Source organism: Faecalibacterium sp. BIOML-A1 (assembly GCF_009679715.1).
Taxonomy (GTDB): domain Bacteria; phylum Bacillota; class Clostridia; order Oscillospirales; family Ruminococcaceae; genus Faecalibacterium; species Faecalibacterium taiwanense.
On sequence record NZ_WKZJ01000009.1, the window covers coordinates 56,591 to 112,141 of the forward strand.

Annotated in this window: 56 protein-coding genes, 3 tRNA genes and 1 pseudogene (2 of these 60 only partly in view); 35 read left to right on the top strand and 25 right to left on the bottom strand. The window is 59.9% G+C overall.

Going from position 1 to position 55,551, the window contains the following annotated elements:
- The 5 genes from GKG36_RS10355 to GKG36_RS10375 all read left to right on the top strand — a co-directional run.
- Positions 1-487 carry the end of a hypothetical protein gene (locus GKG36_RS10355; RefSeq protein ID WP_154260576.1) on the top strand. Its footprint begins 878 nt before the window's first position, so only the last 487 of its 1,365 coding nucleotides appear in the window; the start codon falls outside the window, past its left edge; the stop codon is at positions 485-487.
- A gap of 54 nt (positions 488-541) precedes the next feature.
- Positions 542-1,147 carry a cytidylate kinase-like family protein gene (locus GKG36_RS10360; protein ID WP_097774644.1) on the top strand — a complete coding sequence of 202 codons (606 nt, stop codon included), beginning with the start codon at positions 542-544 and terminating at the stop codon, positions 1,145-1,147.
- 330 nt (positions 1,148-1,477) lie between these two features.
- Positions 1,478-2,872 (top strand): MATE family efflux transporter, encoded by a 1,395-nt coding sequence (locus GKG36_RS10365; protein WP_243145084.1) that lies wholly within the window; start codon positions 1,478-1,480, stop codon positions 2,870-2,872.
- A 44-nt stretch (positions 2,873-2,916) separates the two neighbouring features.
- Positions 2,917-3,621, top strand: coding sequence for a DUF308 domain-containing protein (locus GKG36_RS10370; protein WP_097774646.1), 705 nt, complete (start codon positions 2,917-2,919; stop codon positions 3,619-3,621).
- A gap of 186 nt (positions 3,622-3,807) precedes the next feature.
- On the top strand, positions 3,808-5,214 hold the full coding sequence (locus GKG36_RS10375) for an FAD-dependent protein (protein ID WP_154260580.1): 1,407 nt from the start codon (positions 3,808-3,810) through the stop codon (positions 5,212-5,214).
- A 67-nt stretch (positions 5,215-5,281) separates the two neighbouring features.
- On the opposite strand, the gene GKG36_RS10380 is transcribed toward GKG36_RS10375, so the two are convergent.
- The 4 genes from GKG36_RS10380 to GKG36_RS10395 all read right to left on the bottom strand — a co-directional run bounded on the left by GKG36_RS10380 (position 5,282) and on the right by GKG36_RS10395 (position 8,886).
- The gene (locus tag GKG36_RS10380) at positions 5,282-5,758 is read right to left on the bottom strand and encodes a peptidylprolyl isomerase (protein ID WP_005943496.1); all 477 of its coding nucleotides are present in this window, start codon (positions 5,756-5,758) and stop codon (positions 5,282-5,284) included.
- A 128-nt stretch (positions 5,759-5,886) separates the two neighbouring features.
- Complete coding sequence (locus GKG36_RS10385) at positions 5,887-6,690, bottom strand: TIGR03915 family putative DNA repair protein (protein WP_154260582.1); 804 nt, start codon at positions 6,688-6,690, stop codon at positions 5,887-5,889.
- On the bottom strand, positions 6,669-8,027 hold the full coding sequence (locus GKG36_RS10390) for a putative DNA modification/repair radical SAM protein (protein ID WP_044953876.1): 1,359 nt from the start codon (positions 8,025-8,027) through the stop codon (positions 6,669-6,671). The genes GKG36_RS10385 and GKG36_RS10390 overlap by 22 nt, the downstream gene beginning before the upstream one ends.
- A gap of 226 nt (positions 8,028-8,253) precedes the next feature.
- Positions 8,254-8,886, bottom strand: a complete 633-nt coding sequence (locus GKG36_RS10395) for an XRE family transcriptional regulator (protein ID WP_005943491.1) — start codon at positions 8,884-8,886, stop codon at positions 8,254-8,256.
- A gap of 221 nt (positions 8,887-9,107) precedes the next feature.
- On the opposite strand from GKG36_RS10395, the gene GKG36_RS10400 reads away from it, so the two are divergent.
- From GKG36_RS10400 to GKG36_RS10410, 3 genes are all read left to right on the top strand, one after another.
- Positions 9,108-9,195 (top strand) — tRNA-Ser (locus GKG36_RS10400).
- A gap of 34 nt (positions 9,196-9,229) precedes the next feature.
- A tRNA-Ser gene (locus GKG36_RS10405) sits at positions 9,230-9,323 on the top strand.
- Positions 9,324-9,410: 87 nt separating this feature from the next.
- On the top strand, positions 9,411-10,340 hold the full coding sequence (locus GKG36_RS10410) for an AEC family transporter (protein ID WP_097774648.1): 930 nt from the start codon (positions 9,411-9,413) through the stop codon (positions 10,338-10,340).
- A 47-nt stretch (positions 10,341-10,387) separates the two neighbouring features.
- Here the strand turns inward: GKG36_RS10410 and GKG36_RS10415 are convergent, their stop codons facing one another.
- Positions 10,388-11,143 (bottom strand): TraX family protein, encoded by a 756-nt coding sequence (locus tag GKG36_RS10415; RefSeq protein WP_154260584.1) that lies wholly within the window; start codon positions 11,141-11,143, stop codon positions 10,388-10,390.
- Positions 11,144-11,395: 252 nt separating this feature from the next.
- Here GKG36_RS10415 and GKG36_RS10420 point away from each other — a divergent pair, with 252 nt between their 5' ends.
- Together GKG36_RS10420 and GKG36_RS10425 are read left to right on the top strand one after the other, a co-directional pair.
- Entirely contained in the window at positions 11,396-12,277 is an 882-nt protein-coding gene (locus GKG36_RS10420) for a LysR family transcriptional regulator (protein WP_005943485.1), read from the top strand.
- Between the two features lie 153 nt (positions 12,278-12,430).
- On the top strand, positions 12,431-14,011 hold the full coding sequence (locus GKG36_RS10425; protein ID WP_154260586.1) for a lipase: 1,581 nt from the start codon (positions 12,431-12,433) through the stop codon (positions 14,009-14,011).
- 193 nt (positions 14,012-14,204) lie between these two features.
- Here GKG36_RS10425 and GKG36_RS10430 read toward each other — a convergent pair whose 3' ends face one another.
- On the bottom strand, positions 14,205-14,396 hold the full coding sequence (locus tag GKG36_RS10430; RefSeq protein ID WP_154260588.1) for a DUF6019 family protein: 192 nt from the start codon (positions 14,394-14,396) through the stop codon (positions 14,205-14,207).
- Positions 14,397-14,734: 338 nt separating this feature from the next.
- Positions 14,735-14,810: transfer RNA gene (locus GKG36_RS10435), tRNA-Val, on the bottom strand.
- A 232-nt stretch (positions 14,811-15,042) separates the two neighbouring features.
- Here GKG36_RS10435 and ruvC point away from each other — a divergent pair.
- From ruvC to GKG36_RS14600, 18 genes are all read left to right on the top strand, one after another.
- Positions 15,043-15,555 carry a crossover junction endodeoxyribonuclease RuvC gene (gene ruvC / locus GKG36_RS10440; RefSeq protein WP_005943476.1) on the top strand — a complete coding sequence of 171 codons (513 nt, stop codon included), beginning with the start codon at positions 15,043-15,045 and terminating at the stop codon, positions 15,553-15,555.
- 241 nt (positions 15,556-15,796) lie between these two features.
- Positions 15,797-16,408, top strand: coding sequence for a Holliday junction branch migration protein RuvA (gene ruvA, locus GKG36_RS10445; protein WP_154260590.1), 612 nt, complete (start codon positions 15,797-15,799; stop codon positions 16,406-16,408).
- A gap of 3 nt (positions 16,409-16,411) precedes the next feature.
- A complete protein-coding gene (gene ruvB, locus GKG36_RS10450; RefSeq protein ID WP_154260593.1) occupies positions 16,412-17,467 on the top strand; it encodes a Holliday junction branch migration DNA helicase RuvB in 1,056 nt (351 codons plus the stop codon).
- A gap of 157 nt (positions 17,468-17,624) precedes the next feature.
- Complete coding sequence (glmM, locus tag GKG36_RS10455; RefSeq protein WP_154260595.1) at positions 17,625-18,980, top strand: phosphoglucosamine mutase; 1,356 nt, start codon at positions 17,625-17,627, stop codon at positions 18,978-18,980.
- A 29-nt stretch (positions 18,981-19,009) separates the two neighbouring features.
- Positions 19,010-19,885 (top strand): class I SAM-dependent methyltransferase, encoded by an 876-nt coding sequence (locus GKG36_RS10460; RefSeq protein ID WP_154260597.1) that lies wholly within the window; start codon positions 19,010-19,012, stop codon positions 19,883-19,885.
- Between the two features lie 217 nt (positions 19,886-20,102).
- On the top strand, positions 20,103-20,942 hold the full coding sequence (locus GKG36_RS10465; RefSeq protein WP_154260599.1) for an energy-coupling factor transporter ATPase: 840 nt from the start codon (positions 20,103-20,105) through the stop codon (positions 20,940-20,942).
- Positions 20,943-20,957: 15 nt separating this feature from the next.
- Positions 20,958-21,878: an energy-coupling factor transporter ATPase gene (locus tag GKG36_RS10470; RefSeq protein WP_154260601.1), complete on the top strand. Its 921-nt coding sequence runs from the start codon at positions 20,958-20,960 to the stop codon at positions 21,876-21,878.
- Positions 21,872-22,687 carry an energy-coupling factor transporter transmembrane component T gene (locus tag GKG36_RS10475; RefSeq protein ID WP_154256808.1) on the top strand — a complete coding sequence of 272 codons (816 nt, stop codon included), beginning with the start codon at positions 21,872-21,874 and terminating at the stop codon, positions 22,685-22,687. Before GKG36_RS10470 ends, GKG36_RS10475 begins: the two co-directional genes overlap by 7 nt.
- 103 nt (positions 22,688-22,790) lie before the next feature.
- Complete coding sequence (truA, locus tag GKG36_RS10480; RefSeq protein WP_154260603.1) at positions 22,791-23,540, top strand: tRNA pseudouridine(38-40) synthase TruA; 750 nt, start codon at positions 22,791-22,793, stop codon at positions 23,538-23,540.
- 12 nt (positions 23,541-23,552) lie between these two features.
- The gene (locus GKG36_RS10485) at positions 23,553-24,785 is read left to right on the top strand and encodes a DUF5711 family protein (RefSeq protein WP_154260605.1); all 1,233 of its coding nucleotides are present in this window, start codon (positions 23,553-23,555) and stop codon (positions 24,783-24,785) included.
- Between the two features lie 74 nt (positions 24,786-24,859).
- Positions 24,860-25,555 carry a hypothetical protein gene (locus GKG36_RS10490; protein ID WP_097774251.1) on the top strand — a complete coding sequence of 232 codons (696 nt, stop codon included), beginning with the start codon at positions 24,860-24,862 and terminating at the stop codon, positions 25,553-25,555.
- A 24-nt stretch (positions 25,556-25,579) separates the two neighbouring features.
- Entirely contained in the window at positions 25,580-27,889 is a 2,310-nt protein-coding gene (locus GKG36_RS10495; RefSeq protein ID WP_154260607.1) for an ATP-dependent Clp protease ATP-binding subunit, read from the top strand.
- 157 nt (positions 27,890-28,046) lie between these two features.
- Positions 28,047-28,244 carry a helix-turn-helix transcriptional regulator gene (locus GKG36_RS10500; RefSeq protein ID WP_015537233.1) on the top strand — a complete coding sequence of 66 codons (198 nt, stop codon included), beginning with the start codon at positions 28,047-28,049 and terminating at the stop codon, positions 28,242-28,244.
- 3 nt (positions 28,245-28,247) lie between these two features.
- A complete protein-coding gene (locus GKG36_RS10505) occupies positions 28,248-28,691 on the top strand; it encodes a DUF6773 family protein (protein WP_097800823.1) in 444 nt (147 codons plus the stop codon).
- A 157-nt stretch (positions 28,692-28,848) separates the two neighbouring features.
- Positions 28,849-30,318: a glutamate--tRNA ligase gene (gltX, locus tag GKG36_RS10510; protein WP_097774254.1), complete on the top strand. Its 1,470-nt coding sequence runs from the start codon at positions 28,849-28,851 to the stop codon at positions 30,316-30,318.
- A 185-nt stretch (positions 30,319-30,503) separates the two neighbouring features.
- Positions 30,504-32,792: a PP2C family protein-serine/threonine phosphatase gene (locus GKG36_RS10515; protein ID WP_243139055.1), complete on the top strand. Its 2,289-nt coding sequence runs from the start codon at positions 30,504-30,506 to the stop codon at positions 32,790-32,792.
- Positions 32,793-32,873: 81 nt separating this feature from the next.
- Entirely contained in the window at positions 32,874-33,821 is a 948-nt protein-coding gene (locus tag GKG36_RS10520) for a pectinesterase family protein (protein WP_154260611.1), read from the top strand.
- A gap of 48 nt (positions 33,822-33,869) precedes the next feature.
- Complete coding sequence (locus tag GKG36_RS14600) at positions 33,870-34,031, top strand: hypothetical protein (protein ID WP_165852638.1); 162 nt, start codon at positions 33,870-33,872, stop codon at positions 34,029-34,031.
- A gap of 104 nt (positions 34,032-34,135) precedes the next feature.
- Here the strand turns inward: GKG36_RS14600 and GKG36_RS10525 are convergent, their stop codons facing one another.
- Positions 34,136-35,662, bottom strand: coding sequence for a HAMP domain-containing sensor histidine kinase (locus tag GKG36_RS10525; protein WP_154260613.1), 1,527 nt, complete (start codon positions 35,660-35,662; stop codon positions 34,136-34,138).
- Between the two features lie 18 nt (positions 35,663-35,680).
- Positions 35,681-36,367 carry a response regulator transcription factor gene (locus GKG36_RS10530; protein ID WP_044953253.1) on the bottom strand — a complete coding sequence of 229 codons (687 nt, stop codon included), beginning with the start codon at positions 36,365-36,367 and terminating at the stop codon, positions 35,681-35,683.
- A gap of 270 nt (positions 36,368-36,637) precedes the next feature.
- Here GKG36_RS10530 and GKG36_RS10535 point away from each other — a divergent pair.
- Positions 36,638-36,808 (top strand): annotated as a pseudogene (locus GKG36_RS10535) (UDP-N-acetylglucosamine 2-epimerase); the annotation flags it as partial.
- A gap of 132 nt (positions 36,809-36,940) precedes the next feature.
- Here GKG36_RS10535 and GKG36_RS10545 read toward each other — a convergent pair.
- The 9 genes from GKG36_RS10545 to GKG36_RS10585 all read right to left on the bottom strand — a co-directional run bounded on the left by GKG36_RS10545 (position 36,941) and on the right by GKG36_RS10585 (position 43,964).
- Positions 36,941-37,987 (bottom strand): ATP-binding cassette domain-containing protein, encoded by a 1,047-nt coding sequence (locus GKG36_RS10545; RefSeq protein ID WP_154260615.1) that lies wholly within the window; start codon positions 37,985-37,987, stop codon positions 36,941-36,943.
- Positions 37,984-38,655, bottom strand: a complete 672-nt coding sequence (modB, locus tag GKG36_RS10550) for a molybdate ABC transporter permease subunit (RefSeq protein ID WP_120081473.1) — start codon at positions 38,653-38,655, stop codon at positions 37,984-37,986. Before modB ends, GKG36_RS10545 begins: the two co-directional genes overlap by 4 nt.
- A gap of 60 nt (positions 38,656-38,715) precedes the next feature.
- Complete coding sequence (gene modA, locus GKG36_RS10555) at positions 38,716-39,603, bottom strand: molybdate ABC transporter substrate-binding protein (RefSeq protein ID WP_154260617.1); 888 nt, start codon at positions 39,601-39,603, stop codon at positions 38,716-38,718.
- 79 nt (positions 39,604-39,682) lie between these two features.
- Entirely contained in the window at positions 39,683-40,615 is a 933-nt protein-coding gene (locus GKG36_RS10560; protein WP_154260619.1) for an MOSC domain-containing protein, read from the bottom strand.
- A gap of 9 nt (positions 40,616-40,624) precedes the next feature.
- Positions 40,625-41,593: a GTP 3',8-cyclase MoaA gene (moaA, locus tag GKG36_RS10565; RefSeq protein WP_005937681.1), complete on the bottom strand. Its 969-nt coding sequence runs from the start codon at positions 41,591-41,593 to the stop codon at positions 40,625-40,627.
- Entirely contained in the window at positions 41,586-42,083 is a 498-nt protein-coding gene (gene moaC / locus GKG36_RS10570; protein ID WP_097774263.1) for a cyclic pyranopterin monophosphate synthase MoaC, read from the bottom strand. The genes moaA and moaC overlap by 8 nt, the downstream gene beginning before the upstream one ends.
- A gap of 71 nt (positions 42,084-42,154) precedes the next feature.
- Positions 42,155-43,174: a molybdopterin-binding protein gene (locus GKG36_RS10575; RefSeq protein WP_097781229.1), complete on the bottom strand. Its 1,020-nt coding sequence runs from the start codon at positions 43,172-43,174 to the stop codon at positions 42,155-42,157.
- 12 nt (positions 43,175-43,186) lie between these two features.
- Positions 43,187-43,702, bottom strand: a complete 516-nt coding sequence (locus GKG36_RS10580) for a molybdopterin-guanine dinucleotide biosynthesis protein MobB (RefSeq protein ID WP_243145085.1) — start codon at positions 43,700-43,702, stop codon at positions 43,187-43,189.
- Positions 43,703-43,736: 34 nt separating this feature from the next.
- Positions 43,737-43,964, bottom strand: coding sequence for a DUF1653 domain-containing protein (locus GKG36_RS10585; RefSeq protein ID WP_154260621.1), 228 nt, complete (start codon positions 43,962-43,964; stop codon positions 43,737-43,739).
- A 241-nt stretch (positions 43,965-44,205) separates the two neighbouring features.
- Here GKG36_RS10585 and GKG36_RS10590 point away from each other — a divergent pair, with 241 nt between their 5' ends.
- From GKG36_RS10590 to GKG36_RS10605, 4 genes are all read left to right on the top strand, one after another.
- The gene (locus GKG36_RS10590; protein WP_154260623.1) at positions 44,206-45,519 is read left to right on the top strand and encodes an SMP-30/gluconolactonase/LRE family protein; all 1,314 of its coding nucleotides are present in this window, start codon (positions 44,206-44,208) and stop codon (positions 45,517-45,519) included.
- A gap of 27 nt (positions 45,520-45,546) precedes the next feature.
- Positions 45,547-46,107 (top strand): TIGR01440 family protein, encoded by a 561-nt coding sequence (locus GKG36_RS10595; RefSeq protein ID WP_005937663.1) that lies wholly within the window; start codon positions 45,547-45,549, stop codon positions 46,105-46,107.
- 5 nt (positions 46,108-46,112) lie between these two features.
- Positions 46,113-46,832: a YggS family pyridoxal phosphate-dependent enzyme gene (locus GKG36_RS10600; RefSeq protein WP_154260625.1), complete on the top strand. Its 720-nt coding sequence runs from the start codon at positions 46,113-46,115 to the stop codon at positions 46,830-46,832.
- A gap of 151 nt (positions 46,833-46,983) precedes the next feature.
- Complete coding sequence (locus GKG36_RS10605; protein WP_154260627.1) at positions 46,984-48,774, top strand: ABC transporter ATP-binding protein; 1,791 nt, start codon at positions 46,984-46,986, stop codon at positions 48,772-48,774.
- A gap of 80 nt (positions 48,775-48,854) precedes the next feature.
- Here the strand turns inward: GKG36_RS10605 and GKG36_RS10610 are convergent, their stop codons facing one another.
- The 6 genes from GKG36_RS10610 to GKG36_RS10635 all read right to left on the bottom strand — a co-directional run bounded on the left by GKG36_RS10610 (position 48,855) and on the right by GKG36_RS10635 (position 52,993).
- On the bottom strand, positions 48,855-49,805 hold the full coding sequence (locus tag GKG36_RS10610) for an ROK family glucokinase (protein WP_154260629.1): 951 nt from the start codon (positions 49,803-49,805) through the stop codon (positions 48,855-48,857).
- Between the two features lie 149 nt (positions 49,806-49,954).
- Positions 49,955-50,839: a fumarylacetoacetate hydrolase family protein gene (locus tag GKG36_RS10615; protein WP_097774273.1), complete on the bottom strand. Its 885-nt coding sequence runs from the start codon at positions 50,837-50,839 to the stop codon at positions 49,955-49,957.
- Between the two features lie 14 nt (positions 50,840-50,853).
- Positions 50,854-51,405: a DJ-1 family glyoxalase III gene (locus tag GKG36_RS10620; protein WP_154260631.1), complete on the bottom strand. Its 552-nt coding sequence runs from the start codon at positions 51,403-51,405 to the stop codon at positions 50,854-50,856.
- A gap of 161 nt (positions 51,406-51,566) precedes the next feature.
- Complete coding sequence (locus GKG36_RS10625; protein WP_005937644.1) at positions 51,567-51,866, bottom strand: YerC/YecD family TrpR-related protein; 300 nt, start codon at positions 51,864-51,866, stop codon at positions 51,567-51,569.
- Between the two features lie 102 nt (positions 51,867-51,968).
- Positions 51,969-52,463, bottom strand: coding sequence for a GNAT family N-acetyltransferase (locus tag GKG36_RS10630; protein ID WP_097776984.1), 495 nt, complete (start codon positions 52,461-52,463; stop codon positions 51,969-51,971).
- 8 nt (positions 52,464-52,471) lie between these two features.
- Positions 52,472-52,993 (bottom strand): nitroreductase, encoded by a 522-nt coding sequence (locus GKG36_RS10635; RefSeq protein ID WP_154260633.1) that lies wholly within the window; start codon positions 52,991-52,993, stop codon positions 52,472-52,474.
- Between the two features lie 224 nt (positions 52,994-53,217).
- On the opposite strand from GKG36_RS10635, the gene GKG36_RS10640 reads away from it, so the two are divergent.
- A complete protein-coding gene (locus GKG36_RS10640; protein ID WP_097781238.1) occupies positions 53,218-53,811 on the top strand; it encodes an RICIN domain-containing protein in 594 nt (197 codons plus the stop codon).
- Between the two features lie 164 nt (positions 53,812-53,975).
- A complete protein-coding gene (locus GKG36_RS10645; RefSeq protein ID WP_044953245.1) occupies positions 53,976-54,485 on the top strand; it encodes an 8-oxo-dGTP diphosphatase in 510 nt (169 codons plus the stop codon).
- A 116-nt stretch (positions 54,486-54,601) separates the two neighbouring features.
- Here GKG36_RS10645 and GKG36_RS10650 read toward each other — a convergent pair whose 3' ends face one another.
- Positions 54,602-55,551: the 3' portion of a PTS sugar transporter subunit IIC gene (locus GKG36_RS10650; RefSeq protein ID WP_005937634.1), read on the bottom strand. The gene runs 109 nt beyond the window's last position; only the last 950 of its 1,059 coding nucleotides appear in the window; its start codon lies beyond the right edge, outside the window — the gene reads right to left on this strand; the stop codon is at positions 54,602-54,604.

Genomic DNA, 55,551 nt, shown 5'->3' on the forward strand with positions numbered 1-55,551 from the left:
TGTGCTGCTGAACGACCCCACCGCAGATTCCAACGGCGCAGTGAACTGCACCATGGCACTGGTGGACTTTATGCGTTACTTTACCGGGCGCGCCATCGCCCTGCGGGCAAAACCCCGCGATGTTGCCGCCAACCGTCCGCTGCGGATGCGCTGCGAGCTGGTGCCCGGCGAGACGGCAGACGTTTATTATTTTGAGCAGCGCGGCGTGAAGGACCCGCTGCCGGAAGGCTTTTCCGGCTGGGTGGCCTGTGCGTGCCACGACGGTGTGGCCCACGCCACCACCGCCCACCGCAGCTTCTGCCGGATGGAGCGCACGCCGGAGGGAGGCATCCGCTTCCCGGAAAAGATCATGGCCGCAGGCTGCCGCTGCAGCGTGTATGCAGTGGACCAGACCGGTGCCATGCGCGTGGCGGAGGTGCGGCTGCCAAAGCCGCGCCCCACGCCGGAGCAACCTGTTTCCCAGGCACAGGAAAAGCCGGCGGAATGACCGGCCCGACCCAAAGCCTTTGGGCTATAGATCAAGACATAGGAGGAACACATTATGGCAAAGACGATCATCACTTTGGGACGTGAATACTGCACGGGCGGCCGCTACATCGCTGAAGATGTGGCAAATGCGCTGGGCATCAAGCTTTACGACAAAGAGCTGATTACCATGGCAGCAAAGCACTCCGGTCTTTCGGAAGAAGCTGTTGCCGCCAGTGAAAAACGGCATACTCACAGCCTGCTGTACAGTCTGTACACCATGGGCAATGAGCTGCCGCTGGGCGATCAGGTGTTCATTCTTCAGAGCCGCATCATCAAGCAGCTGGCCGAGGAAGGCCCCTGCGTGATCCTGGGCCGCTGCGGCGACTATGTGCTGCGTGAGCGCAAGGATGTGCTGCGCGTGTTCGTGTACGCCCCCAAGGAGTGGCGGCTGGAATACGCAAAGACCAATCCTCTGGTCAAGGCCAAGGACGAAAAGGGCATCAAGGACGAGGTGGAAAAGACCGACCGCAACCGTTCTGCCTACTACAACTACTACACCCAGAACCGCTGGGGTGATGCCCACAACTATGATCTGGCCATCAACGCTGCTCTGGGCCGCGAGACCTGCGTGAAGATGATCCTGGACGCAGCCGCCGCCAAGGAGAAGAACCTTGGCTGACCGCCCGGGCACTTCAAAATAAAACAACGATGATTCGTGGGTAGGGTGCTTTTGCATCCTGCCCACGTTTCGGGCAACGGCGACTGTTTTACTCCTTCAGTCACGGCTCCCGCCGTGCCAGCTCCCTCGGAGAGGGAGCCTTTGGCAGTATGATGGAGTTTCTGATTTTGCCAATGCCTCCCTCATTGAGAAAGACTTCCCCCGGCCGGGGGAAGATGTCACGCAAGTGACAAAAAGGGGAGCGGTGGCATCGCGCAGCGATGACGGAAGGAGTTATTCGGCAGCAGCCTTGCCATATTCCCTGTAACCTCAACATCAAAAGGAGCAAACGTGGAAACAAAGCAACCCCAAACCTCTCCCGCCCAAACGCGGGAAAACATTATGGGCACCATGGAGATCAACCCTCTGCTGGTCAAGCTGAGCGTGCCCATGATGATCTCCATGCTGGTGCAGGCGCTTTACAACGTGGTGGACTCGGTGTTCGTGTCCCATGTGAGTGAAAGCGCCCTCACCGCTGTGTCCCTCGCCTTCTCGCTGCAGAATGTGATGATCGCTGTGGGCGTGGGCACCGGCGTGGGCGTCAACGCCATGCTGTCCAAAAGTCTGGGCGAAAAGAACCAGAGCCGCGCCAATGCCACGGCGAAAAACGGCATCTTTCTTTCGCTGTGCAGCTTCGTGGTGTTCCTCGTCATTGGCCTTACCTGCATGAAGCCCTATTTCTATGCACAGACCAGTGATGCGGCTATTGCGCAGCAGGGCATCCAGTATCTTTCGGTGTGCTGCATCTTCAGTCTGGGCCTTTTCACCCAGACCATGGGCGAAAAGCTGCTGGCCGCTACCGGCCGCACCCACCTGAGCATGATCAGTCAGCTGGTGGGTGCCGTGGTGAACATCATTCTGGACCCCATCTTCATCTTTGGCTACTGCGGTGAGGCCCTCAGTGGTACCACCGGCGCAGCTGTGGCAACGGTCATCGGCCAGTTCTGCGGCGCAGGCATGACCCTGTTCTTCAACCTGAACAAAAACCCAGATATCCAGATCAGCTTCAAGGGCTTCCGCCCCAGTGCCAAGGCCATTGGCCGCATCTACACGGTGGGCCTGCCCAGCATTGCCATGCAGTGCGTGGGCAGCCTGATGACCTTTGGCATGAACCTGATCCTCATGAGCTTCTCGGCCACGGCGGTGGCGGTGTTCGGTGTGTACTTCAAGCTGCAGAGCTTCGTGTTCATGCCCATCTTTGGCTTGAACAACGGCATGGTGCCCATCATCAGCTACAACTACGGTGCCCGCAGACCGGACCGCGTGAAAAAAACCATCAAGCTGGCAGTCTGCTATGCCGAGTGCATCATGCTCATTGGTTTCTGCATCTTCCAGTTCGCACCGGATAAGGTGCTGGGCATCTTTGCGGCCAGTGATGCCATGCTGGCCATTGGCATCCCGGCCATGCGCATCATCTGCCTGCACTTCCTGCTGGCGGGTGCCAGCATCGTGCTCAGCTCGGTGTTTCAGGCACTGGGCAACGGTGTGTTCAGCCTGATCGTTTCGGTCTGCCGTCAGCTGTTCGTGCTGCTGCCGGCCGCATGGCTGCTGGCACAGACCGGCAATGTCAACAATGTCTGGTGGGCCTTCCTCATCGCTGAGATCGTCAGTGTCCTGCTGAGCCTTGGCTTCTACGCCCGCATCAACAAAAACATCATTGCCCCCATGTATTCCCCTGCCGAATGAGGGCGTGAAAAACTGTCCCTGCAAAGGAAAGGAACGTGATCTCTATGGTAAAAAAGCTCAAATGGAATCTGGTGCTCATGAGTGCGTTGTATCTGGGTCTGGGCGTTTTTCTGCTCATGAAGCCCACCACGGCCCTGAACATCGTGTGCTATGCGCTGGGCGCTGTGGTGCTGGCCTGCGCGGCGGTGCAGCTCATCCGCTATTTTGTGGTGGAACGCGGTGTGTTCCAGAGCCAGCTCACCCTGATCTCCGGCATCATCTGTCTGGCATTGGGTGCGTTCCTGATCCTGCGCAGCGACATCGTGGTGAGTATCCTGCCCATCGTGTTCGGCCTGTTCGTGATCTTTGACAGCATCAGTCGTGTGCAGAACGCACTGGACCTGCGCCGCTGCGGCTATTCCAGCTGGAAGAGCTTTCTGCTGCTGCCGGTGCTCAGCGTGGTGCTGGGCGTTATCATGATCCTGAACCCCTTCGGCACCATGGAAACGCTGGTCATGGCCATTGGCATCATCCTGATCGTGGAGGGTTCCATCAACCTGCTCAGCGCCCTGTACACGGTGCTGGCCGTGCGCCGTTTTGCCAAGCTGCACCCGGAGACTCAGTCCATGCTGGAGTCCCTGACCGGTGAAGACCTGAACGGTGACGGCGTGGTCGCCCCGGATGTGACCCGCACCGATGCCGAGGCCAGCGCTGTGGAGCTGGATGAGGTGGACGAGAGCGCCACTGTGGAACAGGAGAACGAGAAATAAGGAAACTCCTCCAGTCTGCTTCGCAGACAGCCCCCTCTGGGATGGGGCCTCTGGCCAAACCGGAGACTTTTCCGTTTCCGCGGAAGTTTGCCGGAATGCCAAAGGCTCCCTCAATGAGGGAGCTGGCAAACCCGAAGGGTTTGACGGAAGGAGTTCGCAATCAAAACAGCAAAGGATAAAAGAGAAATGGAAAAGTATGATCTGATTATTGTCGGTGCCGGCCCGGCTGGCATTTTTACCGCTGTGGAGCTGCTGCGCCACGGCAGCAAAAAGAAGATGCTGCTGGTGGAAAAGGGCAAGCCCGTGGAAAAGCGCCACTGCCCCAAAGCCGAAGTGGGCCACTGCGTCAACTGCCGCCCCACCTGCGCCATCACCACCGGCTTTTCCGGTGCAGGTGCCTTCTCGGATGGCAAGCTGAGCCTCTCCTATGAGGTGGGCGGCGACCTGCCCGCCCTGATCGGAGAGGAGTTTGCACAGCAGCTCATCGACTACACCGACAAGATCTATCTTGAGTTCGGCGCAGACCCCCATGTGGAGGGCATCTACACCGGCGAGGAGATCAAGGAGATCCGCAAGAACGCCATCCATGCCGGCCTGAAGCTGGTGGACTGCCCGATCCGCCATCTGGGCACAGAGAAGGCGCAGCAGCTGTATCTGGCCATCCAGAACTATCTGGCCGACAACGGCGTGGAGATGCTGTTCAATACCGAGTGCGAGAACATCATCCTTGAGAACGAGGAGTGCAAGGGCGTGCTGCTGAAGGACGGCGATCAGGTCCGGCCTGTGTATGCGGATACCGTGGTCATTGGCACCGGCCGCCGCGGTGCGGACTGGCTGGAAAAGATCTGCGCCGAGCATCACATTGCCCATAAGCCCGGCACCGTGGACATCGGTGTGCGCGTGGAGTGCCGCAATGAGGTCATGGAAAAGGTGAACAAGGTGCTGTATGAGTCCAAGCTCATCGGCTACCCCAAGCCCTGGAAGAACAAGGTGCGCACCTTCTGCCAGAACCCCGGCGGCTTTGTGGCGCAGGAAAACTACGACAACGACCTTGCCGTGGTCAACGGCCACAGCTTCAAGGAGAAAAAGAGCGAGAACACCAACCTTGCGATTCTGGTCTCCCACAACTTTACCGAGCCGTTCAACCAGCCCATCGCCTACGCCCAGAAGGTGGGCGAGCTGACCAACATGCTGGGCGCAGGCCACATCATGGTGCAGCGCTACGGCGACATTCTGGACGGCAAGCGCACCTGGCAGAAGGAGCTGGCCCAGTCCAACGTGAAGCCCACCCTGAAGGATGCCGTGGCAGGCGACATTACCGCCGCCATGCCCTACCGCGCCATGACCAACATCATTGAGTTCATCAAGATGCTGGATATGGTGGTGCCCGGCTTTGCCGCCAACGAGACCCTGCTGTACAGCCCGGAGCTGAAGTTCTACTCCAACAAGGTGAAGATGGACGAGAACCTTGACACCAATATCAAGGGCCTGCACTGTCTGGGCGACTCCTCCGGCTGGACCCGCGGCCTGATGATGGCTTCGGTCATGGGCGTGCTCATGGGCCGCAAGCTGGCCGAAAAGGAAGGCTGCTAAAAACAAGCATCAACAAAAACAAAAAATCCCGGCACCGCAAGGTGTCGGGATTTTTTAGGTTTGAAATTCAGCCCTCAATGAGCTCCACAGTCTTCATCTTGACCGGGGTGGTGGGCTTATCGTTCCAGTCGGTGCGGACAGCTGCGATCTTGTCCACAACATCCATGCCTGCAACCACCTTGCCAAAGGCAGCGTACTGGCCGTCCAGATGAGGTGCATCCTGATGCATGATGAAGAACTGGCTGCCGGCGCTGTTGGGGTTCATGGCGCGTGCCATGCTGATCACGCCGCGGGTGTGCTTGAGCGGATTGTTCACGCCGTTTGCAGCAAACTCGCCCTTGATGTTCCAGCCGGGGCCGCCGGTGCCGTTGCCCAGCGGGCAGCCGCCCTGGATCATAAAGCCGGGAATCACGCGGTGGAAGGTCAGGCCGTTGTAAAAGCCCTCGCTGACCAGCTTCTTGAAATTCTCACAGGTGATAGGAGCGGCTTCTTCGTTCAGCTCGATATCGATGATGCCGCCGTCTTCCATAGTAATGCGAACCATAACGCTACAATACTCCTTTTGTGTTGCCCCGCAGCAGTGCGGGAGTGTTCGGCAGAAGGCCTGCCGGATATCTCTTATAGTATACCATAGGTTTTGGGGGTTGCAACGCCGCAGATGCAACGTTTTTGTTAAAATTCATCTTTCATCTCCACCATATCGGCCCAAAAGCGCTTGGGGCAGTGGGTCATGCGGCATTTTTCGTTGTGGCGGGCCTTGATCTCCAGCGTCTGGTAGAACTGCTTCCACAATGCCTGAAACTGCTGCTCCCGCTCGCTGGGCGGCGGCAGCTCCAGCGGTGCAGCCAGCTCCAGCAGCCGGGCCTTGTGGTCCTCCTGCAGCAGCACAGCCTGATGCACCGCATCGTAGATCATAAAGTTTTCTTCCGGGAACCGTCCGCAGAAATGGGGCCGCAGCAGCGGCAGGATGTAGTTTTTGGGGTGGATGACGGCGCCCAGCATCCCGTCGTGCTCCTCAAACCGCACAAAGCCCTGAAACTTGTCCACTTCCCAGTCAAGGCTTTTCTTCATCTCATACAGCGGGGCCACGTCCGGGTGGCCGGTGCGCTTCACGGTGCCGGGGCCGAGGGCGAAGGCCAGATGCAGAAAGCGGATGAGTAGCAGCTCTTTGTCCTCCCGCCCGGAGAGGAAATCCCGGCTGACGAGGTACTCTGTCTCGGGGCCAAGCTTTCTGCCAAAGCTGGCAAACACCCGCTGAGCCTTGGCGTGGTCGGTGGGGATGTCCTTGACCGGGTACAGGGTGGAAGTTTCCCGCTGGGGTGTCCACACCGCAAAGGGGATTTCGTGCTGGGCAAAGCTCTCGAATACGCAGCACAGAAAGCCCTCAAAGCTGCTGTCGTAGAGGTACACCACATCCGCATCGTGGAGCCTGCGGGCTTTCTGAATTTGAACATTTACAGCGCCTTCGCCAGACATTGCACTGCCTCCTCCCGCACCATGCGCATGGCTGCGCGCGGTGCCACGCCCTGCGTGATCAGATCGTCCACCGCAGGCGGCGTGAACAGACTGAGCTGTTCGCAGCTGCCGCCGAACACGTTGGGGTCGATGAGCGCCTGCGTGATGCGCTCCCGCCCGGCGGTGCCACGGCCCGGGTGCGCACCCGCAAAACCCTTGCAGGTGATGAAATACTGTGCCCGCTTGAGCACCACGCCCATGCGCTTCAGCTCGTCCAACCCAAGGCTGGAAAGCTTGCGCGCGTGCCAGATGCGCCGGGCGCTTTTGGGGCCGATGCCCGGCACACGCAGCAACATTTCAAAGGGCGCGCGGTTCACATCTACCGGAAAAAGCCCGTAGTGCTGCACGGCCCAGTTGCATTTTGGGTCGAGGTAGGGGTTGAAGCTCTGGTTGGCTTCATCCAGAATTTCGTCTGCCTTGAACTGGTAAAACCGCAGCAGCCAGTCAGCCTGATACAGCCGGTGCTCCCGCAAAAGCGGGGGTTTGGTGTCCAGCGCAGGCAGGCGGGTGTCCTCGGCTACCGGGATGTAGGCGGAGTAGAACACCCGTTTCAGACTGTACTTCTGGTACATGCCCTCAGTGAGCTTTAAAATGTGGTAGTCTGTCTCCGGCGAAGCGCCTACGATCATCTGGGTGCTCTGCCCGGCGGGTGCGAACTTTGGCGCATGGCGGTAGACGGTCAGCTCCTGTTTGCTCTGCGCGCCGGAAACTGCGATCTGCTTCATGGGCCGGAAAATGGAGTGCCGCCCTTTGTCCGGGGCCAGAAGGTTCAGGCTCTGCTCACTGGGCAGCTCCACATTCACGCTCAGGCGGTCGGCCAGATATCCCAGCTGCTGCAACAGTTCCGGGCTTGTGCCGGGGATGGCCTTGGCGTGGATGTAGCCCCCAAAGCGGTATTCGCCCCGCAGCAGCCGCAGGGCGGCCAGCATCCGTTCGGTGGTGTAGTCCGGCGTGCCCAGCACCGCGCTGGAAAGGAACAACCCTTCAATGTAGTTGCGGCGGTAAAACTCCACAGTCAGCTCAGCCAATTCCCGGGGCGTGAAGGTGGCACGGGGGATATCGTTGGACTTGCGGTTGACACAATAGCTGCAGTCGAAGGCACAGCAGTTGGTCATGAGCACCTTTAAAAGGCTTACACAGCGGCCGTCGGCGGTAAAGGCGTGGCAGCAGCCCGGTGCATAGCAGCTGCCAAGAATGCCTGCCCGCGCGGTGCGGGATGCGCCGCTGGAGGTGCAGGCAACATCATATTTGGCGCTGTCGGCCAGAATGGTAAGCTTGTCCATCAGGGTCTGTTCCATGCAGAATACACCTCCAAAGTGGGGAAAAGGGTCAAAAAATAAAGCCATGCGCAAAATGCAGATGGCTTTACATCAATTTGTGCCGAACTCCTTCAGTCACGGCTGCCGCCGTGCCAGCTCCCCCGGAGGAGGAGCCTTTGGCAGTACGGGAAAGTTTCCGGTTTTGCCAAGGCCTCCCTCCATGAGGGAGGTGGCTGCGAACAGCGTGAGCAGACGGAAGGAGTTATTACCACTTCGCTTTTGTTTCCACCACGCGGCCGGCGATGTGCAGATGGTTCAGGTCCTCACCCTTGATGACCATTTCGCTGTAGGCCGGGTTGAAGGGCTGCAGCACCACGCAGTTGCCGCGCTGGATATAGCGCTTCAGGGTGCCCTCGCCCTCATCGCCGTAGATCAGCACGCCAAGGTCGCCGTTTTCCAGTGTGTCCTGCTTGTGCACAAGGGCAAGGTCGCCGTCCTGAATGCGGGGCTCCATGCTGTCGCCGCGCACCACCAGATAAAAATAGTTGGAGGGGTCCTTCACACGGGCATACTCCTGACCGTAGTCCTCCTCAAAGGCGAGGGCACCGTAACCGGCCTTTACCGTGCCGATCACCGGGATCAGGCTTTCAGAATAGCTGCCAAAGAACCGCTCTTCCGGGGCGGAAACATTGCTTACCGGGCGGTACAGGCCCAGCAGATAATCTGCTGTGGTGTTCAAAAGCTCGGCAATGCGGGCCACGGTAGACGGATCGGGAGAGGACTTGCCGCTTTCCCATTTGCCGACAGCCTGCTGTGTCACGCCCAGTTTGGAAGCCAGCTCAGCCTGGCTGATGCCCTGCTTTTTGCGGCACTGCTTCAAAAGTTCTGAAAACGACATGGTATATTTCTCCTTTACACCGCGAGGAAATTTTCTTGTGTTTATTATACAACAAAAAGGTGTACTTGTAAAGACCTGAAACAGGCCAAGACCCAAAAAGGTTGTGGTAAATTTTGTTTTTAAGGGCTGAAAGAAAAAAATTGCGCCAAAGGCTTGACACCGGCGTGCAAATCTGGTAAATTAAATAGGCATTCGACACGGCGTAAGGCGGATGTCCACAAGGAGAGATGTCCGAGTGGTTTAAGGAAGCAGTCTTGAAAACTGTCGTACGGCAACGTACCGTGGGTTCGAATCCCACTCTCTCCGCCATTTTTTATTGAATAAGTGTAACACACTTTGCTCTGGAGTAGTACTCAAGAGGTCGAAGAGGCGCCCCTGCTAAGGGCGTAGGTCGTCTAAACAACGGCGCGAGGGTTCAAATCCCTCCTACTCCGCCAAGAAAAAGCTCGTTGATTCGTTGAAATCAATGGGCTTTTTCCTTTATAAAGGAAAAATGCGGCTTGTGGAACAAAGAGGAGGAACCAATGGCGTTTGGCGTTTTGGCAGGTCAGATCACGGTGATCTTTCTGGAAGTGCTGCTGGGCTATGTAGGTGCACGCAGCGGCATCATCAAGGATCGTGACAGCAAGTTTTTGTCGGATTTTATCATGAAGCTTCTGCTGCCCTGCACCATGCTGGCTGGTGCAGCCGTGGACGGTGAGCCGGAGCTGCTCACTCAGGCAGGGGTGCTGTTCGTGCTGCTGCTGGCACTGTTTGTGGTGACCACCGGCCTGTGCCGGTTGAGCAGCTGGCTGCACCACGACACGCCGGGCAAGTATGCGGTGCTGGTGGGCACGGCGGCTATGCCCAACTGCGGCTTCATCGGCCTGCCGCTGTGCAGCGCCCTGCTGGGCACCGCGCGCGGCACCGTGTTTGCAGGCATGGCCATGGCCTCTTATAATGTATGGTTCTTTACCTATGTGGTGTGCCTGTTCCGCCCTGGCGAGAAGATCCGGCTCAAGACCTTCATCACCCCCACCAACATTGCCACGGTGGCTATGCTGGTGCTGCTGGCCACCGGCTGGCGGCTGCCCGCACCGGTGCAGCAGTTCTGCAGTGCGGTGGGCGGCTGCACCACCCCGCTGGCGCTTATGATCGTAGGTGTGCTGCTGGCAGACAGCGACATCCGTGCGCTGCTGCACACCGGTTTCCTGTACCGGGTCACCCTGCTGCGCGGCATCCTGTTCCCGCTGCTGTTCATGCTGCTACTGTGGCTGCTGCCGCTGGACAATGTGCTGCGCACCGGCCTGTCCATCATCGCCTGCTGCCCGGCCGGCAGCCTTGCCGCTGTGCTGGCCAAGCAGACCGGCACCGAGGCGACCCTTGCCAGTCAGGCGGTGGCCCACTCCACCGTGTGTATGCTGGTCACAGTGCCTGCCATGCTGCTGCTGACAGGCGTTATGTTCCCGATGTGAGAAGCTGTAAAAAAGCCCGCTGTCTTTGGACGGCGGGCTTTCTGCTGTTATAGCATAAGGTTTGTGATACCTGCTAGCACCAGCAGGTGCACCGGGTAGAACCAGTAAAAGGCCTTTTTTTGCAGCGGACTGCACGCGCCGCGCTGCCCGTTGTAGAACCAGACCAGCACAAAGGCCAGCGGCGCGGTGAGCTCGAACAAAAACAGCAGCGCACCTGCAAGGCACTGCCGCTTGCGGTCTGCGCGGGTCAGGTACAGGGTGCAGATGATGAGCACGCCGATGGCGTGGTAGTCGGTGTTGGATGCCAGCGCCAGCGCGGCGCAGCCGCCCGCCCACACAAGCCCCTGCCAGCCGGGCAGGCCGTTTTCCTTTTCAAAGCGCTTGAGTCCTGTCATAGCCAGCACGCCCAGCGCCAGCGTCCAGTAAACGTTCTGGTGCTGCGGGGCGAACGGTGTGCGGAAAAAGGCAAGGTCAAAAGGCACCTCGCTCAGAAGGCCGAACAGCAGAAGCCGCCGGACGTATTTTTTTACATCGTGGGTGTGCAGAAAGCCCTCCACGGCCAGAAAGCAGAAGATGGGAAAGGCCAGCCGCCCGATATACCGCAGCACACGGTCTGCCGCCAGCAGGGTGCTGACCGGGATGCCACCGCAGCTGGCAGCACCGGCGGCGAGGGCCGGCAGCAGGATACCGGCTTCGATGCAGGAAGCGCCGATGTGATCAATGAGCATGGTGATGCAGGCGATGTATTTGAGCGCTGTGCCGCTGAGTCCACAGCGGACAGGGGCTTTGGCAGTCTCGGTCATAAGGAATCCCTCACTTGATAAAAAATCTACTTTTTGTGCTTTTTTAATGATACGGCGCAGGCTGGCAGGCTCCTGCGACATCTTTGACCAAATACGCCGGAAAGGCGCATAAATCGGGCAAAAATGCTTGACAGAAAAGGCGCGGGATAGTACAATCAAGAAGATAATTGAACTATCTCAAATGAAAGATGAAAAAGATTCACAGAGAATCGGGCGTCTCCGAACCAGTAAAAACGGAAGGAGGCTTTGGGCATGACGCTTTTTTCCTACGAGATTTTTGATGCCGTGGCCCGGCAGGGCAGCTTCAACAAGGCGGCACAGCAGCTGCACCTGACCCCATCGGCCATCAGTCACGCCATTGCCGTAATGGAGGAGGAGCTGGGCTTTGCTCTGTTCAACCGCGGCAAAAACGGCGTATCCATGACCAGCTACGGCGCATCCCTGTACCCCTCTATTCGCGATGTGCTCAACAGCGACGAGGCCCTCAAGCAGAGCATCGCCCGCCTGAACGGCCTGGAAAAGGGCAAGGTGAAGCTGGGCGTATTCAACTCGGTGTGTGCTTCGCTGCTGCCGGGCCTGCTCAAAAGCTTTATGACCCACTACCCGCAGATCGAGATCGAGGTGTATCAGGGCACCTACGACGATGTGAAGGAATGGCTGCGAACCGGTCAGGTGGATATCGCGTTCCTTTCCTCCACCTGCCGTGAAGAGTTCAACCTAACCGAGCTGTTCCGCGAGCCGCTGCTGTGCATCGTGCCGCAGGACTGGCCCGAACCGGAAAACGGCGTGATGACTCCCGCCCTGATGAACGGCCAAAGCTTCGTTGTGCAGTGCGATGCCACCGATGCTGAAATGCGCCAGTTCCTGAAAAAATATAAGATCGGCACCGAGCGCCGCTGCCATGTCATCGACGACCAGTCCAACATCGCCATGGTGGAAGCAGGTCTGGGCATTTCCATCATGCCGCAGATGCTGCTGCGCGACTGCAAGGCCGCGATCAAGATCTATCCCATCGAGCCAGAGGAAGACCGTGTGGTGGGCCTGGCTGTGCAGCGCCCCGCCGCAATGGCCCCGGCAGTGGAACAGATGTTCCACCACATCGTGGACTACTGCAGGCAGATCGAGCTGAGATGAGCCGGACACCTTTATACTATACCATAAAACAGTCTGTGTGTGGAGCATGGACTGTTTTTTTATTAAGAAAGAGCGATTGTATCAGCGTGCAAAATCCGCTATACTTAGAAAAACAGGCTGGTTTTATGCAGAAGCCTTGATTGGAGCAGAAAGATGAAGACCATAAAACGACGTGCCTTTTGCAAGGCGGCAGCAGCTGCCGTGGCAGGCGTGCTGGCCCCGCACGCGGCGGCAGAGGCTTTGCTGCCGCAGGCCGCACAGGCTGTGGTGGGCAGCGCGGTGCCGGAGGATTACTACTCCTTTGCTTTCCGCAGCGACCACAGCGAAACAGATCTCTCCCACGATTTTTATTATACAGATGCCTTTTTTGAGAACACGGCGCTGCAGTACAGCCACAAGCTGGCACTGGCAACGCTGGGCCTTGTGGCGGCAAGCGGCAACACCTACCAGAGCGATGCGCTTTACTGGGTGGAGGGTGAAGCGGGCCGTGAGGACAGCATTGCGGATGCCTACCAGAAGCTTGGCTTTGCCAATGCGGTCTATGCGGGCTACCAGTGTAGCCTGAACACCCCGGTGGATACCGCGGGCTGTGCTTTTGCGCAGAAAACACTGGTACAGGATGGCCAGCGCACCACCATTATTGCAGCCATGCTGCGCGGTGTCGGCTATGGTGCCGAGTGGGCCAGCAACCTGCATGTGGGCGAAGGCGGCGGGCACTATGGCTTTGTGACAGCAGCAGAGCATTTTTTTGAAGATCTGCAGGACTACCTGAAAAAAGCTGAGGCTGCAGCGGGAACGCTGGGCACCATCAAGCTCTGGCTGGGCGGCTACAGCCGCGGCGCGGCTGTGGCAAACCTGACGGCGGCGCGCATCCGGCAGCAGCTGCCGCAGATCGCGCAGGAAAATACCTTTGTTTACACCTTTGCCGCACCGGCGGCACTGACGGCAGCAGACCGCCCGGATCTGCAGGCGGACTACGACAACGACCACACTGCAGACGGCGGACTGAAAACGGATTGGGATGTAAGCAATATCTTCAACATCATTTCCAGCGGCGATATCGTGGCCCGTGTGATGCCGGAAGAGTGGGGCTACCACCGCAACGGAAACGACCGCTTTCTGCCCTCCACGGCGTACCAGAACGAGCTGGATGATCTGAGCATCATCGAGAGCCGGATGGGCGGCGTGCCGCTGCGGTTCGACCAGCTGGCCACAAAGGAAGATGTGGATTCGGTGATCGCGGCGGCTCTGGCGTTCTGCAAAAGCGCCGCAAATTACCACGAAAAATATGAAGCTGCCTTTATGGATATGCTGCAGTGTGCCTTTACCCTCTCGGAGAAAGAGGCAGCCGAGGGCGTGATCCTGGACGATGAAGCTGTGATGGAACGGCTGCGCAGCATGGAGAACATCCGTAAAATGTCGTGGACGAAGGTGCTGCGCTGCGTGATGACGGCTTCGGCCATGAGCAGACCCATTCTGGAGCAGGTGGGGGCCATTGTGCCGCTGCGGGCGCAGCAGGTGGTGGTGCCGGTGCTGGCGGTGGGTCTGTGCTACGAGGTGGAGAGCGATGTGCTGCGGATGCTGGTGTACTACATCCTCAGCCTGATGAGCGTGAACAGCCCGGCAGACAGCGTTCTGCGTGCGGCATTCTGCCACTACCCGGAAAACTACATCACCCTGATGGAATATTACGACCCCGCCGAGCACGGCATGGAAGCCTATACCCGAAAATAAAATCTCCGGAAATAAAAAAGAGGGGCTGTTGCAAAATAAAAATGCGATAGCAGCTTGCACAAAGGAATAACGCGAAATCAGAAACCCGGAACCCTTTTTGAGCCGTTGGCCCTAAAAAGGTTCCGGGTTTTGTACATGATTTTTCAGAGAGCTATTTTGCAACAGCCTCTTTCATCGCTGCGCAAACGCGAAGTTATTGATCTTCTGAATCCAATCCAAGTTCTTTCAGCTCTTTTTCGTTTTGGATATCTTCATCGGTTTTCTTTCCGGTGATAGCACTATATGCTTCTTTGATGCCATTTTTAACTGCCCATTTGATAACGAAATACAGCGCAATCAAAATAATAATTGCGGTTCCTCCGCTTATGCCTAATTCATTCCACATGATTCAATCCTCCAAATACAGATTTGTTGAACTGAGCCGAGTATACCATACTCTATTAAGAATAGCAAAAGGCAGGATACCACTACCATAGTGATACCCTGCCTTTGCTCGTTCCGGTTCTCGTCCTGTACCATCCACCACGAAAAAAAGCCCCCAGGCCGAATGGTCTGGCGGCATCTTTCTTGGTAGACATTCCTAGGCGTTGGGAACCGCGGGCTAAGCAACAGCCCACTGGGTTGATTGCTTACTCTGCCGACTGGCGTCGTCAGAGCCGCCCTGTTCGAGTCCTGTACCGCCACCAAACAAAAAATCCTCAGACGAAAGTCTGAGGATTTTTGTGGTGGACGGTACAGGACTCGAACCTGTGACCTCCTGCACGTCAAGCAGATGCTCTACCAGCTGAGCTAACCGTCCATATTCTGTTTTGCCGAAATCAGCTTGATTATATTACCATACCTTCTGCCAAAAAGCAAGTGCTTTTTCAAAAATTGTAAAACTTTTTTAAAGGCAGGGGCGCTGACTGCCCTTTTTACGCGCCAGCGCACATTTGGCGGCGGCAGGCGAAAGGTTTTCTGTTGCTCACACTGTTTTGTTGTGATATAATAATAAAGTTATAATAGGAATAGTATCGGAAGGTATTTGCAGCATGAGAGTTTTGGGCATCGACCCCGGCTACGCCATCGTGGGCTGGGGCGTGGTGGATTACGCAGGCAACCGGTTTGCGCCGGTGGACTTCGGTGCGGTGTGCACCGACGCGGGCGTGCCGTTCGAGCGCCGTCTGGACGAGGTGTATGCAGGCATCAAAGAGGTGATCGAGCGCACCCGGCCCGAGGTGCTTGCCATCGAAAAGCTGTTCTACCAGCACAATCAGACCACGGTCATCGGCGTGGCCGAGGCGCGCGGCGTGATCCTGCTGGCGGCAGCGCAGGCAGGCCTGCCCATCTACGAGTACACCCCCATGCAGGTAAAGCAGGCTGTTACCGGTTACGGCAAGGCCGTGAAAAAGCAGGTGCAGGAGATGACCCGCGTGCTGCTGCATCTGCCCGCCGTGCCAAAGCCGGACGATACCGCCGATGCGCTGGCAATGGCCATCACCTTCTGCCACACCAACGGCAACCAGCTCAACCGCTTTGTCCGCCGCGTGGCCGGGCCGATTTAAGATTGACAGGCTCGCCCTCTCAGGCTCACTTTGTTCGCCAGCTCCCCCAAAGGGGGAGCCCTTGGCAAAACCATTGGCTTTGCGTGGACTGCCAAAGCCTCTCACTTTGAAAGACTTCCCCCGGTCGGGGGAAGATGTCGCGTGAGCGACAAAAAGGGGAACAAGGTGGCATTGCGCAGCAATGACGGAGAGGGCGAGGATGCTGATAAAAGTCAGGTTTGTTTAGGAAAGAGAACACGCTATGATCTACTGTCTGACAGGAAAAATCGTCAAAAAAAGCATGAACGCGGTGGTGCTCAGCTGCGGCGGTGTAGGCTACTATGCCCAGTGCCCGGCCAGCGTGGCCGGGGCCTTGCCCGGCGTGGGCAAGGAAGCCACCATTTATACCGTGATGAGCGTCACCGAGAACGACGTGAGCCTTTACGGCTTTGCCACCGAGGAGCAGCAGGCCTGCTTTGAGATGCTGACCGCCGTGTCCGGCGTGGGGCCTAAGGTGGGTCTTGCCATCCTGAGTGTGATGGAGCCGGACCGCGTGGCACTGGCAATCTCGGCGGGGGACCACAAGGCGTTCAAGGCGGCTTCCGGCGTGGGGCCGAAGCTTGCACAGCGCATCGTGCTGGAGCTGAAGGACAAGGTCGCCAAGGGCTTTGTGGACGGCATCTCGCTGGAGGATGTGGCAGGCGCTTTTGCCGACACACAGGCTTCTCAGGGCAGCAGTCAGGCCATTGCGGCGCTGGTGTCGCTGGGGTACAGCCAGAGCGAAGCAGCGCTTGCCGTTTCCAAGATCGACGCGGCATTGCCCGTGGAAGAGATCATCAAACTGGCCTTGCGCAGCATGGCAGGCAGGAGGTAAAGAATGCAGGACGAAACTGCGCTGTACGGCGCAAAAATGATGCAGCCCGGCATGACGGCGGCGGACAGCGAGGAAAACAACCTCCGCCCGCAGCATCTGGAAGACTATATCGGGCAGGAAAAGGTCAAGCAGAACCTGAAAATTTACTTGGAAGCTGCCAAGCGGCGCGGGGAGCCCATGGACCATATCCTGCTCTACGGTCCGCCGGGCCTTGGCAAGACCACACTGGCAGGCATCATTGCCAACGAAATGGGCGTACAGATCCGTATTACCAGCGGCCCGGCCATTGAAAAGCCCGGCGACCTTGCCGCCCTGCTCACCAATCTGCAGGAGGGCGATGTACTGTTCATCGACGAGATCCACCGCCTGTCCCGTCAGGTGGAAGAGGTGCTGTATCCGGCACTGGAAGACTATGCGCTGGATATCATGATCGGCAAAGGCCCCAGCGCCCAGAGCATCCGCATCAACCTGCCGCGGTTCACGCTGGTGGGTGCCACCACCCGTGCAGGCCAGATCACCGGCCCCCTGCGCGACCGCTTTGGCGTGCTGCTCAAGCTGGAGCTGTACAGCCCGGATGAACTGAGCAAGATCATCCAGCGCTCGGCAGGTATCCTCGACCAGCCCATCACGCCGGAAGGCGCTTACGAGCTGGCCAAGCGCAGCCGCGGCACGCCCCGCGTGGCAAACCGCTTTTTGAAGCGCATCCGCGACTTTGCCACCGTGCTGGGCGACGGCATCATTGACCGGGATGTGGCCCTGATGGGCCTCAAGCGGATGGACGTGGACGCACTGGGTCTGGACGAACTGGACCGCAGTATGCTGCGTGCGATCATTGAAATGTACAACGGCGGCCCGGTGGGTCTGGAAACGCTGGCGGCGGCCCTCGGCGAGGAATCCGTCACGCTGGAAGACCTGTGTGAGCCGTATCTGATGCAGATGGGCTTTCTGACCCGGACGCCCCGGGGCCGCTGCGCAACGCGGCTGGCCTACGAGCATCTGGGCCTGAAAGCGCCGGAGACCGCTGCGCCCGAGGACAACGGGCAGCAGAGTTTGTTCTGACCCTCTCAGGCCGCTTCGCGTCCAGCTCTCCCGAAGGGAGAGCTTCATGAGCGAAAAACCAAAAGATGCCAAAAAGCTCCCCCTTTTGGGGGAGCTGGCAATGCCGCAAGGCATTGACTGAGAGGGTTCTTCTTTCTATAGAAAGTGGGGTATTATTATGGGAAAATATTTTGGAACCGATGGTGTGCGCGGTGTTGCAGGCGCAGACCTGACCTGTGAGCTGGCAATGAAGATCGGCCGCGGCGCTGCTGCGGTGCTGACCGGCAGCACCGGCCACCGTCCGCGCATCCTGATCGGCAAGGACACCCGCCAGTCCGGCGATATGCTGGAAGCAGCCCTGACGGCCGGTCTGTGCAGTGTGGGTGCGGATGTGGAGAGCCTTGACGTTCTGCCCACGCCCGCTGTGGCCTATCTGGTGGGCAAGTACAATGCCGATGCCGGCATCGTGATCTCTGCCTCCCACAACCCGATGGAGTTCAACGGCATCAAGATCTTTGCCGGTACCGGCTATAAGCTGCCGGACGAGGTGGAGAACCAGATCGAAGCCTACATCGACAACAATTGCGCGGGCATTGAGCTGAAGACCGGTGCCGAGGTGGGCCGTGTGTACCGCCGCGATGACGGCCTGCAGGACTATGTGGATCACCTGTATGAGTCCATCCACGGCGACCTGACCGGCCTGAACGTCTGCATCGACTGTGCAAACGGTGCTTCTGCCGCTGTGGCGCAGAAGCTGTTCCCCCGTCTGGGCGCAAAGTGCACCTTTATCGGCATTGAGCCGGACGGCCAGAACATCAACAAGGGCGTGGGCAGTACCCATCTGGAAAATCTGGAAAAGGCCGTGGTGGAAGGCGGCTTTGACTGCGGCATTGCCTTTGACGGCGACGCCGACCGCTGCCTTGGCTGCGACGAAAAGGGTCAGGAGATGGACGGCGACAAGATCATTGCCCTGCTGGCCATGACCATGAAGGAAAAAGGCCGTCTGGACGGCGACACCGCTGTGGTCACGGTCATGTCCAATCTGGGCTTCATCAAATATATGGAGAGTCAGGGCATCAACACCGAAAAGACCGCCGTGGGCGACCGCTACGTGCTGGAAAACATGCGCGAGAACGGCTTTGCCATCGGCGGCGAGCAGAGCGGCCATGTCATCCTGCTGCACCATGCCACCACCGGCGACGGTGAGCTGACCGCCGGCAAGCTGCTCAAGCTGCTGGCTGAAAGCGGCAAGAAGATGAGCGAGCTGAACGGCATCTACGCCCAGTATCCGCAGGTGCTGGTGAATGTGACCGCCAACGCCGCCCAGAAGCAGGCATACAAAGAGGACGAGGTGCTGGCCGGTTTCATTGAGAACGAGCAGCAGAAGCTTATGGGCATGGGCCGCGTGCTGGTGCGGGTGTCCGGCACCGAGCCGAAGATCCGCGTGATGGTGGAAGGGCAGGATCTGGACGCCATCCACCGCTGCGCCGACCGCATCGTGGATAAGATCAACAAGCGCATTCTGGGCCAGTAAGAAACGGATAAAAGAGAAGGGAGGACGCTATGCGCCCTGCAGATACCTGGAAAGACTATGAACTGCTGGATGCCACCGATGGCAACCGTCTGGAGCGCTGGGGTGAGACCATCCTCATCCGCCCGGACCCGCAGGTGGTGTGGAAAACGCCCAAGCAAAGCCCGCTGTGGGCAAAGGCAGATGCTGTTTATCACCGCTCCAATCAGGGCGGCGGCGAGTGGGAGTACAAGCGCCGTCTGCCCGAAAAGTGGAAGATCAGCTGCGGCGAGGGCGAGGATAAGCTCACCCTCATCGTCAGCCCCACCGGCTTCAAGCACACCGGCGTGTTCCCGGAGCAGGCCGTCAACTGGGCATGGTACGCCCAAAAGATCCGTGCCGCAGGCCGCCCGGTAAAGGTACTGAACCTGTTCGGCTACACCGGCGGTGCCACGCTGGCCTGTGCGGCGGCAGGTGCCACCGTCTGCCATGTGGATGCCTCCAAGGGCATCGTGGCGTGGGGTAAGGACAATGCTGCGGCAAGCGGCCTTGCCGACCGGCCAATCCGCTGGCTGGTGGACGACTGTGCCAAGTTCGTTGCCCGCGAAAAACGCCGCGGCAACACCTACGACGGCATCATCATGGACCCGCCCAGCTACGGGCGCGGTCCCGGCGGTGAGATCTGGAAGCTGGAGGACTGCATCTACGACCTCATCAGCCAGTGCGAAGAGGTACTGAGCGATACACCGCTGTTTTTTGCAGTGAACAGCTACACCACCGGCCTGTCCCCGGCGGTCATGGAATATATGCTCAAGACCACGCTGGTGCCCCGCTTTGGCGGCGAGACCTCCTGCGACGAGATCGGCCTTCCGGTCTCTGCCACCGGCGGCGTGGTGCCCTGCGGCGCAACCGCCATCTGGGAAGAATAAATAAGCCGAAACGATTGAAATGGCCTCCGCTTTGCTCTGGCCATATTCAGCGGAAAATAGATTTTTAATTTTGCGTTTGTCGCGGCCTGCGGGCCGCTCCAAACGCATTTTCACGGGAGGGGCCGCCCAAAGGCAGCCTTCCTGAAAAAATGAAGAAGATCCAAGGATGGGGTACAGCCCCTTTCAGAGGGGCGCACCACCAGAAAGAGAAACACAAATGGAAGAGACGATTTTAACAGCACAAAATCTGAAATTCCGCTACGACAGCGACCAGCCGGTTTACGCACTGGACGGTGTCTCAACGGAAGTAAAGCGCGGCGAATTCGTGGCCGTGCTGGGTGCCAACGGCTGCGGCAAGTCCACGCTGGCAAAGCACTTCAACGCTATCCTGCTGCCGGAGAGCGGCAAGGTCTACGTGGAGGGCTTGGACACCGCAGATGATGACAAGATCTATGATATCCGCCAGACCGTGGGCATGGTGTTCCAGAACCCGGACAATCAGATCGTTGCCACCGTGGTGGAGGAAGACGTTGCCTTTGCACTGGAAAACCTCGGTGTGCCGCCCGAAGAGATGCGCCGCCGCGTGGACGACTCCATGAAGATGGCTGGCATCTATGAGTACCGCGAGCGCGCACCCCACAACCTTTCCGGCGGCCAGAAGCAGCGCGTTGCCATTGCAGGCGTTGTTGCCATGCGGCCGGACTGCCTGATATTAGACGAAGCCACCGCCATGCTGGACCCCCGGGGCCGTGAGCAGGTGATGCAGACCATCCACTACCTGAACAGGAACATGGGCATCACCGTGGTGTCCATCACCCACTACATGGAGGAAGCTGCGCAGGCAGACCGTGTGCTGGTGATGAGCAAGGGCCATGTGGTGATGGAGGGCACCCCCAAAGAGGTGTTCAGCCAGACCGAGAAGGTGCGCTCCCTGCATCTGGATGTGCCGCAGGCTGCAGAGCTGCGGGACGAGCTGGTGAAGGCCGGCATCCCGATGCCGGAGGGCATCATCGACACCGGCGAATGCGCACAGGCTCTGTACGAGCTTTTGCAGTAAGGGGGGCAGACGCAAATGGCAGATATCATCAAAGTAGAACATCTGAGCTACGTCTACAACCCCGGCATGCCCAATGCGGTCACTGCGCTGGACGACGTGAGCTTTACGGTGGAAGAGGGCGACTTTGTGGGCATCATCGGGGCCACCGGCTCCGGCAAGAGCACCCTCATTACCCACATGAACGGCCTGAACAAGCCTACCAGCGGCAAAATTTATATCGATGGCCGCGACCTGTGGGAAGATCCGGAGAAGATCCGGGACTTCCGCTTCCTCACCGGTCTGGTGTTCCAGTACCCGGAGTACCAGCTGTTCGAGGAGACCTGTTATAAAGATATCGCGTTCGGCCCCAGGAACATGGGTCTGGACGAAGCCGAGATCGACCGCCGCGTGCATGAAGCCGCCGATTTTGTCGGCCTTGACCCGGCCCTGCTGGAGCGCAGTCCCTTTGAGCTTTCCGGCGGCCAGAAGCGCCGGGTGGCCGTGGCGGGCGTTATGGCCATGAAGCCCCGCATTCTGGTGCTGGACGAGCCTGCTGCGGGCCTTGACCCGGAGGGACGGGACGACATCCTCAGCGAGGTGAAGGAGTACCACAAAAAGACCGGCACCACTGTGCTGCTGGTGTCTCACAGCATGGAGGACATTGCCAAGTACGCCAACCGCGTTCTGGTGATGAGCAACAAGAAAATTGCCATGTACGACACCGTGGAAAAAGTCTTTGCCCGCGCTCCGGAGCTGCTGGAGCTGGGGCTTTCCGTGCCGCAGGTGACGAAGATCTTCCTCAAGCTGCGGGAGATGGGCGTGGATGTGCCCGCTGATGTGTACACCATCCCCTATGCGGTCAAGATGATCCTGGAGGCCAAGCGCCGCCGGGAGGCAGGTGAGAGCCTTGTGCTCCCGCGGGAAGCAAAGAAGGAAGGAGGCGCTGCCGGATGCTGAGAGATATCACCATTGGCCAGCACTTCCCAGGCAACAGTCTGGTGCACCGGTTCGACCCGCGCCTGAAACTGGTGCTGACCATCGCCTATATCGTGCTGCTGTTTGCAGCTTCCAATCCGCTGGGCCTTGCCCTTTCCATTCTGTTCCTTGCAGCAATGTACAAGGTGGCAAAAATTCCCGGCAAAATGATCCTGAAGAGCCTGAAGCCTATCCTGCCCATCGTGATCTTCACAGCGGTGCTGAACCTGTTCTTTGTGTCAGGCGAGGGCGAACCGCTGGTGCACATCTGGTTTTTGACCATTTATGCCGAGGGTGTGCGCTATGCTGTGCTGATGGCAGTGCGCGTCATGGCGCTCATCGCGGGCACCAGCCTGCTCACCTACACCACCAGCCCCATCGTGCTCACAGATGCCATTGAGCAGCTGCTCAAGCCCTTGGGCAAACTGCACTTCCCGGTGCACGAGCTGGCGATGATGATGAGCATTGCCCTGCGCTTCATCCCCACCCTCATTGAGGAGACGGACAAAATTATGAACGCCCAGAAGGCCCGCGGTGCCCAGCTGGATACCGGCAAGATGACCGACCGGGTAAAAGCCTTGGTGCCGGTGCTCATCCCGCTGTTCATTTCGGCCTTCCGCCGCGCGGACGAGCTGGCCATGGCCATGGAATGCCGCTGCTACCGGGGCGGCGACGGCCGCACCCGCCTGAAGGTGCTGCGCTGCGAAAAGCAGGATTATATCGACCTTGCCGTGTGCATCGCCTGCTTTGCAGTGATCCTTGCCTCCCGGCTGGTGTTCCCGAATTTTTAAAACTCCCCCAGTCGCCTTCGGCGACAGCCCCCTCAGGGAGGGGGCCTTATAGCCTCCCTCTTTGAGGGAGGTGGCACGGCAAAGCCGTGACGGAAGGAGTTCCATGCAGAACTTTTTACTTACCCTTGCCTACGACGGCACGAACTACTGCGGCTTTCAGGTGCAGCCCAATGGCCGCAGCGTGACCCAAACCTTTCAGGATGCGCTGCAGGCCGTGCTGGGTAGCCGCCCCGATATCAAGGGCTGCAGCCGCACCGATGCAGGGGTGCACGCGCTGGGCTTCAAGCTCAACTTCCACGCCGATACCCGCATCCCGGCGGCAAAGCTCCCGCTGGCGCTCAACCAACATCTGCCGCCGGACATCCGGGTGCTGGACGCGCAGGTGGTGCCGGAGGATTTCCATGCCCGGTACGCGGCCCATACCAAAACCTATCTCTACCGCATCCACAACCACCCCATCGACTCGCCTTTTGACGCGGCTTATTACACCCGGGTGCCCCGGCATCTGGACGAAGCCAGAATGCAGGCGGCGGCGCAGCAGTTCGTGGGCAGGCACGATTTTCTGGCCCTGTGTGCGGCGGGCTCTTCCGCTGCAGCCCATGGCGATACCGTGCGCACCATCACGGACTGTCATGTTACCCGCAAGGGGGACGAGATCGACATTGAAGTGACCGCCGACGGCTACCTGTACAACATGGTGCGCATTCTGGCGGGCACTTTGTGCGAAGCGGGCGCAGGCCGGCTGGACCCGGCGGAAATTCCCGCCATTCTGGAAAGCCGTGACCGCAGCCGCGCCGGGCCGACTCTGCCCGCCAAGGGCCTGTTTTTGAAGTGTGTGGAGTATGATCTGTAAGGAGAACCATTCATGAGCAAAATTCGCCGCGGCGGACATTCCGCCGAAGGAGAGACGCTTTCTGCCGGACGCGTCGAATATCTGGAAGCCGCCCGGGCCCGGGTGCGCACACGGCGCATCCGCCGCACCGTCATCATCGTAGCGGTGCTGACCATCCTTGTCCTGTTTGCCACCGGCGCAGTGGGGTCTTCCATTGCGCGCGCAAAAGACCTTGTGGATACTGCCGTCATCGCGCTGGCACCAGCCGCAGGCTGGCCGCAGCAGACCGGCATCACCGACCCGGATGCGGTGGCGCAGATGTCTGGCAGCTTTGTGGAGATGGGCGGCGACAGCTGCGTGGTATACAGTCTTGGCGGCACCCGCTTGAACAGCATCCAGAGCGGCTATGCCCGCCCGGCCATTGCTGCAGGCAAGACCCGCTTTGTGCTGTACAACCGCTCCGGCAATGAGCTTCGGGTGGAAAGCCGCACCCAGAACCTTTATACAAAAACCATGGACAGCACCATCTCGCTGTGCGCCATGGCAGATGCCGGACAGGTGGCTGTTGTGACCGACAGCACCGACAGCGTGGCAAAGCTGACCGTTTACAATTCCAGTATGCAGCAGCAGCTGGTGTGGAACCTGACCAGTGAGCAGGGCACCCCGCTGCGCATGGCCTTTGCGCCGGACAGCCGCCGCCTTGCCGTGGCCGCTGTATCGGCGGTGGGCGGCCAGCTGACCACGAACCTTTATGTACTGCCCCTCTCGCAGGGCGACCCGGTATGCATTGGCTCCGAGAACAGTGTGCCCCAGTGGATGGGCTGGATGTCCAACGGCTTTTTGCTGGTGCTTTATGAGAACCGCGCTGTGCTGTACAACACGAGCGGCGGCAGCGCAGGCGAACGCGCCAGCTACGATTTTGGCGGCGGCACCCTCGTCAGCGTGTCCAACACCGGTAACGGTGCGGCCCTGTTGCTGAGCAATGGCCAGACCAGCACGGCGGTGCTGCTGGACGGGGAGCTGACCGTGGGTTACAGCGGCAGCGTGCTCTCGGCCAGCCAGATCATCCGGGCAAAGAACGACGGCTTCTACCTGCTCACCGACAGCACAGTGGAGCGCTTCAACAGTGTGGGCGAGTTCCAGTGGAGCCAGCCGCTTTCGGCCCGGCCCCGGGCGCTGATCGAGGGCAAGAAGATCATGGTGCTCAGCGGCAACACGGTGCAGGTGGTCACACCGCCGGAGCAGACAGCTTCCAGCGGACAGTGATTTTTGGGTGAGAAGATCATGCGTAAATAGCACTCTTGCGGGGAAAGTGATAAAAATAACAGGGAAAACAAGGTATGTTCAAGAATCCGTCATTTCTTTTTGATATCATATGCACGGCAGCATGGATCATTCTGGTGGTGCGCTATGCGCGCAAGGGCTTTCTTTCGTCCATTGTGCAGCTGGTGGGCAACCTGTTCAGTCTGCTGGGGGCCAAGGAGCTTTCCGCTGCCTGCGCCGGCTGGGTGTTCGAACACATGCTGGCAGGCGGCTTCCGCACCCAGATCGCAGCAAACATTGCTGCGGGCGGTGCGGTAGACCTTTCCGGCATTGCGGAAAAGTATGCGGGCTTCCTGCCTGCTTCTTTCCGCGCTTCCATCGTGGCAGCCTGCGAGCGCTCCATTGGCGCTGTGCTGGCTGATAACGCAGTGGTGCTGGCCGATTCCATTGTGGAAAACGTGCTGCAGCCGCTGCTCACACCGGTGATCACGCTGGTGCTGTTCTTCTTGTTCTACGCGCTTTTGCGCCTGCTGGTCAGTATGCTGGTCACGGTGCTGGGCCTTGTGAACAAGCTGCCGGTCATTGGCACGGTAAACCGCGGCCTTGGCTGGCTTGTGGGCGGTGCCACGGCGCTGCTGGATATCTATTTGGTGCTGTGCATCCTGTGGGGCATCATCGTCATCACAGGCGGAAACCTGAATGTGCTCAACGATACGGTGATGAGCAGCAGTCTTTACTACAAAATCTTCAATCTCTTCAACCCTTTCCTGTAAAGGGTTTTGCATAAAGGAGGAACTATGGTCTGTATTCGATGCCAGAAACGTCCGGCGATCATCTTCATCCAGCGGATGGACAATGGTCAGATGAAGCAGGAGGGCTACTGCCTGCACTGCGCCCGTGAGCTGCACATCAAGCCGGTGGACGATCTGATGAAGCAGTTCGGCATGTCGGATCAGGATCTTGATAACATGGAGAACCGCATGGAAAGCATGATGGAGGAGATGGGCGATGTAAACCCGCTCTCCATGATGATGAACATGGCGAACGGCGGCGAGGATGCTGACCCGGACAGCATGGACGAAGATCTGATCCCCGGCAGCAATGCCACCTTCCCGCTGGGCTTTACCAGCAACGAGAAGAAGGATGGCGACAAAAAGGCCGACCGCAAAAACGGCAAAAAGCCGCCTAAGCGCAAATTTTTGGATACCTATTGCGAGAATCTGACCCGCAAGGCCCGGGAAGGCAAACTGGACGATATCATTGGCCGCGACCGCGAAATTTACCGCACCATCCAGATTTTGAGCCGCCGCCAGAAGAACAACCCCTGCCTCATCGGCGAAGCCGGTGTGGGCAAGACCGCCATTGCCGAGGGCATTGCGGAGCGCATTGCCAAGGGGGATGTGCCCATCGGCCTGAAGGATAAAGAGATTTATCTGCTGGACCTCACCAGCCTTGTGGCAGGCACCCAGTTCCGCGGCCAGTTCGAGCAGCGGGTCAAGGGCCTGCTGAGCGAGGTGAAGGCCGCAGGCAACGTGATCCTGTTCATCGACGAGATCCACACCATCACCTCTGCCGGTGAGAGCGAGGGTGCCATGAACGCGGGCAATATCCTGAAGCCCGCCCTCTCCCGTGGTGAAATTCAGGTCATCGGTGCCACCACCTTCAACGAGTACCGCAAGTATATCGAGAAGGATCAGGCGCTGGAACGCCGTTTCCAGCCCGTGCGGGTGGAAGAGCCCAGCGTGGCCGATACCCTTGCTGTGATGAACGGCATCAAGCACTACTACGAGCAGCACCATCATGTGCAGGTGCCTGCCGATGTGCTTTCTGCCACTGTCACCCTGAGTGAGCGCTATATCACCGACCGCTTCCTGCCCGATAAGGCCATCGACCTGCTGGACGAAGCCTGCGCCTGCTGCAATCTGGCCCACCCGGTCATTTCCGAGTATCTTGGGATGCAGAAGGAGCTGGATGCCCTCAAGCAGGAAGAAGCCGAGATGGAGAATGCGGATGTGAACGAGCCCATCGACTACGAGCGCGTGGCCGAGCGCAAGACCCGCATTGCAAAGCTCGAAGCCGACCTGCCCGCAAAGCAGGCTGCTGCCAGCGAGATCCAGGTGACCATGGACGATGTGGCCAAGGTCATCGAGCTGTGGACCGGCATCCCGGCGGTGAAAATCCGCGAGACCGAGTTCGCAAAGCTGGCAAACCTTGAGGGTGAGCTGAAAAAGAAGATCATCGGGCAGGACGAGGCCGTGCATCTGGTGGCGCAGGCCATCAAGCGCAGCCGCGCCGACCTTTCCGGCCGCCGCCGTCCCGCAAGCTTCATCTTTGTGGGCCCCACCGGCGTGGGCAAGACCGAGCTGGTCAAGCAGCTGGCAAATCAGCTGTTCGACGGCCCCGACCCGCTCATTCGTCTGGACATGAGCGAGTATATGGAAAAATACGCGGTGTCCCGCATGATCGGTTCGCCTCCGGGCTATGTGGGCTACGAGGAGGCCGGCCAGCTCACCGAAAAGGTGCGCCGCCGTCCCTACAGCGTGGTGCTGTTCGATGAGATCGAAAAGGCGCACCCGGATGTGATGAACATTCTGCTGCAGATTCTGGACGAGGGCAAGATCAACGATGCGCAGGGCCGCACGGTGGACTTCTCCAACACGGTCATCTGCATGACCTCCAACGCCGGCAGCAGCGACCAGAGCACCGGTGGGCTTGGCTTCAATAAGAGCGAGGAACAGCTCAGCGAGGAAAAGACCCGCAAGGCGCTGGCGCAGTTCCTGCGCCCGGAGTTCCTTGGCCGCGTGGATGAAGTGATCGCCTTCAAGCCTTTGACGGAACAGACCCTGCAGGGCATCGCGGCCCTGATGCTGGACGAGTACAAGCCCGGCATGGAGGCCAAGGGTATCGCATACAGCTATACCCCGGCAGCCCTCAAGGCTCTGGTGCAAAAGAGTCAGGGCGGCAAGTTTGGTGCGCGCGATTTGCGCCGCGTCATTCGCAAAGCCGTGGAAGACCCCGCCGCCGAGCGCCTGATCGACGGCACGCTGGCATCCGGCGGCACCCTTGTGGTGGATGCTGGTGAAAACGGCGAAGTCGTGCTGAAATAATCATAACCGCAAAGCACCCCGGCTGAAAACAGCTGGGGTGCTTTTTGTCTGCTCATAAAAACTTTTTGTAATATATACTTGACATTTAGAATGGTAAATGCTACTATATGTCCAGAGGATAAAACAAATGCCGACCCGGCAGGAAAGGAGCGTATCAATGCCGAAGAACCTGAAATTAAAGGCCGCCCGTGCGGAAAAGGATATGACGCAAGGCGCGCTTGCCGAGGCGGCAGGGGTTTCGCGCCAGACCATCAACGCCATTGAAAAAGGGGAGTACAACCCCACCATCAACCTTTGCCGCAGTATCTGTAAAATTCTGGATAAGACACTGGATGAACTGTTCTGGGAGGAATGAACTATGAAATTTTCACTATACAGCAAGAAAAACCAGTTGGACGAGATGCAGGAGCAGACCATGCGCAAAATTGAAAGCCATGGCTTCTGGCTGCTGTGGGGCAGCCTTCTGGCGGCGTGGATCGTGCAGACGGTGTTCGGGGCTGCGGACAAGGCCGCCGGAGAGTGGGTCGTATTCATGATCGGCTGCATCTATACGGGTGTCGCGTGTCTGCGCAATGGTCTGTGGGATCGCCACTTTTCGGATACGCCCCCGGCCAATGCCGTGTGGTCTCTGGTGGCTGCGGTGGCGGTTACGCTGATCATCGGGTTTTCCCGTGGATACTGGGTCGGTGCCGCTTTTACCGGTGTTTTTACCGGCATCCTGTGCTTTGCATTGCTGCAGCTGTGCGCCGCATTGACACGCAAACGGCGCGAGCATCTGGATGACCCGAAGGACGGAGAATAATATTATAAAAAGGGGCTGCTGCACAGCATTTGATGCAGCAGCCCCTTTTTGCGGGGGTGCATGATGTTATCCTGCATTGACAAAATTGCACAGAATCAGTACAATAAAACATAGCTATCCGCAAATTTTTTGCATGAGAATAAAGGAGCGTTTTTCTATGCCGAGCAATAAAGTCCGCACCCGTTTTGCGCCGTCGCCTACGGGTTATATGCACGTTGGCAACCTGCGCACTGCCCTGTACACCTACTTGATGGCCAAGCACGAGGATGGCACCTTCATCCTGCGCATCGAGGATACCGATCAGGGCCGCTATGTGGAGGGCGCTGTGGATGTCATCTACAACACCCTGCGGGAGACCGGTCTGCTGTGGGACGAAGGCCCGGACATCGGCGGCCCCGTGGGCCCCTATGTGCAGAGTGAGCGCATGGGCATGTTCAAGCAGTATGCCGAGCAGCTGGTGGCCGAGGGCAAGGCATATTATTGTTTCTGCACCGAGGAGCGTCTGGAGGCCCTGCACGCCGAGCAGCGCGCCAACGGCGAAATGACCCACTATGACGGATGCTGCCGCGACCTGCCCAAGGACGAAGTGGAAAAGCGTCTTGCCGCCGGGGAACCCTATGTTATCCGCCAGAAGATCCCCCGCGAGGGCGTGACCGGCTTCGACGATGTGGTGTACGGCCACATCGAGGTGAACAACAGCGAGATGGACGACCAGATCCTCATCAAGACCGACGGCATGCCCACCTACAACTTTGCCAATGTGGTGGACGATCACCTCATGGGCATCACCCACGTGATCCGTGGCAGCGAGTATCTGTCCTCCACCCCCAAGTATAACCTGCTGTATCAGGCGTTCGGCTGGGAGATCCCCACCTACATCCACTGCCCGCCGGTCATGAAGGATGCACAGAATAAGCTTTCCAAGCGCAACGGCGATGCCAGCTATCAGGATCTGGTGGCAAAGGGCTACCTGACCGAGGCCGTGCTGAACTACATCTGCCTGCTGGGCTGGAGCCCCAAGGGCGAGTATGCCGAGCAGGAGATCTTCTCCCTGCCGGAGCTGGTCAAGATCTGGTCTCCGGACGGCATCTCCAAGTCTCCGGCCATCTTCGATCCCCTCAAGCTGCGGGCCATCAACGCGGAATATATCCGCCGCCTGTCCCCGGAAGAGTTCCAGAAGAAGGCGGAGCCGTGGATCGACAAGGCCGTGCACACCTCCATCGACAAGAAGCTGCTGTGCGCAAACCTGCAGCCCCGCTGCGAAGTGCTGGGCGAGATCCCGGAGCAGCTGGATTTCTTTGATGCGATGCCCGAGTACGATGTGAGCATGTACGCCAACAAGAAGCAGAAGACCACCCCGGAGACCGCCAAGGAGGCACTGGAAGCCCTGCTGCCTGTGCTCAGCGACGAAGCACTGGATTTTGGCAATCGCGATGCCGTCTTCGATGCCTGCAAGGCCAAGGCTGAGGAGCTGGGCAAGAAGAACGGCTGGCTGCTGTACCCGCTGGGCATTGCCCTTTCTGGCAAGCAGCGCACCCCCGGCGGCGGCACCGACCTTGCCTGCATGATGGGCCGTGAAACCACCCTTGCCCGCGTAAAAGCGGCAATTGAAAAGCTGAACGGCTGATTTTTGCCATAAAACCACAAAGCTCTGCAGCATTTTTGAACGCTGCAGGGCTTTTTTGCGTCTTTGGGCCGGTTTGCGGCAGAACACTGCACCGCGCCAAAAATCGCCGCGCGCCCGCGCTACAGTATATGCAGAAAGCGCGGGGAACAGAACCACAACGCCCCGCCGGAAAGCGGGGAGTTTTTATGACAGAGCGGATGGGTCTGGCAGCGGTCGGGCGGCAGAATGGACAGCGGGCAGCGCTGGCACGGCGGGCGGAGCTGCGCCCGGCAGCGCGCAGGCTGGCGGCTGTGGCAGTGGGATTTGCGGGCGGCTGGGCCGTTCTGTACGGTGCACTGATGCCTTTTGGTCTGGGCTTTGTGCTGGGCTTTGCAGAGGACTGCTTTGCCCCCTGTGCGGCGGGTGCGGCGCTGGGTGTGCTGCTGCACGGGTTTGGCGCGCTCTCGCTGCGCAGTGTTTGTATGCTGTGCGCACTGGGTGCTGCAGTGGCAGCGCGGTGGATGGGTGCCAGAACACTGACCCCGGCGGTGCTGGCGGGCTGCGGCACGCTGGTGGGTGTGGCGCTGTGCTTTGCCTTTGGCGGCGGCGGGGCAGAGTTGGTGTTTTACAGTGCAGCAGATGCCCTGCTGGCCGCAGCCATGGGCTTTTGTCTGCGGCAGTTCGCGCCCGAAAAGCCGGGTGCCGGGATGCTTCTGGTGGGTGCGGCCGCAGCGGCGGCGCTGGGCAGTGTGCAGCTGTGGCAGCTGCTGCCGGGCGTGATCGTCTGCGCGGCGCTGGAACTGTATTTATGCAGCAAAGGGCAGGCCAAAGCCGCGCTTGCGGCCTGCGCGGTGCTGGGCGCTGCGCTATGCGCGGCAGACCCGGCTCTCAGCTTTGCGGCATCCGGCCTTGCCTGTGCCACGGTGGCAGCGGCAGTGCTGGCACCCGGACGGCGCATGGAAACGGTAGCCGCCTACGCGGGCGGCTGCGTGACCGGTGCACTCTGTGTGCAGCCGCCCGGGAGCGCGTTTCAATATCTGCTGAACGTCTGCATCGGCATCACGGCCGTAGCGGCCATGCCCGCAGCATGGCTTGTGCCGGAGCCGGAAGAAAAGCCGCAGGCAGGGCAGGCCCAGCCGCAGCAGTACAGTGCAGCGGCCACCCGGCTGGAACAGGTGTCCCAGAGCCTTGCATCGCTGGCAGAGACCGTGAACGATGTCTACGAAACGCTGCCGCACCGGCGTGAGGATTTCCATTGGGTAATTGATAACACACATGATACCCTCTGTTTTAACTGCGGACGGCGGGATACCTGCTGGAAGCAGGAGTATGCCGCCACGCTGGAGGGCATGGAAGCACTGCGCCCTCTGCTGGAAAGCAGCGGCGGGCTGGAAACGACTCAATTGCCCGGGCAATTATCCCGGTGCATCCACCCGGCAGCACTGTGCGCAGCGGCAAACCGCTCCTTTGCGCTGTACCGCAGCCGCAAGGAGGCCCGCCTTCATGCCGAAGCCATGCGCACTGCCCTGACCGAGCAGTACAGCGCCGTGGCCGAAGCGCTGGGCGTGTTGGGAGAACAGCTGGGCCGTCCGGGCGACCCGGAACCCTATAAATCCGGCCGGGTGGCGGACTTTTTTGCGCAGCTTGGCACTCCGCCGCAGGAGTGTGCCGTCACGCTGGATGATCTGGGCCGCACCCATGCGGCGGTCACGCTGCCGCGCACCCGCTTCTCGGCGCAGGAGCTGGCCGCGCTGGCCGGGGAGGTGGGCCGCATCTGCCGCCGCACGCTGGAAGTGCCGCAGGTGCTTTCCTGCAAGGGAATGACCACCCTGCTGTTCAGCGAAAAGCCTGTGCTGCGGGCCGTGTTCGGCATGGCGGGCGCGGCGGCGCGGGGCAGTATTTCCGGCGATGCGGTGCAGCAGTTCTGCAGCCCGGCGGCAGCGCAGATGATCCTGTGCGACGGCATGGGCACCGGCAGGCCTGCAGCCGTGGATGGCAACCTTGCCGCCGAGCTGACGGCCCGGCTGCTCAAGGCGGGCTTTACCGCAGAGCTGGCGGCAAGGCTGGTCAACGTGGCCCTTGCCCTGAAAAGTGAGGATGAGAGCGGTGCCACGCTGGACCTCATCAGCGTGGATCTTTACACCGGCACGGCAAGGCTGTTCAAGGCCGGTGCGGCACCGGGCTTCCTTGTGCACGGCGGGCGGGTGCGTGCTGTGGGCGACACCAGCCTGCCGGTGGGCATTCTGGGCGGAGTGAACGGCCAGAGCCGGGTGGTGCATTTGACGGTGGGCGATTATGCGGTGCTGGTCTCGGACGGGCTGCTGGTGGACGGTCCGGGCTGGGTGACAAAGCAGCTGGAGCTTTCCGCTGCGGCAGGAGATGCGCCGGAAAAAGTTGCAAAGACGCTGGTGGAAACGGCCCGCGTGCGCGCCCAGAAGACCGGCAGGCCGGACGACATTACGGCAGCGGTGCTGCGGCTGGAAAAATGCGTTTGATGTTCATACAAACTTCGTTGATTTTCGACGGAGGAGAAGGTATACTATGGAAGCATAGAAACAAAACGGGAGGACAGAAATATGCTTACCATAACCGTAGCGCAGGATGGCAGCGGCGATTTTGCTTCGGTGTCCGAAGCGGTGCTGGCCGTACCTTATGCCTGCGCAGCAGAGATCCGCATTGGCCCGGGAGTTTACCGCGAAAAGCTGGTGTGCGAAAAACAGGATATCACCCTGATCGGCGCAGGCATGGAAAGCACCCGCATCGTGTGGGGCGACGGCGGCAGTCTGCCGCACCCGGACGGCAGGCCCACCCACACCTTCCGCAGCTATACCGCGTTTTTCCGGGGGATAGAACTGCGGGTGCGGGACCTGACCATTGAAAACGATGCCGGCCCCGGGGCAAAGGTGGGGCAGGCCGTGGCGGCTTATGTGGACTGCTCTCACACCCTCTTTGAGAATGTGCGGCTGCTGAGCAATCAGGATACGCTGTTCTGCGCCCCTCTGCCGGAGAAGGAGCGGGAGAAGGATGGCTTCCTTGGCCCGGGCCGTTTTGCGCCCCGCCGCCCGACGGCCCAGTATTACCGGCACTGCGAGATCGCGGGAGATATCGATTTTATTTTTGGCGGCGCGGACGCTCTGTTTGAGCAGTGCACCATCCGCACCGTGAACAACCACCTGCCTGCAAGCTACGTCACGGCTCCCTCGGGCCGTGCCGATGGCCTCGGGTTTGTGTTCTGGGACTGCGACTTTGTCTCGGACAACTGCCCGGCGGGCACGGTGTTTCTGGGCAGGCCATGGAGGCCCACCGGTAAAACGGCTGTGCTGGACTGCCGTCTGGGAGCCCACATTGCACCGGAAGGCTTTTCGCCCTGGCAGAGCCGCACCGACTCCGACCTTGCCAGCTTTGCCGAAGCGGGCAGCACCGGCGAGGGCGCAGCAGCGCGCGGTGCATGGGTGAAGCAGCTGGACAGCCAGCAGGCCGAAGAGCTGCTCAGATGTGCACGGAAGCTTTGCAGACCGGAATAAAAACGGAAAATATAAAATGAAGTATAAAATGGATTTGAAGGATCTTCTATGAAAAAACTGCCGAATTTTGTCAAATGGATCATCATTCTGGCGGCACTGGCTGCAATGGGCTGGATGATGTGGGCTGTGAATGATCGTGCCTCCCGGGTGGAAATGCCCGCACCGGATAATACATTCGGAATTTATCGCACAGCAGATTCCAGCCAGTAAATCATTTGGAATGGCCGCAGTATTGCGGGCAGAAACGATGCTCTATAGAAAAAGCAAAAGCCGGGACGACCACACGGTCATCCCGGCTTTAAAATTATTCCTGATTATTCCTGCCCGGCCATCTCGGCTGCATTGGCGGGCAGGTCGTTCATGATGAACCAGAACGTAGTGCCCATGCCGATGGCACTCTGTACACCAAAGCGGAAGCCGTGCTGCTGGAAGATGGCCTTGGTGATGGAAAGGCCCAGACCGGTGCCCTGCTTGCCGGCATCCGAACGGGAGCGGTAGTACCGATCAAAGATATAGGGCAGGTCGTCGGCAGAGATGCCGGGACCGTGGTCCTCCACCTCTACCCGCACGCCCTCGGTGCAGCGCTGGGCCCGCAGGATGAAGATGCCGTCTTTGCCGATGTGGTGCATGGCATTGCCCAGCAGGTTATGCAGTGCGCGCTGCATCATGTTGGGGTCTGCGTAAACGGGCAGTTCCTCGTCCGGCAGCTCCAGCTGGAGCTGCCAGCCGTTCTGGGCGCAGATGGCATCGTACCGTTCGCTCACCTCGTCGCACAGCTGGCCCATATCAAAGTGCACGCGCTCGCATTTGTCGGCACCGCTGGTCACCTTGCTCAGCTCCATCACGCTGGAGACCAGTGCGGTCAGGCGGTCGGTCTCGTCCACGATAATGTTCATCTGCTCATCGCGGTGGGCCTTGTCGTCGCCGGTAATGTCGCGCACCGTCTCGGCATAGCCCTTGATAAGGGTCAGCGGGGTGCGCAGGTCGTGGGAGACGTTGGCCAGCAGGTCGCGCTGCATCTGCGAAGAATGCTGCACCTCGCTTGCCATGTGGTTGAAGTCCCGGGCCAGATCGCCCAGCTCATCGCTGCGGCGGGTATCCACCTGCACGGCATAGTTGCCCATGGCCATCTGGCGGGCAGCGCTGGAAAGCTGGCGCAGCGGCTTTGTGAACCACTCACTGAACAGCCATGCCGCCGTCATGGCAAAGGCAAAGATCAGCGCCGCTGCCATGGGCAGCACGGTGCTCAGCACCTTGCCGGCTTCAGCCACATGCACAAGGCTGGTAGTGACCAGAACGGTGTACTCGCCGCCGGAGGTGTTGCGCCCTACCAGCAGCTGTGCCGAGCCGGAGAGCCGCGGCGGATTCAGGGTCTGCACAAAGCCGCCGGTGGTGCGGCATTTCTTGCGCATGGCCACAGCGGTGGAAACGATCATATCGTTGTTGGCGGAATCCGAGAGCAGCGTTTCGTGCAGGTTGCAGTAGGACTGGTTCTCAATCTTATAGATCGTGCGCATGGTGGTATCGGAAATATCCACACAGAAGCTGTTCAGCGAACCGCTGGCGTACAGCTGGGTGGCAAGCCGGTCAAAAAACGCGGTGTTGACCGTAAGATGGCCAAAAGACCATGCCGAAAGGGCTTCGCCGTTTGCAATAGCCTTGTCCAGCTCGGCGGTGATGCTTTCTGCCTGAGTGGTCAGCTGTTTTTCAATGTGCTTGGTGTACAGCGGTTCCAGCAGCTGGGTGGACAGAAACCACACCAGTGCCAGCAGGAACAGACAGATACAACACAAAAACCACATCAGCTGGCCGCGGATGCCGGGGGAGTGATGGTGCCGCATGAATCCTCCGCTCCTTTATCAGCGCGTTGCGTCGGGGTCGAATTTGTAGCCGATGCCCCACACGGTAGCAATGTAGCTGCGGCACTTGCCCAGATGGCCCCGCAGCATTTTGACATGGGTATCCACGGTGCGGTCCTCGCCAAAGTAGTCGTAGTTCCACACCTTCTGCAGGATCTTTTCACGGCTGAGGGCGATGCCCTTGTTGGAAGCAAGAAACACCAGCAGGTCGAACTCCTTGGGGGTCAGGGCCACCTCCTCGCCGGAAACGCGCACCGTGTGGCTGGCCGTGTCGATGGTCAGCTCACCAAAGGTCATGGTGTCGGAGGCAGCGGCGGGCTTGGGCATGGTGCGGTTCAGCACGGCCTTGACACGGGCTACCAGCTCACGGGGAGAGAAGGGCTTGACAACGTAGTCGTCGGCACCGCTCTCCAGGCCGGCCAGCTTGTCGTATTCCTCGCCGCGGGCGGTCAGGATGATGACCGGCGTGTTGATGTGGCGGGCGCGCATCTCCCGCAGGCAGGTCATACCGTCCATGAACGGCATCATCAGGTCCAGAATGACCAGATCGAAGGCTCCGCCGGAAAGCTGGGTCAGCGCAGCTGTGCCGTCAGCGGCTTCTTCACAGATATAACCGGAATATTGTAAATGTTCGCGGATCAGCTCGCGGATGCGCGGCTCATCGTCAACGATCAGGATCTTAGCCATAATACAGACACCTTCCTCAATAATAGACTTCTTGACCAGAATATCATACAGCAAGAATAAAAAAAAGCTGTGAAGTTTGCGTGAATGCTTTTCAAAAAAAGTGCCCGCAGCGGCGGGCTGCTTCCAGTACCAGTATACCACAGAAAAACGGCCCTGCACAGCCGGAGTTTGCGGGGCAGACCGCAGGCCCAGCCGGATGGTGGTGCTTTCCGACCTGCACAATTCCGAGTTTGGCGCATATAATAGTGAGCTTGTGGATAAGGTGCGGCGGCGCTGGCCTGTTTTTACCTGCGCATCCCGGTGGGCCATGTGGAAGCCGGACTGCGTACCTACGATCTGGATTCCCCCTATCCGGAGGAGTTCAACCGGCAGGCGGTGGGCGTGCTGGCAAAATACAACTTCGCGCCCACCGAGCAGGCCAAGCAGAACCTGCTGCGGAAGTGGTTCAGCTGGTGGGCGGCACCGAGAACATTTCCAGCGTGGCACACTGCATGATCCGACTGCGGTTCGCGGTCAAGGACCTGAACAAGGCCGATCAGGAAGCGCTGAAGAAAATCCCCGGCGTGCTGTCCGTCACCCCAGCGGCATGATGTTCTGCGGTGCAGTGCCCAGAAACGCCGGTGCCTCCGGCGACGCAGCGGTCAGGTTCGTCTTGCTCACCTTCCACCACAGGCGGGTGGTGCCGTCCGGCGCGGTAAAGATCAGGTTCCAGTCAAAGGGATTCTCGCTGGTGGAGTTCAGCTGCACCGGCAGAGCGTTCGGCGCAGCTGGTGCGCAGGGGGCAAAGTCGTGGGCGCGGATGCCCACGGCGGTGCAGGTTTCCGGCACCTCGGCGGCAAGGTGAAGGGGCGCATCCCAGCCGGTCAGGCGCACGGTGTGGGCATCCACGCGGGTACAGGACAGAATGTTCTTGCAGCCGGTCAGCCGTGCGGCGGTGGTGCTCTGCGGGTCTGCAAACACCTCTTTGGTGCCGCCGGTGCGCAGCACCTGCCCGCTATCCATCACGATCATATCCCGGCACAGGCGGTAGGCTTCGTCACGGTTGTGGGTGACCAGCAGCACCGTGCCGCCAAACCCGGCCAGCAGGCTGCCCACTTCGCCCTCCACTTCCTCGCGCAGGTAGCTGTCCAGCGCACTGAACGGCTCGTCCAGCATCAGAATTTTGGGCCTGCCCACAAGGATGCGTGCCAGCGCGGTGCGCTGCTGCTGCCCGCCGGAAAGCTGGGCCGGGTAGCGCTTGGCAAGGGATTCCAGCCGCATGGCCTGCAGCATTTCGGCGCAGCGGGCCTTGCGGGCGGCCTTGTCTTTTTCGGCTTTCAGGCCGCAGAGCACGTTCTGCTCCACGGTCATGTTGGGGAACAGTGCGTAGTTCTGGAACAGCAGGCCCACGCCGCGCTGCTGCGGCGGCAGGTCGATGTGCTGGGCGCTGTCAAACAGCACCCGGCCGTCCAGTACGATGCGGCCCGCATCCGGCTTTACGATACCGGCAATGCAGCGCAGGGTCATGCTTTTGCCGCAGCCGGATGCGCCCAGAATGGCTGTGGCGGTGCTGCGCGCGGCAAAGTTGGCGTGAAGGATAAAGCCATCCAGCTTTTTGGTAATGTTCACTTCAAGACTCATGCGCGGCCACTTGCTTTCTGTTTTTTCTCCAGCAGATTCACGGCCAGCAGCACCACTGCCGAGATCACGATATCCACCAGCACCCAGCGCATGGCACCGGCTTCGTCGTTGGTGCGCCACAGCTGGTACACGGTGGTGGCAATGGTGGCGGTCTTGCCGGGGGTGTAGCCTGCGATCATGCTGGTGGCACCGTACTCGCCCAGCGCGCGGGCAAAGGCCAGCACCGTGCCGGCCAGAATGCCTTGACGGCAGCAGGGCATCCGCACCCGCCAGAAGATCCACACGTCCGACTGGCCCAGCGTTTGCGCCGACCATGCCAGCGTTTCGTCAAAGCTTTCAAACGCGCCGCGCGCCGTGCGGTACATCAGCGGAAAGGCCACCACGATGGATGCAAAGATGGCACTGTACCAGTTCATGACCAGCTTCACGCCGAAATGCTCCATGAAAAAGGCACCCAGCGGCCGCTTTGCGCCGAACAAAAGCAGCAGAAAATAGCCCACCACCGTGGGCGGCAGCACCATGGGCAGGGTGAGCACCACGTCCAGCGCGCCTTTGACAGTGCGCGGCAGCTTGGCAATATAGTAGGCGGCAAAAATGCCAAGGAAGAACACCGCCGCGCAGCTGACGAGGGCGATGCGCAGGCTGTTCCAAAGGGGATACCAGTCCATAAATGATACCTCCGAATAAAAAGGCTTCCCCCGGAGGGGAAGCTCTGAAAAACAACGAATTTACAGTGCGGTGAAGCCCACGCTCTCGAACACGGTCGCGGCGCGGTCGGTCTGCAGATAGGCCAGAAACTCCCTGGCAGCCTCGGCGTTGGGGGCGGCCTTCAGCACGGCGGCAGGGTAGATCACCTGACCGCACATCTCCTTGGTGGCCTCATCCACGGGGGTCAGGCCTGCGCTGTAGGCATCGGTGCAGTACACGACACCGGCATCCACGCTGGCTTCGGTGATCTGGGTGGTGACCTCCTTGACGTTGGAGCCGTAGGTGATGACACCGGCTGCGGCCAGTGCTTCCTCGTCCAGATCGTAGTAGGCAAGGATCTTCTGGGTGTACTGGCCCACGGGCACATCGCTGTTGCCCATGCAGAACAGAATGTCCCCGGCCTTGAGGTGCTCGGCCAGAGAATCGAAGCTGTCGATGCCCTTATCGCCATTCTCGGGCACGCACAGAACGACCTTGTTCTCCAGCAGGTCCGCGCGGGAATCGCTGTCCACGAAGTCCAGTCCTTCGGTGTTCACATCGGCGGAAGCGGTGCTGTCCAGCTGGTTCATCTGCTTCTGACCGGCGGAGATGAACAGGTCGCAGTCCGCGCCTTCCTGGATCTGGGTCTTGAGGGTGCCGGAGGAGTCGAAGTTGAAGCTGAAGGTCACGCCGGGGTTCTCGGCAGAGTAGATCTCGCCGATGGCGGTGAGGGTCTCGGTGAGGGATGCGGCGGCAAACACGATCAGCTCCATGGATCCACCGGTAGCTTCAGAAGAAGCAGCGGCAGAGCCTGCCACGGAAGATGCAGTGCTGGAAGCGGAGGAGCCGCAGGCGGTCAGGGCCGCAGCGGCACCGGCGATACCGGCAGCAGCCAGAAAGCTGCGGCGGGAAATTTTAGTGTTGTTCATGATAAGCGCTCCTGTTTTTAAAATGAATCTTTGCATTTGATACGGTACAGGATGCGGTGCCGCCCACCGGGATACTTTTTTACTTCCGGGCGCATTCGCCGTCCAGCCCGGCGGCAAGGCGGATGCCGTGCGCAAGGCTGGGCAGGATGTACTCGAGGTTTTCTTTTACGGCCTTAGGGCTGCCCGGCAGGTTCACGATCAGGGTCTTGCCGCGCAGCACGCTGACACCGCGGCTGAGCATCCCGCGCGGTGTGATGGTAAGGCTATGGTACCGCATGGCCTCGGCAATGCCGGGCGCGTTGCGTTCGGCTACGCTCAAAGTCACCTCCGGGGTGATATCCCGAGGTGCAAAGCCGGTGCCGCCGGTGGTGAGGATCAGGTTCACCTGACGGGCATCCGCAAGGCGCAGCAGCTGGGTTTTGAGCTGGGCGGCATCGTCCGGCAGAAGCAGCGTTTCTTCCACCTTGTAGCCTGTGGCGGTGAGCATCTCCACAATGAGCGGGCCGCTTTTGTCCTCCCGTTCGCCGCGGCTGCCCTTATCGGAAAGGGTGATCACCGCCGCGCGCAGGGGCAGGTCTGCCGGGGTGGGCAGCAGCTTCAGCTCGTCGCCGGTGTGGATGGTGCCGCCTTTTACCACCCGTGCGAACACGCCCTCCCGCGGCATGATGCAGTCGCCGGTCTGCCGGCGGATGGCGCAGTCGCTGTGGCACTCCTTGCCGATCTGGGTCATTTCCAGCACGGCATCCCCAATGGCAAAAAAGCTGGGCACCGGCAGGGTGGCAAGATCGAACCCTTCCACCACCAGATTTTCGCCAAAGGCACCGTAGTCCACCCAGAGCTTTTGACGGAAAGATTCAATTTTTTCCGCGCTCAGCAGGCTGACCTGCCGGTGCCAGCTGCCGCCGTGGGCATCGCCCACAATACCCCACTCCGGGGTGAGAACAGCGGACGGCACCGGCATTTTCAAGGTGCCGCGCCGGGGGCTTGTGCAGATAGCCAGAATTTTACCCATAAATTTGTGTTATCCTCCGATCCGGTACATCCCTCGTGTGGCGGGCATGGAGCCTTGGCCGAAGTGATGTTCCCGGGGTTTTGCCAGAATCGTGTTTTGAATGGCCTGCAGAAGGGCCGCGTCGTCCGCGCCGCTGCGCAGCAGAGCACGCAGGTCGGTGCCGGATTCGCTGGCAAGGCACGGACGCAGAAAGCCCTGACTTGTCAGCCGCACCCGGTTGCAGGAAGCGCAGAATTTGCCGTGCACGGCAGCAATCAACCCAATGCTGCCGCGCCAGCCGGGCGCAGAATAATACACCGCCGGCCCATCGCCAAAGGCCGCACCGGTCACCGGCTGCAGCTGCGGCCAGCGGCGGTAAAAGCGCTCCAGCAGTTCCGGGCCGGAAAGGCCGGGCAGCCCGGCACCAAAGCCAATGGGCATCATCTCAATAAAGCGCACCTGCAGCGGATGCTCCTGTGCGAAGGCAGCAAGGCTTTCCAGCTCGCCCTCGTTCACGCCGGGCTGCGGCACACAGTTCAGCTTGACCGGAATGCCGCTGGCAAGGGCCGCCCGGATGCCGTTTTGCACGGCGGCAAGCTCGTCTTTGCCGGTGATGCGCCGGAAGGTCTCCGGGTGCAAGGTGTCAAGGCTGATGTTCACGCTGTCAAGGCCCGCCGCCAGCAGGGCGGGCAGCTTCTGGGCCAGCAGCACGCCGTTGGTGGTAAGGGCAACGCGGCGGATGCCGGGAATGGCTTTCAGGCCCGCCGTCAGTTGTTCCACGCCCCGGCGCACCAGCGGTTCACCGCCGGTGATGCGCACCGTGTCGATGCCGCACTGGGCGAACAGCGCAGCCAGCCGCAGAAATTCCTCATAGGTCAGAATATCTTCGTGAGCCAGCTTTGGCACGCCGTCCGGCATACAGTAGCGGCAGCGCAGGTTGCACAGGTCGGTGACCGAAAGGCGTAGATAGTGGATATTGCGGCCGTATGCATCAAACATAGCCGCCCTCGGCCCGCACATAGTGCCCGCTCTTGCCGCCGGTCTTCTCGACCAAGTGGATCTCGCCCAGCTCCATGCCCTTATCCACGGCCTTGCACATATCGTAGATGGTGAGCAGCGCGGCAGAAACGCCGGTCAGAGCTTCCATTTCCACGCCGGTCACGCCGATGGTCCTGGCGGTGCACACGGCCTCTACGGCCTGCTGTTCGGGCAGAAGGTGAAAATCCACAGTCAGCTTGCTCAGCGGCAGCGGATGGCACAGGGGGATCAGCTCGCTGGTGCGCTTGGCCGCCATGATGCCTGCAATGCGGGCCACGCCCAGCACGTCGCCCTTCTGGGCGGTGCCGTCCCGAACAGCGGCAAAGGCTGCCGCATTCATAGTGATGATGCCGCGGGCCACAGCCTGCCGTGCAGTGACGGGCTTTTCGCTCACATCCACCATCACGGCGCTGCCGGACGCATCAAAATGAGAAAGTTTTGTTTCGCTCATAATTTTTACCTTGATAAAGCTCTCCCCTTTGGGAGAGCTGGCAAAGCCGTAAGGCTTTGACTGAGAGGGTTTCAGCAATGCCCGAAGCCGCAGTTGGGCCAGTGGCATTCGGCGCAGCCTAAGCACAGCCCGCCCTCGCCCAGCCGGGCAATGTCCTCGGCAGTGATGGGGTCATCGGCCAGCAGGCGCGGCAGAAGCAGGTCAAAAATGGTGCGCTTGGCGTACATCACGCAGCCGGGCAGGCCGCACACCGGCACACCGTCCAGATAGCTCACAAGGAACATGGCACCCGGCAGCACCGGTGCGCCATAGGTGATGATCTCGGCACCGGTGTTCTTGATGGCAAGCGGCGTGCGGTCGTCGGGGTCTACGCTCATGCCACCGGTGGTAAAGATCATCTCGCAGCCTGCGGCCTTTGCTTCCAGAATGGCGGCGGTGATCCCGGCGGGGTCGTCGTCGCAGGTTTTGTGATAGGTCATCTCGCAGCCGTATTCGGCCAGCTTGCCCACCAGAATGGGGGTGAATCTGTCCTCGATGCGTCCCTTGAATACCTCGCTGCCGGTGGTGATGACCGCAAACTTTTTCGGGTGGAAAGGCAGCACGTTCAGGATGGGTTCGCTGCCTGCTGCGGCCTGCATGGCATCCATCTTCTCCTGCTCGATCACCAGCGGGATGATGCGGGTGCCGGCCAGCTTCTGGCCCTTTTTCACGGGCAGGTCGCCGTGGATGGTAGCGATCATCATTTGGGGTGTGCGGTTCACGGCCAGCAGGGCGGCGCGGTCGATCTTCAAAAGACCGTCGCAGTCGGCAACCAGTTCGATCTTGCCTTCCTTCGGCTCAGTGCCGTGGATGTTGCGGCCCGCCGCTGCCTTGTACAAAAGGGCAGCGGCTTCGTCCTCGTGCAGGATGCCGGGGCGCTTCTCCCAGACATAGAGATTCTCTTTGCCAATGGAGAGCAACACGGGGATATCCTCCGGCTGGACGATGTGCCCTTTGCGGAAGCGTGCTCCCTTGAACTGGCCGGGAATGATCTGTGTGATGTCGTGGCAGAGCACCTGCCCGACAGCGTCTTCGGTACGGATGAGTTTCATGCAGAACCTCCGTTACAGGGACGACATCTGGTTCTCGATCCAGTCTGCCAGAGCAGCAGGATCGTCCAGTGCAAAATCAGCGCCCGGCACATCGCCCACGATGGCCATGGGCTGGAACGCGGTGCCCACCGGGCTGACCGAGCTGCGCACCACCTCGATCTTGGTCCAGCCGCTGTCGCCAAAGCCTTCCAGCAGTACAAGGTCGTAGCCGTGGCGCTCGAACAAAGCCAGCAGGTCCTGCTCGTTCAGGCGGAACTGCTCGGTAAGCAGATAGCGCCCGGCAGTAAACACGGCCACACCCTCGGCACCGGCCTCATGCAGGCGGTCGGCCTCGGCGGGCAGGCGCAGATCGTCAGCCTCGCGGATCACACCCACCTTCAGCCCGCGGCTCTTGAGCACCGGCAGCAGCGCGGCCAGCAGAGCGGTCTTGCCGCTGCCTGCGGAACCGCTGACAGCCAGCACTGCCGGATGCTTGAAGCTCAGTTCGGCGGCAAGCGCCTGTTTTTGTTCACTGTACAAAAGTATCACCCTCCGTTTTATCCCATCGGCAAAAACTGCCGGTTCACTCCTCAATGCGCACAAAGCGCGGCTGCACTTTGCCGTCCCGCTCCACGGTCTCGCACCACATGGCGGCAGGACGCACCCAAAGCCCGCGTTCCCCGTACAGGGCGCGGTACACCACCATTTCCTCTTCGGTCTCGCTGTGGCGGGCCATGCCCAGCACTTCGTATTCGTTGCCCTTGAAATGCCGGTAGCGGCCCGGCTGCACATTATATTTGAATGCTTCCATGTTATCCTCTTTTACACTGACACGCGGCATTCCGGTGCAGAATGCCATATTTATAATCAGTATAGCATATTTCAGCACGGCAAAAAAGTCTTTGGCAGGAAAGATGGAGAAAAAGGCGGCAGGCGGCGGCAAAAGCCGGGAGACAGAGTTGGGTGCTTGAACTGCCGCGCCACAGATGCTATACTGAAACGATAAGGGGATACCCCTCTGAAAAAGCTCTGAAGATAAAGGAAAAAGCCCTATGAGGATCGGACTTGTTGAATTTCTGCTCATCCTTGCCATTGCGTCGCTCACCATCGGGCCGCAGGTGGCATTGTTCGTGGATCGCTGGATGCGCCGGGCAAACCGCGCCAATGCCCGCGCTGCTCGCCGCCGTGCCGAGTATGCGGCCCAGATGGCGGTGGAGCGGGACGCGCTGCTCAAGCGGTTCCGCACGGCCAGCACGGTGTTTGGCGTGTGCATCCTGCTGGCGCTGGTGTATGCACTGGTGTTCCGGCCCATCGATACGCCGCCACAAAGCTACACCGCGCCGGATGTCCGGCAGGACACCGGTGCAGCACAGACGGCCCTTGCCGCCGATCATAAGGGAACGCTGGATCTGGGCGAATATCAGGGTGTGGACTGCATCCGCACACAGGACGGCCTTGTGTATGCCGCAGCATACGACGGCGCAGCCTTAAAAAAGCGCACGAGCGACCTTGTGCGCACCGACGGCGGACACGATGCGGCCATCCTTTCCGTGGACGGTGAGCTGACCGGTTTTGCCTTTGACGGCAGCGGGGACCTGTGGCTGAGCGTCCTCACGCCCGGCGGCGGCAGCCTGTGCCGCGCCGCCCACGACAGCTGGGGCACGGCGGTGGAGCAGGTGGTGACCCAGATCGACGGTGCACCGCTGGGGGCTGTCTCAGCGGTGGAAGCCGCGCCGGACGGCAGGATCTACTTTGCTGTTGCTGCCAGTGCCAGTGCCGCGGACGGGCTGGAGAGCACTCTGCGCACCGAACTGCTGGCCCACACCGGCACGGGCTGCGTGTATGTATACGACCCGGCGGCACGCACGGTGCAGAAGGTGCTGGGCGGTGTGGCCGGTGCTTCCGGGCTGGCCCTGAGCCGGGACGGCAGCACGCTGTTCGTGGCTGACCTTGGGAACCGCTGTGTGTGGAGCGCTGCCGCCGATGCCCGCGACCTGACGGCGGGCGGTAAAAACTGCCAGAGCTTTGTTTCCGGCCTGCCGGGGTATCCCGGTGCGCTTGCTATGGATGCAGACGGCACCCTGTACATCGGCTACCGGTGGGCGCGCAGCAGCTGGCTGGAAAAGAACGCCGACAGCACCCTGCTGCGGGGCATTGCCCTGCGTGCAGGCCGGAATCTGCAGGAAAAGCTATTCAGTCTGCCTGCCGATGCGCCCTGCGCGGAAGCTGTAGATACGGCAGACGGCAGCTGGAAGCGGACGGTCTCCAGCAAGGGTGCAGGCGGTGTGACAGCTCTGTGCCCGGTGGAGAGCAGGCTGTATCTCGGCCTTGCAGGCAGCGAAAAGGTGCGCAGTGCAAATCTTTGATCTTTTATAAAAACCGAGGTGTTTTTTATGACGGAAGAATTCAAAAAACAGATCGAGACGCAGGCCCGGCAGGCAGTGACCGAACTGCTGGCCGAAGCAAAGCTGAAAAAGGGCGATGTGTTCGTGGTGGGCTGCTCCTCCAGCGAGATCGTGGGCGGGCACATCGGCAAGGATTCCAGTCTCGAGGCGGCGCAGGCCGTGTACGCGGGCATTGCCCCAGTGCTGGCCGAAAACGGCATCTGGCTGGCCGCGCAGTGCTGTGAGCATCTGAACCGCGCTATTATCATCGAGCGCGAAGCCGCCGAAAAATACGGCTGGGAAGAGGTGTGCGTGGTGCCGCGCCCCCACGCAGGCGGCAGCTGGGCCACTACCTGCTGGAAGAAGTTCCGGGAGCCGGTGGCCGTGGAAGAGATCCGTGCCCATGCAGGCATTGATATCGGCGGCACCCTGATCGGGATGCACCTGAAGCGGGTGGCGGTGCCGGTGCGGCTGAGCCTTTCCAAAATTGGTGAAGCGAACATTCTGTGCGCCCGCACCCGCCCGAAGCTCATCGGCGGCGAACGCGCCAAGTATACCGAGGAGGACTGAGCATCATGGCAGAAAAGAATCTGGAACAGATGCAGGAGGCCGTGGCAGAGATCCGGGAAAAGATGGCAGCCGCGGCCCGTGAAGCAGGCCGCGACCCGGCAGCGGTGCAGCTGTGCGCCGCCTGCAAGACCCGCACGGCACAGACCGTGGCTGCAAGCGCAGCCCTGCCCATTGATGTGTTCGGTGAGAACCATGTGCAGGAGCTGTGCGCAAACTTTGACGCAGGTGCTTACTGCGGCAAGCCCAGCCACTTTATCGGCCATCTGCAGACGAACAAAATTAAAAAAGTGCTGGGCCGTGCCAGCCTCATCCAAAGCGTGGACAGTGAGCATCTGCTGAACGCTATCGAGAAGGAAGCAGCCAAGGCCGGCATCGTGCAGAACGTGCTGCTGGAGGTGAACATCGGCGGCGAGGAGAGCAAGACCGGCGTGGCACCGGAAGCGCTCTGGCCGCTGCTGGATGCTGCTGCCGCACAGGAGCACATCCGGGTCAAGGGGCTGATGGCCATTCCGCCTGTGAACGACGACGATACCCGCAACCGCCGCTATCTGGCCGAGGTGTACAAGCTGTTTGTGCAGGCCGGAGAGCGCGGCTATTCCAACGTGTCCATGGAGACCCTCTCCATGGGCATGAGCGGCGACTTTGAAAACGCCATCCGGGAGGGTGCCACCCTTGTGCGCATCGGCACCGCCATCTACGGCGAGCGGGATTACAGTAAAAAGTAAGAGAACGAACCCTCTCCGTCATTGCTGCGCAATGCCACCTCCCCCGAAAGGGGGAGGTTTTGTACAGCTTCCCGAAAGATGCAAAGGCTCCCCCTCTCGGGGGAGCTGGCGAACGAAGTGAGCCTGAGAGGGCTTTACAACAGGAGGAACCATGTCAAAAACCAAAATCAACGACCCCGGGGCGCACCACGCAGGCAGCGGTGCGCTGATCCGGCGGTTTCTGCCCTATCTGGCAAAGTACAAAATGACCCTGTTTCTGGACCTGTTCTGTGCAGCGCTGACCACCCTGTGTGACATCGTGCTGCCCAAGATCATGAGCACCATCACCAACGCCGCCATGGGCGTGGGCATCACTCTGACGGTGGGCATCGTGCTGCGGCTGGCAGCACTCTATTTTGTGCTGCGCATCATCGACGGTGCAGCCAGCTATTACATGTCCAGCATCGGTCATATCATGGGCGTGCACATCGAGACGGATATGCGCCGCGATGCCTTTGACCACCTGCTCAAGCTGGACCACACCTACTACAACAACACCAAGGTGGGCACCATCATGGGCCGCATCACCAACGACCTGTTCGATGTGACCGAGTTTGCCCACCACTGCCCGGAGGAATTTTTCATTGCGGCCATCAAGATCGTGGTGTCCTTTATTATCCTGTGCCGGGCCAGTGTGCCGCTGACGCTGGCGGTGTTCGCCTGCGTGCCGCTGATGGGCGTGGTGTCCGTTTACCTGAACGGACGGCTGCGGGCGCGGTTCCGCCAGCAGCGCGTGCAGATCGGCGAGCTGAACTCCACCATCGAGGACAGCCTGCTGGGGCAGGGTGTCGTGAAGGCCTTTGCCGCCGAGGATGAGGAACGCGAGAAGTTTGCAAAGGGCAACAAGGATTTTGAGCAGATCAAGACTCTCGGCTACTACGCCATGGGTGCCTTCAACACCTCCACCCGCCTGTTCGACGGCCTGATGTATCTGGTGGTCATTCTGGCAGGCGGCCTCTCGCTGGTGTACGGCAGGATCACCGCCGGTGACATGGTGGCCTATATGCTGTACGTCACCACCCTCATTGCCACCATCCGCCGCATCGTGGAGTTTGCCGAGCAGTTCCAGCGCGGCATGACCGGCATCGAGCGCTTTGCCGAGATCATGGACACCCCTGTGACCATCGGCGATGTCCCGGATGCGGTACCGCTGCAGCCCGGCCCCGGTGACATCCGGTTTGAAAACGTCAGCTTTGAGTACCCGGACGACCACAACAAGGTGCTGCACAACGTCAGTCTGGATATCCGGCCGGGCGAACGGCTGGCGCTGGTCGGCCCCTCGGGCGGCGGCAAGACCACCCTGTGCAACCTCATCCCCCGCTTCTACGAAGTGACCAGCGGCCGCATCCTGATCGACGGGCAGGATATCCGCCATGTCACCCTGAAAAGCCTGCGGCAGGATATCGGCATCGTGCAGCAGGACGTGTATCTGTTCAGCGGCACGGTGGCCCAGAACATCGCCTACGGCAAGCCCGGCGCCACCCGCGAAGAGATCATGGAAGCGGCGCGTCTGGCCGGGGCGGAAAAGTTCATTCTGGCCCTGAAGGATGGCTTTGATACCTATGTGGGTGAGCGCGGTGTCAAGCTCTCCGGCGGACAGAAGCAGCGCATCGCCATTGCGCGGGTGTTCCTGAAGAACCCGCCCATCCTCATTCTGGACGAGGCCACCAGCGCACTGGACAACGAAAGCGAGATCCTGGTGGGCCAGAGCCTTGAAAAGCTGGCCCATGGCCGCACCACCCTGACCATCGCCCACCGCCTGACCACCATCAAGGATTACGACCGCATCCTTGTGCTGGGCGAAGAGGGCATCGTAGAATCCGGCACCCACGACCAGCTGCTGGCAAAGCAGGGCGTCTACTACCGCCTGTGGAATCAGCTGCCGGGGGAAGATACGCTGTAAATTTTATTGAACGTACAAAGAAAAACCCGGAAACGACCGTCGTTTCCGGGTTTTTAAGTTTCTGAAAAAATACCGCTGAATTATTCACCCACGATCAGGCGCACAGAACCATAGATACCGGCATCGTTGCCAAGGATGGCGGGCACGATAGGGGTCTCACGGCAGGACTTGAAGGCATAGACCTTGAAATGCTCCCGCAGCGGGGCAAACAGCACATCACCGGCGCGGGATACGCCGCCGCCCACCATGAACATCTCCGGGTCCACGGTGGCGGCAATGGTCGCCAGCGCCATGCCAAGGGTATCGGTCATCTCGTCCACCTCGCGGGCGGCAAGGGCGTCGCCATTGCGGGCGGCATCAAACACGTCCTTGGCGGCAAACTCGGTGCCGCGCAGGGTGCAGGGGGTGTCCGGGTTCTCGTCCAGCAGCTTCTTCATGCAGCGCACAACGCCCGTAGCACTGGAATACTGCTCCAGACATCCGTGCTTGCCGCAGCCGCAGGCGGCGGTCTCGTGGCGGTCCACCGTGATGTGGCCGATCTCGCCGCCGGCACCGTGGGTGCCATCGATGACCTTGCCGTTGACGATGACGCCGCCGCCCACGCCGGTGCCCAGCGTGACCATGACTGCGCTGCGGCAGCCCTTGGCTGCACCCATCCAGATCTCGCCCAGAGCAGCCACGTTGGCGTCATTGCCCACAAGGACCCGGATGCCGCCCAGCATGGTGCTCAGCTCTTCGGCTACATTATGCTTGCCCCAGCCGCCGAGGTTTGCGCAGATGATGGGCACAATGCGGCTGTCCAGCACAGGGCCGGGCACGCCCACGCCCACGCCTTCCACCTGAGCGGCGGCAAGGCCTTTTTCCTGCATCTTGCCCTGCACGGCAGCGGCCAGATTTTCCAGAATGTGTTCACCGGCGTTGGAGGTGTCGGTGGGAACTTCCCACTTTTCCAGCAGCTCGCCGGTGGTCTTGAACAGGCCGATCTTGGCGGTGGTACCGCCCAGATCGATGCCGAATGCGTATTCCTTCATAGTTCATTTACCCCTTCTGCGGCCCGGGACCGCATTTTTCATTCATACAAGTCAGTATAGCACACCCGCTCCGAAAAGAGCAGTGCCGCTGCGGATTTTCATGCAAACAGACGGAAAACGCAACGGATATTTGGCACAAATGCCAGTGCTCACCGCACGGTGTTGGTCAGGCTGCCAATGCCGTCGATCTCACAGCGCACCGTGTCGCCGGGCTTCAGAAACTGCGGCGGGTCCATGCCCATGCCCACGCCTGCCGGGGTGCCGGTGGCAATGATGGTGCCGGCCTTCAGGGTCATGCCCTGAGTCAGCTCGTGGATCACGTGGTCGATATCAAAGATCTGCAGGCCGGTGTTCGAGTCCTGCCGCTTTTCGCCGTTGACGAAGCTTCGGATGCCGAGCTTGGGCGGGTAGGTGTCGAATTCGTCTGCGGTAACGATGCAGGGGCCGATGGGCGTGAAGCCGTCCAGACTTTTGCCGAAATACCACTGCTTGTGGGCGGTCTGCACATCGCGGGCGGAAACATCGTTCAGGATGGTGTAGCCGAACACATAGTCTTTTGTCTGCCCGGCGGGCACATCCCTGGCATCTTTGCCCAGAACCACAGCCAGTTCGCATTCGTAGTCCAGCTTCTGCACAAGGTCAGTGTGAGCTTCAATAAAGCCGCCGTCCGGCACAGCGCGGGAAACGCGCTTGGAAAAATAAATGGCATCCTGATGTTTGGTTGCAAAGGCATCGGCAGAGTATTTCTCCGCTTCGTCCGAGTGGGCCATGTAGTTGATGCCAAGGCACACCACATCCTGCGCCGGGCAGGGAATAGGGCTTTGCAGCTGCACGGCATCCACGGGCAGGGCCGGGATGCCCGCAATGGCAAGCTGCAGGCCTGCCCGCACCTGCGGGGTCAGAAAGGGGATGGCATCGGACAAGGTTTCATAGGAAAGGCCCAGCCAGCTCAGCGGCCAGATCTGTGTGCCGTCCGGCGAAAGAATGGCCGGATCTTCCACGCCGTCCGGCAGGCGGCAGGTAACAAAACGCATACTGACTCCCTCCCTCAGTGGCGGTAGGCGATGGCGTTCTGGATGCGGTCGGCCTCAGCCTGCCCGGCCAGCTGGCGCACCAGCTCCAGCGCAAAGGGGATGGCACCGCCCAGACCGTAGCTGGTGGTGATATTGCCGTCCACTACCACTTCGGTATCCAGCACCTCGGCACCGGCCAATTTGTCTTGGAAACCGGCGTGCGCCGTGGCTTTTCTGCCCTCCAGCAGGCCGAGAGATGCCAGCACGCTGGGTGCTGCGCAGATGGCAGCTACCTTTTTGCCGCTCTTTGCAAAGGAAACGCAGGTGTCGGTAACGGTCTTGTTGGCGGCAAGGTTCGGGGTGCCGGGGATGCCGCCGGGCAGCACCACTATGTCCACATCCGAATAATCCACCTCTTCGGCCAGTGCGTCGGCGGTGATATGCACCTTGTGGCTGCTCACGATCTCGCGGCTGCCGGATGCGCTGGCCACGGTCACCTCCACCTTGGCGCGGCGCAGCAGATCGACCACCAGCAGGGCTTCACATTCCTCGGTGCCCTCGGCAAAAAATACAACAGCTTTGCTCATGAAAATCAAACCTCCCTGATTTCTGATGAAGACGGCACATCTGCGCCGCATGAGGAAAAACGATAGAAGTACCCCGCTGGCGTGGGGACTTCTGCCTTCCCGGTTGAATGATAAAAGCCGCATACCGCACGGGCGGCACGCGGCATGGTTTGTGTGGAAGTTCAGTTTTGATCGTCGGCAGCTTTTTCCGCTTCCAGCAAGGCGCGTAACACGCTGTCGTTGGCACTCAGCACCCGGCTTACCCGGCTGATGATGGCGCTGGATGCACCGGTCTTATCCATGATCTCGGTGTAGATGCGCTTGTCCACCAGCATTTCGGCAATGTTGTAGCGCTGCTCCATTGCGCTCAGCTCGGAATAGCTGCACACATCCTGTAAAAAACGGTAGCACTGTTCCGGGGTCTTGAGCTGCAAAAATGCCTGATACAGACCGGACTGGCCGGTAGGATGATCTTTTGCCATGTTGTTCTCCTTTTTTGCAGATGCCGCCCACAGGCAGACACTTTATTACACTACACCAGTGTAGTACAAACGGGGAGAAATTTCAATAGCATTTGCGGCTTTTTAGCCCAGCGTGTGCTCAAACACCACTTCGTCCCGGGGGACGGTGCCGTTTTCCTGCTCGGCGGGCTTTAAATTGCGGTAGCGCAGGGCCTTGAAGAACTGCTGCACCGGCAGGGCCTTGGCGTGCACGGTGCACCACACACGGCCCTTGCCCTCGCCGCGGGCCAGCCGCTCGCAGGAGAGCACGATGTCCCGGCCCAGTGCCTTGCCGCGGTATTCGGGCCTGAGGTACAGGTGCATCAGATGCAGGGCGGTGTTCTCCATCTTCCACGCAAAGTAGCCGATGGTCTTGCCGCCCAGAACCACGAGGAAGTAGTTCACATCGTTGTCGATGTCCTCCTCAATGGCATCGGCGCTCTGCAGCTCTTCCACAAGGGTGTCCAGCTGCTTTGCGGGGTAATAGCGCTTGTACACCTCATGCCAGAGTTCACTGGCAAGGTCGGCGGTGGCGTGGATATATTTGGCCTTGGCGACCAGCTTGTAATCAGGCTTCATAGTTCTCCTTACACTTTTACAATATAATCCGGCTTGCGGGGTGCTGCGGGCTTGGGGTCTGCAGCAGGGTAGCCCAGAATGCAGTGGCCGATGCCGACCCAATCGCCCTCGATGCCCCACTGCCGGAGCAGGGCCTTGCCCTCTTCTGTTTCAAACTCTTCCTTTGCGCGGTTGATCCAGCAGCTGCCCAGCCCCAGCGAAGCTGCAGCCAGCATCAGGTTGCCCATGACAAGGCTGCCGTCGGGTACGGCATTTGCGGCGTGAGCATCGGCCAGCACCACCAGAATGGTGGGAGCGCCGTACATGGGGTCGGTGTCCCTGCCCATGACAGCGGCGTTCATGCGGGTGAGCTGGGCGCGGGCGGCAGCGTCCTGCACGACCACGATCTTTGCGCTCTGGCGGCCCATGGCGCTGGCGGCGTAGGTGCCGGCTTCCAGCACGGCATCCAGTTCTTCGTTTGTGATCTGCTCCGGCTTATAGGCACGGCAGCTGCGGCGGTTTTTGATGGTTTCCAAGGTTTCGTTGGTCATAGCAATTCCCTCCCTTAAAACATGTGCCTTTATTGTATCACAACAAAGGCCGGAGTGCAAAGAGAAACCAGCAGGAAACGCTTTTGTTGCACGTAAACGTTATCGTTGCGGGAATCATGTCAAAATGCACAATAAAACGTAAAAAGATTATGGAAAAGCATTCTTGCTGCCAAAGGACAAATACGCTATAATAGGGCTACCAAACTGGAAAGGAGTCGTGCTCTATGGCAAAGGCATCGCAGGCAGTCATTCTGGAAAATGAATTTTATATCATCAAAGCCCCCAATGGAAAGGTACTGGAAGTAAAGAACTTCAACACCGAGAACGGCGCGGCCATCCAGCTGTGGAGCTATGCAGGCCATCCGTGGCAGCAGTGGCAGTTCGTGGATGCAGGCGAGGGCCGCTGGCGCATCTGCAACCGCTTTACCGGCAAGATGATGGATCTGGCCCTTGGCGGTGTGGTGGAGGGCACATGGCTGCACCAGTGGGACCGTACCAGCGGGCTGAGTCAGTGCTGGGCGCTGGAGCCCACCCGCAGCGGGCGCACCCGCATCCGCAATGTGCTGGCGGATAAATACATCGACCTTGTGGGTATGAACACCTCCAACGGCGCACAGGCCCAGATCTGGAACTTTGTGGCCGGCGGCAATCAGGAGTGGACGCTGGAACGCATCGATCCGGACACCGCCCAGAGCGGCCGCCGCGCTGAGGAGGCCAAAGACCCGCAGCCCACGCCCAGCCAGCGCAAGCATCAGAACGACCTTGTGCGCAAGCTGAACAATGCGGGCAAGGGAAGAGCAAGCCGGAAGGGGCAATGATTTTAAATTGCCGCCGCGTTGCTCTGGCATATTCAGAGGAAAAAGTTATTTTTGGTTTGCACCCCCGGCAAAGCCTGCGGGCTTTGCCGGGGGTGTTTTTTCACGGGAGGGGCCGCAGCGAAAAACGGCATTTTCCACAAAAACAAAATCAAAAGGAGAACGCAATGAATCTAGGAGCCTTCATGAACCCGGAATTTCCCATTTTCAGCACCACGCTGTGCTATCTGGAACGGGACGATGCCTACCTGATGCTGCACCGTATCAAAAAGCAGGACGACTACAACCACGACAAATGGATCGGTGTAGGCGGAAAGTTTGAGCGGTTTGAAAGCCCGGAGGACTGTCTGCTGCGGGAAGTGAAGGAGGAAACCGGCCTGACGCTGAAGCGCTTCCGCGCCCGGGGTCTGCTGACCTTTATTTGGGGCAACATGACCGAGTTCATCCACCTGTACACCGCTGATGAATGGACGGGCGAGATGGTGCAGGGCGATGCCTGCAGGGAAGGCGTGCTGGAATGGGTGCCGAAGGATAAGGCGGCTGAACTGCCCATCTGGGAGGGCGACAAAATCTTCTTCCGGCTGCTGAATGAGGAACGGCCTTATTTCTCCCTCAAGCTGGTGTATGAAGGCGACACCCTCACGCAGGCAGTGCTGGACGGGAAACGGATCGTTTGAGCGCTTCCTGTGCAGAGCGTCGTCACGTGTTTAACCGTGAAAAGACAAATCCCGGCAGACCGCAGCCTGCCGGGATTTGCTCTATCAAAAAGCAAAAAGAATTTTCCGCTTAAAAATCAGTTCAGCTTCAGGTCGCCCTCTTTGATCCAGCCCAGCTTGCGCTCGATCTCGCAGAAGATCACACTCAGCACGGCGGGCAGAACAAAGCACAGCAGCACCATGGCAGCCCAGTCCATCGGGGTGATGGCGGCTTTGGTACCGGCGGCAATGTCGCTGACCCAGCCGGTGTACACGCCGATCTGGCCCACCAGACCGCAGGTGCCCATGCCGGAAGAGACAGCGGCACCGTTCATCTCAAAGTGGAACACACAGGTGGCCAGCGGGCCGGTGATGGCACTGGCCAGTGTGGGCGCGATCCAGATACGGGGGTTCTTGACGATGTTGCCCATCTGCAGCATGCTGGTGCCAAGGCCCTGACTGACCAGACCGCCCACGCCGTTCTCCTTGTAGCTCATCACGGCAAAGCCGATCATCTGGGCGCAGCAGCCTGCTACGGCGGCACCGCCGGCAAGGCCGGTCAGACCCAGCGCGGCGCAGATGGCGGCAGAGGAAATGGGCAGGGTCAGCGCCACGCCTACAATGACGGATACCAGAATGCCCATGACCAGCGGAGCCTGTTCGGTGGCCCACATGATCAGGGTGCCCACCTGACTTGCGGCAGCGCCAATGGGTGCGGCGATCAGCATGGAAAGGCCCACGCCGGAAAAAATGGTCACCAGCGGGGTCACGAGGATGTCCACGCGGGTCTCCTTGCTCACGGCCTTGCCCAGTTCGGAAGCCACGATGGCAATGATGAGCACGGCCAGCGGGCCGCCTGCGCCGCCCAGAGCATTGGCCGAGTAGCCTACGGTGATCAGGCTGAACAGAACCAGCGGCGGGCAGTGCAGTGCCCAGCCAATGGCGCAGGCCATGGCCGGGCCGCTCATGGCCGTGGCGTAGCCGCCAAGGTCTACCAGCACGTCAAGGCCGGTCTGCTGGCCCAGCGTCTTGATGATGGTGCCAATCA

Excerpts from the sequence above, each read along its gene's own strand:
- GKG36_RS10360 (WP_097774644.1), top strand. The coding sequence starts at position 542 with ATGGCAAAGACGATCATCACTTTGGGACGTGAATACTGCACGGGCGGC.
- GKG36_RS10370 (WP_097774646.1), top strand. The coding sequence starts at position 2,917 with ATGGTAAAAAAGCTCAAATGGAATCTGGTGCTCATGAGTGCGTTGTAT.
- GKG36_RS10375 (WP_154260580.1), top strand. The coding sequence starts at position 3,808 with ATGGAAAAGTATGATCTGATTATTGTCGGTGCCGGCCCGGCTGGCATT.
- GKG36_RS10380 (WP_005943496.1), bottom strand. The coding sequence starts at position 5,758 with ATGGTTCGCATTACTATGGAAGACGGCGGCATCATCGATATCGAGCTG.
- GKG36_RS10385 (WP_154260582.1), bottom strand. The coding sequence starts at position 6,690 with ATGTCTGGCGAAGGCGCTGTAAATGTTCAAATTCAGAAAGCCCGCAGG.
- GKG36_RS10390 (WP_044953876.1), bottom strand. The coding sequence starts at position 8,027 with ATGGAACAGACCCTGATGGACAAGCTTACCATTCTGGCCGACAGCGCC.
- GKG36_RS10395 (WP_005943491.1), bottom strand. The coding sequence starts at position 8,886 with ATGTCGTTTTCAGAACTTTTGAAGCAGTGCCGCAAAAAGCAGGGCATC.
- GKG36_RS10410 (WP_097774648.1), top strand. The coding sequence starts at position 9,411 with ATGGCGTTTGGCGTTTTGGCAGGTCAGATCACGGTGATCTTTCTGGAA.
- GKG36_RS10415 (WP_154260584.1), bottom strand. The coding sequence starts at position 11,143 with ATGACCGAGACTGCCAAAGCCCCTGTCCGCTGTGGACTCAGCGGCACA.
- GKG36_RS10420 (WP_005943485.1), top strand. The coding sequence starts at position 11,396 with ATGACGCTTTTTTCCTACGAGATTTTTGATGCCGTGGCCCGGCAGGGC.
- GKG36_RS10425 (WP_154260586.1), top strand. The coding sequence starts at position 12,431 with ATGAAGACCATAAAACGACGTGCCTTTTGCAAGGCGGCAGCAGCTGCC.
- GKG36_RS10430 (WP_154260588.1), bottom strand. The coding sequence starts at position 14,396 with ATGTGGAATGAATTAGGCATAAGCGGAGGAACCGCAATTATTATTTTG.
- ruvC (WP_005943476.1), top strand. The coding sequence starts at position 15,043 with ATGAGAGTTTTGGGCATCGACCCCGGCTACGCCATCGTGGGCTGGGGC.
- ruvA (WP_154260590.1), top strand. The coding sequence starts at position 15,797 with ATGATCTACTGTCTGACAGGAAAAATCGTCAAAAAAAGCATGAACGCG.
- ruvB (WP_154260593.1), top strand. The coding sequence starts at position 16,412 with ATGCAGGACGAAACTGCGCTGTACGGCGCAAAAATGATGCAGCCCGGC.
- glmM (WP_154260595.1), top strand. The coding sequence starts at position 17,625 with ATGGGAAAATATTTTGGAACCGATGGTGTGCGCGGTGTTGCAGGCGCA.
- GKG36_RS10460 (WP_154260597.1), top strand. The coding sequence starts at position 19,010 with ATGCGCCCTGCAGATACCTGGAAAGACTATGAACTGCTGGATGCCACC.
- GKG36_RS10465 (WP_154260599.1), top strand. The coding sequence starts at position 20,103 with ATGGAAGAGACGATTTTAACAGCACAAAATCTGAAATTCCGCTACGAC.
- GKG36_RS10470 (WP_154260601.1), top strand. The coding sequence starts at position 20,958 with ATGGCAGATATCATCAAAGTAGAACATCTGAGCTACGTCTACAACCCC.
- GKG36_RS10475 (WP_154256808.1), top strand. The coding sequence starts at position 21,872 with ATGCTGAGAGATATCACCATTGGCCAGCACTTCCCAGGCAACAGTCTG.
- truA (WP_154260603.1), top strand. The coding sequence starts at position 22,791 with ATGCAGAACTTTTTACTTACCCTTGCCTACGACGGCACGAACTACTGC.
- GKG36_RS10485 (WP_154260605.1), top strand. The coding sequence starts at position 23,553 with ATGAGCAAAATTCGCCGCGGCGGACATTCCGCCGAAGGAGAGACGCTT.
- GKG36_RS10490 (WP_097774251.1), top strand. The coding sequence starts at position 24,860 with ATGTTCAAGAATCCGTCATTTCTTTTTGATATCATATGCACGGCAGCA.
- GKG36_RS10495 (WP_154260607.1), top strand. The coding sequence starts at position 25,580 with ATGGTCTGTATTCGATGCCAGAAACGTCCGGCGATCATCTTCATCCAG.
- GKG36_RS10500 (WP_015537233.1), top strand. The coding sequence starts at position 28,047 with ATGCCGAAGAACCTGAAATTAAAGGCCGCCCGTGCGGAAAAGGATATG.
- GKG36_RS10505 (WP_097800823.1), top strand. The coding sequence starts at position 28,248 with ATGAAATTTTCACTATACAGCAAGAAAAACCAGTTGGACGAGATGCAG.
- gltX (WP_097774254.1), top strand. The coding sequence starts at position 28,849 with ATGCCGAGCAATAAAGTCCGCACCCGTTTTGCGCCGTCGCCTACGGGT.
- GKG36_RS10515 (WP_243139055.1), top strand. The coding sequence starts at position 30,504 with ATGACAGAGCGGATGGGTCTGGCAGCGGTCGGGCGGCAGAATGGACAG.
- GKG36_RS10520 (WP_154260611.1), top strand. The coding sequence starts at position 32,874 with ATGCTTACCATAACCGTAGCGCAGGATGGCAGCGGCGATTTTGCTTCG.
- GKG36_RS14600 (WP_165852638.1), top strand. The coding sequence starts at position 33,870 with ATGAAAAAACTGCCGAATTTTGTCAAATGGATCATCATTCTGGCGGCA.
- GKG36_RS10525 (WP_154260613.1), bottom strand. The coding sequence starts at position 35,662 with ATGCGGCACCATCACTCCCCCGGCATCCGCGGCCAGCTGATGTGGTTT.
- GKG36_RS10530 (WP_044953253.1), bottom strand. The coding sequence starts at position 36,367 with ATGGCTAAGATCCTGATCGTTGACGATGAGCCGCGCATCCGCGAGCTG.
- GKG36_RS10545 (WP_154260615.1), bottom strand. The coding sequence starts at position 37,987 with ATGAGTCTTGAAGTGAACATTACCAAAAAGCTGGATGGCTTTATCCTT.
- modB (WP_120081473.1), bottom strand. The coding sequence starts at position 38,655 with ATGGACTGGTATCCCCTTTGGAACAGCCTGCGCATCGCCCTCGTCAGC.
- modA (WP_154260617.1), bottom strand. The coding sequence starts at position 39,603 with ATGAACAACACTAAAATTTCCCGCCGCAGCTTTCTGGCTGCTGCCGGT.
- GKG36_RS10560 (WP_154260619.1), bottom strand. The coding sequence starts at position 40,615 with ATGGGTAAAATTCTGGCTATCTGCACAAGCCCCCGGCGCGGCACCTTG.
- moaA (WP_005937681.1), bottom strand. The coding sequence starts at position 41,593 with ATGTTTGATGCATACGGCCGCAATATCCACTATCTACGCCTTTCGGTC.
- moaC (WP_097774263.1), bottom strand. The coding sequence starts at position 42,083 with ATGAGCGAAACAAAACTTTCTCATTTTGATGCGTCCGGCAGCGCCGTG.
- GKG36_RS10575 (WP_097781229.1), bottom strand. The coding sequence starts at position 43,174 with ATGAAACTCATCCGTACCGAAGACGCTGTCGGGCAGGTGCTCTGCCAC.
- GKG36_RS10585 (WP_154260621.1), bottom strand. The coding sequence starts at position 43,964 with ATGGAAGCATTCAAATATAATGTGCAGCCGGGCCGCTACCGGCATTTC.
- GKG36_RS10590 (WP_154260623.1), top strand. The coding sequence starts at position 44,206 with ATGAGGATCGGACTTGTTGAATTTCTGCTCATCCTTGCCATTGCGTCG.
- GKG36_RS10595 (WP_005937663.1), top strand. The coding sequence starts at position 45,547 with ATGACGGAAGAATTCAAAAAACAGATCGAGACGCAGGCCCGGCAGGCA.
- GKG36_RS10600 (WP_154260625.1), top strand. The coding sequence starts at position 46,113 with ATGGCAGAAAAGAATCTGGAACAGATGCAGGAGGCCGTGGCAGAGATC.
- GKG36_RS10605 (WP_154260627.1), top strand. The coding sequence starts at position 46,984 with ATGTCAAAAACCAAAATCAACGACCCCGGGGCGCACCACGCAGGCAGC.
- GKG36_RS10610 (WP_154260629.1), bottom strand. The coding sequence starts at position 49,805 with ATGAAGGAATACGCATTCGGCATCGATCTGGGCGGTACCACCGCCAAG.
- GKG36_RS10615 (WP_097774273.1), bottom strand. The coding sequence starts at position 50,839 with ATGCGTTTTGTTACCTGCCGCCTGCCGGACGGCGTGGAAGATCCGGCC.
- GKG36_RS10620 (WP_154260631.1), bottom strand. The coding sequence starts at position 51,405 with ATGAGCAAAGCTGTTGTATTTTTTGCCGAGGGCACCGAGGAATGTGAA.
- GKG36_RS10625 (WP_005937644.1), bottom strand. The coding sequence starts at position 51,866 with ATGGCAAAAGATCATCCTACCGGCCAGTCCGGTCTGTATCAGGCATTT.
- GKG36_RS10630 (WP_097776984.1), bottom strand. The coding sequence starts at position 52,463 with ATGAAGCCTGATTACAAGCTGGTCGCCAAGGCCAAATATATCCACGCC.
- GKG36_RS10635 (WP_154260633.1), bottom strand. The coding sequence starts at position 52,993 with ATGACCAACGAAACCTTGGAAACCATCAAAAACCGCCGCAGCTGCCGT.
- GKG36_RS10640 (WP_097781238.1), top strand. The coding sequence starts at position 53,218 with ATGGCAAAGGCATCGCAGGCAGTCATTCTGGAAAATGAATTTTATATC.
- GKG36_RS10645 (WP_044953245.1), top strand. The coding sequence starts at position 53,976 with ATGAATCTAGGAGCCTTCATGAACCCGGAATTTCCCATTTTCAGCACC.